38 protein-coding genes and 3 pseudogenes are annotated in these 41268 nt (G+C 37.5%); 35 read left to right on the top strand and 6 right to left on the bottom strand.

Annotation, left to right across the window (positions count from 1 at the left end; translation table 11 throughout):
- Positions 1–351 precede the first annotated feature (351 nt).
- From OZZ83_RS13470 to OZZ83_RS13440, 7 genes are all read left to right on the top strand, one after another.
- A complete protein-coding gene (locus tag OZZ83_RS13470) occupies positions 352–531 on the top strand; it encodes a VanZ family protein (RefSeq protein ID WP_229212822.1) in 180 nt (59 codons plus the stop codon).
- Positions 532–678: 147 nt separating this feature from the next.
- Positions 679–1260 (top strand): hypothetical protein, encoded by a 582-nt coding sequence (locus OZZ83_RS13465; protein WP_278023748.1) that lies wholly within the window; start codon positions 679–681, stop codon positions 1258–1260.
- A gap of 210 nt (positions 1261–1470) precedes the next feature.
- Positions 1471–1893 carry an RNA polymerase sigma factor gene (locus OZZ83_RS13460; RefSeq protein WP_278023746.1) on the top strand — a complete coding sequence of 141 codons (423 nt, stop codon included), beginning with the start codon at positions 1471–1473 and terminating at the stop codon, positions 1891–1893.
- On the top strand, positions 1886–2131 hold the full coding sequence (locus OZZ83_RS13455; protein ID WP_010718183.1) for a helix-turn-helix domain-containing protein: 246 nt from the start codon (positions 1886–1888) through the stop codon (positions 2129–2131). Before OZZ83_RS13460 ends, OZZ83_RS13455 begins: the two co-directional genes overlap by 8 nt.
- Positions 2132–2538: 407 nt before the next feature.
- Entirely contained in the window at positions 2539–2829 is a 291-nt protein-coding gene (locus OZZ83_RS13450; RefSeq protein WP_278023743.1) for a helix-turn-helix domain-containing protein, read from the top strand.
- A gap of 121 nt (positions 2830–2950) precedes the next feature.
- Entirely contained in the window at positions 2951–4129 is a 1179-nt protein-coding gene (locus tag OZZ83_RS13445; RefSeq protein WP_010718181.1) for a tyrosine-type recombinase/integrase, read from the top strand.
- A 404-nt stretch (positions 4130–4533) separates the two neighbouring features.
- Positions 4534–4827: a DUF2087 domain-containing protein gene (locus OZZ83_RS13440; protein WP_002308732.1), complete on the top strand. Its 294-nt coding sequence runs from the start codon at positions 4534–4536 to the stop codon at positions 4825–4827.
- Positions 4828–4914: 87 nt separating this feature from the next.
- Here the strand turns inward: OZZ83_RS13440 and OZZ83_RS13435 are convergent, their stop codons facing one another.
- Positions 4915–5571, bottom strand: coding sequence for a CPBP family intramembrane glutamic endopeptidase (locus tag OZZ83_RS13435; RefSeq protein WP_002308733.1), 657 nt, complete (start codon positions 5569–5571; stop codon positions 4915–4917).
- A 349-nt stretch (positions 5572–5920) separates the two neighbouring features.
- On the opposite strand from OZZ83_RS13435, the gene OZZ83_RS13430 reads away from it, so the two are divergent.
- From OZZ83_RS13430 to OZZ83_RS13410, 5 genes are all read left to right on the top strand, one after another.
- Entirely contained in the window at positions 5921–8224 is a 2304-nt protein-coding gene (locus tag OZZ83_RS13430) for an MBG domain-containing protein (protein ID WP_278023741.1), read from the top strand.
- Complete coding sequence (locus tag OZZ83_RS13425) at positions 8221–9723, top strand: SpaH/EbpB family LPXTG-anchored major pilin (protein ID WP_278023740.1); 1503 nt, start codon at positions 8221–8223, stop codon at positions 9721–9723. Before OZZ83_RS13430 ends, OZZ83_RS13425 begins: the two co-directional genes overlap by 4 nt.
- Positions 9720–10760, top strand: a complete 1041-nt coding sequence (locus tag OZZ83_RS13420) for a pilin N-terminal domain-containing protein (protein WP_278023738.1) — start codon at positions 9720–9722, stop codon at positions 10758–10760. The genes OZZ83_RS13425 and OZZ83_RS13420 overlap by 4 nt, the downstream gene beginning before the upstream one ends.
- A 4-nt stretch (positions 10761–10764) precedes the next feature.
- Positions 10765–11151, top strand: a complete 387-nt coding sequence (locus OZZ83_RS13415; protein ID WP_278023736.1) for a SpaA isopeptide-forming pilin-related protein — start codon at positions 10765–10767, stop codon at positions 11149–11151.
- Between the two features lie 207 nt (positions 11152–11358).
- Positions 11359–12531: a class C sortase gene (locus OZZ83_RS13410; protein WP_002345211.1), complete on the top strand. Its 1173-nt coding sequence runs from the start codon at positions 11359–11361 to the stop codon at positions 12529–12531.
- 160 nt (positions 12532–12691) lie between these two features.
- Here OZZ83_RS13410 and OZZ83_RS13405 read toward each other — a convergent pair whose 3' ends face one another.
- Positions 12692–13225: a hypothetical protein gene (locus OZZ83_RS13405; protein WP_025476899.1), complete on the bottom strand. Its 534-nt coding sequence runs from the start codon at positions 13223–13225 to the stop codon at positions 12692–12694.
- Positions 13226–13420, bottom strand: a pseudogene (locus OZZ83_RS13400) (hypothetical protein); the annotation flags it as partial. It lies immediately after the preceding gene.
- 393 nt (positions 13421–13813) lie between these two features.
- On the opposite strand from OZZ83_RS13400, the pseudogene OZZ83_RS13395 reads away from it, so the two are divergent.
- Positions 13814–14220, top strand: a pseudogene (locus OZZ83_RS13395) (helix-turn-helix domain-containing protein).
- Positions 14221–14385: 165 nt separating this feature from the next.
- On the opposite strand, the gene OZZ83_RS13390 reads toward OZZ83_RS13395, so the two are convergent.
- Entirely contained in the window at positions 14386–15579 is a 1194-nt protein-coding gene (locus OZZ83_RS13390; protein WP_002308744.1) for an MFS transporter, read from the bottom strand.
- A 223-nt stretch (positions 15580–15802) separates the two neighbouring features.
- On the opposite strand from OZZ83_RS13390, the gene OZZ83_RS13385 reads away from it, so the two are divergent.
- From OZZ83_RS13385 to OZZ83_RS13350, 8 genes are all read left to right on the top strand, one after another.
- Positions 15803–16180, top strand: a complete 378-nt coding sequence (locus OZZ83_RS13385; RefSeq protein WP_002302962.1) for a MerR family transcriptional regulator — start codon at positions 15803–15805, stop codon at positions 16178–16180.
- Between the two features lie 19 nt (positions 16181–16199).
- A complete protein-coding gene (locus OZZ83_RS13380) occupies positions 16200–17081 on the top strand; it encodes a LysR family transcriptional regulator (protein WP_002346022.1) in 882 nt (293 codons plus the stop codon).
- A 248-nt stretch (positions 17082–17329) separates the two neighbouring features.
- A complete protein-coding gene (locus tag OZZ83_RS13375; protein WP_002308746.1) occupies positions 17330–17650 on the top strand; it encodes an LPXTG cell wall anchor domain-containing protein in 321 nt (106 codons plus the stop codon).
- On the top strand, positions 17647–18306 hold the full coding sequence (locus OZZ83_RS13370; RefSeq protein ID WP_002308747.1) for a WxL domain-containing protein: 660 nt from the start codon (positions 17647–17649) through the stop codon (positions 18304–18306). Before OZZ83_RS13375 ends, OZZ83_RS13370 begins: the two co-directional genes overlap by 4 nt.
- Before the next feature lie 41 nt (positions 18307–18347).
- Positions 18348–19022, top strand: a complete 675-nt coding sequence (locus tag OZZ83_RS13365; RefSeq protein ID WP_002308748.1) for a WxL domain-containing protein — start codon at positions 18348–18350, stop codon at positions 19020–19022.
- Between the two features lie 13 nt (positions 19023–19035).
- On the top strand, positions 19036–20052 hold the full coding sequence (locus tag OZZ83_RS13360; RefSeq protein WP_325066093.1) for a DUF916 and DUF3324 domain-containing protein: 1017 nt from the start codon (positions 19036–19038) through the stop codon (positions 20050–20052).
- Positions 20053–20065: 13 nt separating this feature from the next.
- The gene (locus tag OZZ83_RS13355) at positions 20066–21802 is read left to right on the top strand and encodes a hypothetical protein (protein WP_002346017.1); all 1737 of its coding nucleotides are present in this window, start codon (positions 20066–20068) and stop codon (positions 21800–21802) included.
- Positions 21803–21878: 76 nt separating this feature from the next.
- A complete protein-coding gene (locus OZZ83_RS13350; protein ID WP_002346016.1) occupies positions 21879–23138 on the top strand; it encodes a GHKL domain-containing protein in 1260 nt (419 codons plus the stop codon).
- A gap of 52 nt (positions 23139–23190) precedes the next feature.
- On the opposite strand, the gene OZZ83_RS13345 is transcribed toward OZZ83_RS13350, so the two are convergent.
- Positions 23191–23940 carry a LytTR family transcriptional regulator DNA-binding domain-containing protein gene (locus OZZ83_RS13345; protein WP_002346015.1) on the bottom strand — a complete coding sequence of 250 codons (750 nt, stop codon included), beginning with the start codon at positions 23938–23940 and terminating at the stop codon, positions 23191–23193.
- 119 nt (positions 23941–24059) lie between these two features.
- On the bottom strand, positions 24060–25205 hold the full coding sequence (locus tag OZZ83_RS13340; RefSeq protein WP_033612178.1) for a helix-turn-helix transcriptional regulator: 1146 nt from the start codon (positions 25203–25205) through the stop codon (positions 24060–24062).
- 206 nt (positions 25206–25411) lie between these two features.
- Between OZZ83_RS13340 and OZZ83_RS13335 the strand changes: the two genes are divergently transcribed.
- The 14 genes and pseudogenes from OZZ83_RS13335 to OZZ83_RS13270 all read left to right on the top strand — a co-directional run.
- Positions 25412–27616 carry a glycoside hydrolase family 3 N-terminal domain-containing protein gene (locus OZZ83_RS13335; RefSeq protein ID WP_325066092.1) on the top strand — a complete coding sequence of 735 codons (2205 nt, stop codon included), beginning with the start codon at positions 25412–25414 and terminating at the stop codon, positions 27614–27616.
- 15 nt (positions 27617–27631) lie between these two features.
- Positions 27632–28978: a PTS sugar transporter subunit IIC gene (locus tag OZZ83_RS13330; RefSeq protein WP_002346012.1), complete on the top strand. Its 1347-nt coding sequence runs from the start codon at positions 27632–27634 to the stop codon at positions 28976–28978.
- Positions 28978–29892, top strand: a complete 915-nt coding sequence (locus OZZ83_RS13325; RefSeq protein ID WP_002346011.1) for an ROK family protein — start codon at positions 28978–28980, stop codon at positions 29890–29892. The genes OZZ83_RS13330 and OZZ83_RS13325 overlap by 1 nt, the downstream gene beginning before the upstream one ends.
- Positions 29876–31243: a glycoside hydrolase family 1 protein gene (locus OZZ83_RS13320; RefSeq protein WP_002308762.1), complete on the top strand. Its 1368-nt coding sequence runs from the start codon at positions 29876–29878 to the stop codon at positions 31241–31243. The genes OZZ83_RS13325 and OZZ83_RS13320 overlap by 17 nt, the downstream gene beginning before the upstream one ends.
- A 4-nt stretch (positions 31244–31247) precedes the next feature.
- Positions 31248–32213, top strand: coding sequence for an alpha/beta hydrolase (locus OZZ83_RS13315; protein ID WP_002346010.1), 966 nt, complete (start codon positions 31248–31250; stop codon positions 32211–32213).
- A gap of 37 nt (positions 32214–32250) precedes the next feature.
- Positions 32251–33807 (top strand): DUF5597 domain-containing protein, encoded by a 1557-nt coding sequence (locus tag OZZ83_RS13310; RefSeq protein ID WP_002346009.1) that lies wholly within the window; start codon positions 32251–32253, stop codon positions 33805–33807.
- Positions 33776–35488, top strand: a complete 1713-nt coding sequence (locus OZZ83_RS13305; RefSeq protein WP_002346008.1) for a DUF4091 domain-containing protein — start codon at positions 33776–33778, stop codon at positions 35486–35488. The genes OZZ83_RS13310 and OZZ83_RS13305 overlap by 32 nt, the downstream gene beginning before the upstream one ends.
- 316 nt (positions 35489–35804) lie before the next feature.
- Positions 35805–36842, top strand: a complete 1038-nt coding sequence (locus tag OZZ83_RS13300) for a phosphate/phosphite/phosphonate ABC transporter substrate-binding protein (protein WP_025476903.1) — start codon at positions 35805–35807, stop codon at positions 36840–36842.
- A 24-nt stretch (positions 36843–36866) separates the two neighbouring features.
- Positions 36867–37619 (top strand): phosphonate ABC transporter ATP-binding protein, encoded by a 753-nt coding sequence (gene phnC / locus OZZ83_RS13295; RefSeq protein WP_002308774.1) that lies wholly within the window; start codon positions 36867–36869, stop codon positions 37617–37619.
- Positions 37620–37630: 11 nt separating this feature from the next.
- Positions 37631–38428 (top strand): phosphate/phosphonate ABC transporter permease, encoded by a 798-nt coding sequence (locus OZZ83_RS13290; RefSeq protein ID WP_002308776.1) that lies wholly within the window; start codon positions 37631–37633, stop codon positions 38426–38428.
- A complete protein-coding gene (locus OZZ83_RS13285) occupies positions 38428–39315 on the top strand; it encodes a PhnE/PtxC family ABC transporter permease (protein ID WP_002346006.1) in 888 nt (295 codons plus the stop codon). The genes OZZ83_RS13290 and OZZ83_RS13285 overlap by 1 nt, the downstream gene beginning before the upstream one ends.
- Before the next feature lie 26 nt (positions 39316–39341).
- The gene (locus tag OZZ83_RS13280) at positions 39342–40157 is read left to right on the top strand and encodes a PHP domain-containing protein (RefSeq protein ID WP_002308779.1); all 816 of its coding nucleotides are present in this window, start codon (positions 39342–39344) and stop codon (positions 40155–40157) included.
- A gap of 93 nt (positions 40158–40250) precedes the next feature.
- Entirely contained in the window at positions 40251–40745 is a 495-nt protein-coding gene (locus OZZ83_RS13275) for a GNAT family N-acetyltransferase (RefSeq protein ID WP_002346005.1), read from the top strand.
- Between the two features lie 347 nt (positions 40746–41092).
- Positions 41093–41268: pseudogene (locus OZZ83_RS13270) on the top strand (polysaccharide deacetylase family protein); the annotation flags it as partial.

The raw sequence follows: 41268 nt of genomic DNA, 5'->3' as shown, positions 1-41268 counted from the left end.
TTCGTTTCCTAATTGGACAGGAACAATCTCATTTAATTTATACATAGAAAACCTCCAGACTTCTTGATAGCTCAAGTATATCTTGAGGTGCATTTGTTAGTAAGGTACTGTTCTATGGGGCGCTTACGTTGTTTTACCTACAGTGGTCTTTAGGAAAATTATCCGTAGTTTATCTTTATCTATTTTTTAGTGTGTATTTGTTCTTATTGTTCGCCGTTTTATTCACCAAGGCTCCCCGTTATCAGGCCTTGATTCTGAATACTATCGACTTTTTGATGGGTGGGGAGGCTAAGCTGGCTTGAGGCACTACTAAATGTTTGCTACTTCATACCACTGGGACTTTTGTATGGGATGAAGGCTCGTTATCGGGAGTTTGTCATCGTAGCTCTCCTGACGATTGTGGGGATTGAGATGATACAGTTTGTGTTTTACCTTGGCACATTTGCGATAAGTGATATCTTCTTAAACTTTATCGGTTGCCTGCTAGGATATCATCTTTATCAACCATTGCATGAGCATTTTCAGGAGTAGGGAGTTATGTCAAGGGCAACTTAAAATTGTAGGTTCCTACATTTTAATGTTGCCGTTGACACTTATTTTGGTTAATTTCATGTTAGTAGTTGCTTATTGTGTGTTCTTTCAATTTATTTTGAGTTTATTTTGACTGGAGGAGTGAATGTGAAAAAACTTTTGTTAGGCTTGTTGGCAGTGTGTTTCTTAGGTGGCTGCTCTACCCAGGAGGAGCCCGAGGATGTGACCTATGACTGGACGCCACCTTTTGAAGATGTTAGTTGGGGGATGGGAGAAGATGAGGCTATGGAGGCCTTAGACTTGGATGTGGAAGAGGCGGCGCTGGATGTCACTCCCGAAAAATATCAGGTATTCTCTTTTACCAGTGCCATGGAGACGGAAGTGGGGATGGCTGCTCCGGACTTGGTCTTTGAGCCGGGCTTTGGCTTGATTGGCGTGACGTTGCGCTATATGCCGACAGAGGAGGAAGCTGCGGAGACTTTGACGAAGCTGGAAGCGGCCTATGGGAAAAGCGATGATGGTACGTGGTCGGGGACGAAGTTTGGCGACTTAGGTTTGTCCGAGGAGCAGGTTGCGGCCTTCAAGGAAGAAGACGAGGAAATCAGTGACAATGATTCGATTGTTACGGTTCTATTGAATCAAGATAATCTAACGGATAATTACCAAGAATGCGTGTTTGAAGGAAAAGCAGCGGCAATACTCGAACACGTTCTACAAAACAATAACTAGATAATTTTTAAAAAATCTATTTATTGTTGCTAACTAAACTAATGTTCATTATGATTTTTTTTGAAGCGTATAGACAAATTTGTCTGTGCGCTATTTTTTTGAAAAAAATTCCGATTCTTCGAAAAATAGACCTGCCCAAATTGTATTAGTAGTGGAAAGGGGAAAGCAATGAGTTACAAAATCTTTGTTTGAACATGAGGAGGAAAGAATATGAAAGATTTATTGGATTTCCGCGTTGTACAAATCTTTGATAGCTTTTGTAAAACAGTCATTCGCAATGAAGCACGGAATATCAAAAAGCAATATGCCAGACTCCGAGAACGGCAAATTTCATTAACTGAATTACCAGAATCAGCTCTAGCATCTTTTCAAATCAACGATACTTCCATGGAGAATAGTGAGTTTTTTCTAGCTCTAGGTATGGAACTATTAGTCGCAAATCTCGATGTAGCAGAAGCAATTCACCAACTCTGCGAACCTAAACGAAAAATTATCTTACTTTATTATTTTGCTGGATTCAACGATCGTGAAATAGGGGAAATAATTGGGATGAGTGTTGGCGGTGTGTGGTACCAACGAAGGAAAGCTGAAGAAGAGTTAAGGAAGTATTTGGAGGAAAATAGCCATGAATAATGACACTAATAAGGCTATTTCTTCATTAAAAGTAGAGACAATTGTTTCGGCAGTTTCTGGGGAGCCAGTGGCAATCACAGAGGTTCTTCATCACTATCAGAAGTATATTATCAGACTTTCATTGCGAAATAACTATGAAGTTGGTTCTACATCGTCTGTTTATATTGATGAGTTTTTGCGTAGAAACTTGGAAACCAAACTAATTGAAAAAATCCTGACCTTTGATGTCAGTCGCTAGTAGTGCCTTCCTCTTTCCAATTTTCATTCTATGGAAGTTTTTTAGATTCATTTCTAGAAGATTATCATAGGCTGAAAAGCCATGTCCATTGAAAATTAAACATGAATCTATCAGTACGTTAGTTTTTTAATCTTACATTTTATTACGCCAGGAGGATCGAATGATCGGAGCGACAGAAATAGTGAAATGTAAAGATGAAAACTAGATAATGATACTTCCGTAACCAAATTGGCCCGCCATTACTGGGGGGAGGTGAGATTCCTATGTGCTTTGGCAGAGCAGCTGATAGATGAAAAACTACTATTTTTAAGACTTGATTTTTCTTATCTACGTCATTGCTTTATGATACCTAATTTTTGTTTAGAAATACTGGGAAGATTTTTTACGATAGAGAAGAGGTGAAGCAATTGGAATATCCTACTAATCAAAGAGTTCTTGAAACTGATTTTTATCCGTACTTGCAAAAGAAACTAGAAGAATACACAGATAGGCTACTTGCTATGGCGCAACTACCACTAGTACTTACTAATACTGATTTGAAACGTCTTTTTCAAATCAGTGATAGTACGTTAAATCGCTTGGTCAAACTTGGCGATTTTCCGTCTTGTTGGTATGGAATTCGAGGACACTACCTGCGAGACGATGTTTTAGAATGGATGAGGAAGAGTGATGCAGATGGCTTTCGTGAACAAATGTGACTACTTCGATCTTTATAGGTTACATCTTTTTATTAGGATGCGGTACAATGGAAGCATAGATAGAAAGATTTCCAAAGATTTTTCGCTTGTTGGGTTCCTTCGAAATAGGAGGAATCAATAAATGAAAACAAAAGATCGTTTTAAAAAACAAATTAGTTCTACTGGCAGAGTCACTTGGTATTTTCAAGCATTTCGAACAACAAGACGTGGTTTCAATTCAAAACAGGAAGCACAACTTGCTTATCTGGAAATGGAAAAGGAGCAACGACACAAGAAAAGGATTGTTGCAAGCAACGACAAGTTTAGCGTTGTAGGTGAAAAATGGTTTCAATATTACCGGTCCTTAAATGAACAAAAAGAATCGACCTATGATAAGCGAGCAGAACAACTGACTATCATCAATCGTTGGATTGGCAATAAACGACTCTGTGATTTATCATCAGATGAACTACAAGAGTTGGTTTTCAACTTGAAGGAACGAGGCCTCAACGGTACAGACCTAGGCTATGCTAAAAATAGTCTACAATCTCTGATTCAAGTCCTAAACATGGTTTTCAAGTACTGTCTCAAAAAGCAGTTAGTAAGTGAAAATCCAATGAAGACAGTCAGAATACCTAAGTATCAAGTAACCGTTCGGGATTTGAAAGAAGCTGTCAATAATGTGGAAGATAAGTTTTTGACGGTAGATGAGTTGAGGACGTTCTTGAACTATGGGATTGTCCATGAAGAATTACCTATGTCAGTTCTCTTTCATGTTCTATTCTATACAGGCTGCCGTGTTAGTGAGGCACTTGCTTTACAACCAGAAGATATTGATTTTCAAAGAAATGAAATTCTCTTCTATAAACAGACAGCGGTTAAAGGAAAGAGTAAAGATTTTCGTATTGAAACTACTAAGACAGTTAGTTCTGCTAGACGAGTGCCGGTAACACCATTGGCGATGGAAAAGCTAAAGCAATTGATTCGTGCTTTAGCTGAGATGAGAGGGCATCATCGCTTTATTGTGGATGAGACTTATTTATTTGTTTATCTCGATGCTAGTAAACGTGGGGTGCCTTATCGCAGGGAATATGTAAATGATCACGTTAAGCGGTGCGTGGAGCGGTCAGGGATTGGAAAGTCATTCCATACTCACTTAGCTCGCCACACAATGGCTAGTCTAGTAGCCGAGTATTGTAGTTGGGATGTCTTGAAGGATCGATTAGGTCATACGGACAAAACGACTTCAAAAATCTACCGTCATTTGACTAATAATGAAAAGGTAAAACCATTACTTGCATTTCGTTCTTTGGAAGACTAAAATACGGTGAAAACGCTGGTATTATAGGATTCTTAAAGAGCCAATTTTTCATAAACTAGTCAAAGTGTAGTCAGAGGTAATAAAAATCTTTTTATATCAATACTTTAACGACTTTTCACAAGTATCAAAGAAATCCGTCGTTAATCATCGTTATCAGACAGAGAAAGAACCCTTGGAGTTCAAGGGTTCTTTTTTTGTTCTCATCATGTAATGCGTTACTCTTGATTCAGTATTTTTTTAATTACTCGAATGGGCGAATAACTTATTAGGATGAGTCTATCGACAAATATTAGTAAAAAAAAGAGCCATATGATAATATCTTTCTTGAGAGTAACCGCTTTAACAAAAAATACAGAATATTCTAACATAAATGGAATATTCTTAGAATCAAAAGGAGAAAGAAGATGATTTATACTTATACGGAGCAAGAGAAAATGAAAGTTTTGGAGACATTTATGAAGGAGGGAAAAGTAAAACAAGTACCAAGCGCAACAAAAAAGAAATACATCCTGCTGAAAGAAGTCTTGAAACGATTCGAACATGGAGTAATCTATACAGAAACAGAAGTCAATTCGATATTGATGGACGTATTTTCTAGTGCTGATTATGTCGAACAAAGGCGTTACCTAATCACATTCGGCTTTTTCAAAAGAAGTTCAGGCGGTCGGGCATATCAGATGATGGAAATTGAAAATTAGAAGTTTTAATTTATACTAATTGAAAAAAGTTCAAGTATGCGATATTGGTTCTACGCCGCATACTTGAACTTTTTTTGTCATCTGTATCTATAATACAAAGCCAAGAACGTTATTCAAAATATGGATAACTATGATAAAAACTAATGAGCGATTCGCAGTTAAATAAGCAATCGTCAGTAAAATCGCTCCAGGAGCGTACATGAAAAAATCAATTGGATGCGTTACATGAATAAATGTAAATAGAAAAATAGAAATCAAAGAAGACAAAATTAAACCAATAGATTGAGAAAGCCAATTAATTAAAAGATGACGAAAAATAAGTTCTTCTAAAATCGGGCCAAAGAAAGTAAAAACAATCAAAGTCAAAAATAGCGGCGTTTGTTTTCCTAATTGCGATAAATATTCCTGATTGGCTGATTGGTTAGTGGGACCTAAAATGTATTGCGTGAAGACATCTACTAAAAAGATCAAGCCTACCCAAAAAAATATACTAGCAATTCTCAGCCAAGTTTTTTCTTTGAAATAAGAAAAACTTTCTATGATCTCTTTACGAAACAAAATGATTCCAATAATAGAAGGAATACATAAGTTAACCGCGAACACAACAAACTCTGAATGTATTAAATCACTGTTCGTTACCATAGATAATAAGGCTAATGGAAGGATCCCTAATTGAAATCCTATGAATAAAAAATAAAGAATGAATAAAGATAATTCTCTTTTATTTGTACGAATAAATGTCAAAACGTACCTCCTAAAATTAGATTTTGGACAAATGTCCTTTAAAAAGATAACAAGATTTCGTTCTTGAAACAATATATATGCTTTTATTCTTCCCCCCTAGCTTCCAAAATTAAGCAATACTTCAATTCATCAAGTTTTATCTTTTTTTTTTAATAATCGTAAAAAAAGAGTATTTTTTATTTAAAAATAAATCTTTTCTATTAAGCGCGAGGAATAGAATAATCTTAGAAATAAAAAGAGAATAGAAAGGATCCAAACTTTCCATACATCAATAAAATAGTAAAAATTAGATTTTGAATAACGTGCACATGCTTATTTGATAACGTTTTTATTGAGAGGAGGGGTGAAAATGATCAAGAAAATTCAAAATAAAATCCAATGTATATGTCAAAAACATTTTGATTTTAGACTAAAAGCTGTATCTCGAAGAAAACACTTGCGTATTATTGCAGTTTCGATAATCGTGATTCTTACTTTTTTAGGAAGTTTATCCAATAGGAATGTAAACGTTTATACAGAAACGTCAAATTTTACTAACCAAACGATAGAGGAGACAAATAGTCCACCCGCTTCTGAAGTACAGTCAACAGAAAGTACCAATCAGTCTAGCAACAATAAGACAACCACAACTGCATCCTCGACTCAGCTGATTGATCCAACAGAAGAAGAAATCGCAGCTGCAAAAGCAGCAGGGGAAAAAGCTTATTCAGAAACAGGTGGAAGTCAAACATTTAGCGCTATTGCGGCCACTACGATTTTCAACGGACATACCTTACCAGATGGATATACAGTGATATATGCCAAAGATGGAGTCATTATTGCTGTGAATGGAACATTAAGTGCTGATAAAGCAAAGATCATAGGTATCACAAAAGCGATTGCTTTTATTGATGGACAGACGGATATTCAAAATTTATATATTGCTAGAGAAGTAGTGAATGGTTCATCGTCTCGACTTTATATGAAAGCAAACATTAGTCCTGGGAGTGCTACAAATGCTGATGGAAGTTATCCTTTTATTAATCAAAATACAATTCCCTCAGCAGGACTAGATTTGCAATCTCTTTCTATCGGTATCAAAACAACTACTGATAGCTACATTCATTATGTTAATTATTACATTGATGATGGAAAAGTTGTTGATAGTTCAGGTGAAAATGCCATCGAAACTCCTACTCAATCAGCATCAGTCCAAGTCAATGCAAACCAACCTGGAACATTTTCTTATACTGTTAATGGCGGAATAGTACAAACTGGAACATACGGCACTACATTATCTGGAATCCATGTGGGTGACAAAGTGGTTATTATTCCAACAGCAGTAGCGGGCTATTCTTTTGCACAAACAAACGGTTCTTTCACAGCCTTAGAAAGTAACGTCGATACGGTGACCTATACAGGCAAACAAACACCAATTACTATTAAGTATCAAGACTATTTTGGACAAACGATTGCTCCTTCTAAAATAATGAATCTTACTTACGGAAGTGCTGCACAAGACCTGACGACTAATGTGCCTACTATCAGCGGATATACCTTTACTGCTGTTTCAGCGACAGAAACAAAGAACCAATCAGCAACGAGTGTTTCAGCTAGTTTAGATACAAATGGAAATGTAATCGTAAAGGACGCAAATGGAAAACAAATCTCTGAAGTCATCCTATATTATAAGACAAATGCAACAGTATCAATCAATGTAAATGGCAATAAGTACTATGATGGTCTTTCTGTTGTACCGATCGTTAAATATACCTTTAATGATAAAACAGAATCAACATCCCTTTTAAACAATGATCTCAGTATTGATCAAATCACATGGAATCCAACTGATTTCAAAGCGATGAATGAAAAGGGAGTTGAAGTAACTGCGCCTACTGAAATTGGAACCTATACGACTTGGCAATTGACAGAAAGCGGATTAGCTAAACTAGCTGCCAGAACAAACTATCTATTTACTATCGTGCAGACATCTGATATCTATACGATCAAGCCAATCAGCGGTATGGTAGAGCTCGGTGGCAGTAAGACATATGATGGAAAAGCAGGAATCCCGTCGATCCATGTCAAGCTAGCAGAAGGTGTCACCAGTTCGCTTATTCCAGAGCAAGTGACACTTAGCAACACGGACTACACAGTAAATACACAATCAGCAAAAAATATGGTTAACGTTGGCAGCTATGCAATCAAATTAACGAAAAGCGGGATAGATAAAGTCAAAGCAGCAAACCCAAAGATGACATTTAATGATATAGCTAACACATCAGGAATCTATACCATCAATAAAGCTGATGCAGTGATTACTGTCGAGGACGCGACCTTTAACTATGATGCCCAAAGTTACTCGATTCCGATTGGAAATGTCCACGTTACTGGTGTTGTCTCAGGTGAATCATTGGATTATACACTAACAGTTAACAGCCGGACAGATATTGGATCACAAATAGTAACGATTAGTTTAGGGGAAGGAACTGTAAACAATAATTATTCGATTACCGCAACAGATACCGCTGAGTTGACGATCAATCCGACTCTCTTACTTCCTTCGACAGGCGGGATAGGTCTACTGCCCTTTATCTTTTTAGGAATGATCTTTATTTTTTCTGGCTTCTTTTATTTTATCCATCGTAAGAGAAAAGCAGGTGAACAGCGATGAAAAAAACAAAAAATGTACGTGTGGATAGGTTTGCTGTTCTCTTTTTTATCCTGCTGGGATTTTTTATTGGTTCTCCGACTGTGTCAGCTAGAGAATCACCCATCACATTTACTTTGCATAATCGAATGTTCGAAAGCGAACAGATGCCAAGTATCAGTCAAAACGACGGAATGGATAGTCCAGATAACTTTCAGGAGGCAAAAGGGTTGAACGGTGTTACTTTTGCTATATATGATGTCTCGGATGAATTTTACAAGCTGCGATCAGAAGGAAGTAGTGTAGAAGATGCACAAAGAAAGCTAGCACAAAAAAGTGACAGTGGAAAAATACTGGCAGAAAGTGTAACAAAAACAGTAGACGGGGAAGAGGGCATTGCTTCTTTTCGTGTATCGGACAAAGACGAGCAAGGTCGTGACGCTGTTTATCGATTTGCGGAAATAAAATCTTCAGATCAAGTAAAAGAAAAATCAGCACCATTTGTCGTCGTGCTTCCTGTGACAGATTCATCTAATCATAAATTGACGACCATCCACTTGTATCCCAAGAGCGAACAAAAAATACCTGCTGCACTCACATTAACAAAAAAAGTAGAGAACAAGCAGACAGATTTTGCAGATGGGGATAAAGTACCTTATCTCATCACCACCACAATTCCTGAGAACATCAACGAGATAGGAACCTATACGATTAAAGATACAGCTGATCCTCAGTTGTGTTTAGAATCAGAAACCATCGATCTTTTGATTGGTGGAGAAAAGATTTATACATTTCATACACAAAAAACAAAACATGGTTTTGTATTATCAGATTATGGAAAAGATCTCAGTTCGTTTGCTGGGAAAAAATTAACGATCCGTTACCAAATGACATTGAAAGAAAACAGTGAAAAAACGACATTTGACAACGAGGTACGTTTGACGACTGACAATCAAACAGTAGAAACACATCTTGCCATCCAAACAGGTGGCAAACAATTTGTCAAAGTGGATGGGCAAACGAAACAAAGACTGGCAGATGCTCAATTTCTAGTCAAAAGAGATAACCAATATTTAGCGCAAGAAAATGGGATAAATCACTGGGTAGCCAAAGATGATCCGAGAGCAACGATTTTTACTTCCGGTAAAGATGGAACATTTTCTGTCCATGGTTTGTCTTTTGGAAGCTACGAACTAGTTGAGATCAAGCCGCCTAAAGGATATGTATGGAGTCCAGCACCAATTCTCTTTGAAGTTGAAGAAGGCAGTTATGATCCACTTCATCCTATACCATTGGAAATCATCAACGAGCCAGAAGCAAATCGGACAAATAACGGAAAAACGCCAGTTCAGATGCAGACGAATGGCCCATCAAATGAAAAAAGTGGAGGAAGCTTTCCAAAAACAAACGAAGAGATGCTTGGAAGTTTTTCAATCTTAGGGTTGTTGCTAGTCCTTTCAACAGGGACAGCTTGGTTTTGTAAAAAACAACAAAAAGGAAACAATAGGAGGGAAATAAAATGAAAAACATCAAAACAAAAATATGGGCACTTCTAGGAACTACTATTATGTTGCTTCCTTTCATTCTCAGCCTAGGAACTGCAGATGTTTCTGCAGCCGTATCACCTACACCAGAAAATGTCACGGTTAATTTGCATAAATTGAAATTCACTTCAGCACCAGAAAATCAAATAAACAACGGAACGGAATTGACATTTCCGAATAGCGAGCCATTGAATGGCGTAGAATTCAATGTATACGACATCACTGCTACGTACTATCCAAGTAAAGATACAGCAGTTCCAGCAGACGCTACACCCTTTGCAAGTGTAACGACTTCTGGTGAAGGATTAGCTAACTTGACTCTTCCAGGTAAATCTGAAGGGAAAGATGCTGTATACGTCTTTGTAGAAACACCAAAACCTGGTGTTGAAACGTCGCCAAATATCGTGTTAAGCTTACCCTTTTACAACCCTGATTCATCAGATCCTGACAAACCTTTAGACACGATTCATCTATATGCTAAAAATGTCATCAAAGAAAGCAATATCAAAATCCAAAAAGCTGGGAACTTCTCAGGGGTAGATAAGTTAGCAGGGGCGCAATTCCAGATCAAAAATTCAGACAATCAATTTGTGACTGGTTTTGATGAAAACACCGGTGTCGCTCTTTATGGTCCTGCCGAATCAGCATTAACGTTCACAACTGATACTGAAGGATCCATCAGTGTCAATGGGTTACTAGACGGCAATTATACTTTAGTTGAAACAAAAGCACCAGATGGTTATCAATTGACCGATCCACAAAAAGAAACCTCATTTGTAGTAGAAAACGGAAAATTGCAACAAACAACCGGAATCATCCATGGCGCAGATGAAGCCGATTTTGGGAATCCAAACGGTGTAGTCAACCGAGAAAATACAACTACAGATAACACGATTACTGTAGAAAACGTCCAAAACTACGGTGATTTCCACTTCATCAAACAAGATGTGAACACGCAAGAAAAAATTAGCGGGTTCAGAATTTTCTATTCTAAGAGCAAAAGATCCAACTGTTAAATTAATGAAAAAAATAGCAAACCTTACCTCAGGAGAATACCCATATGCTTGGTCAGATGAAGTCACAGGTTCTGACTGGGAAGAAGTGACATTGATTTCTGATTCAGAAGGGAAATTTTCAATCGAAGGGCTGAAACAAGGGGCATACTGCCTTCAAGAAACAAAAGCACCAGAAGGCTACGCATTACCTAAGGATGAAGCTGCGTACACTGAATTTACAGTAGATGATGATCCAACAACTTCTGATGAAACAACGATTGATAACCAACCTAAAGGAATCTTGCCTTCAACTGGTGGTATGGGGATCATCGTATTCATCTTGGTAGGTATTGCTTTAGTTGGAGGAGCAGTGATCTACTTCAAAAAACGCCATCAAGAAACAGAAGCTTAAACTATTGGAAACAAAAATCATACGATAAATAAACGACAGTGATTCAAATGGGGAGAAAGGTTGTGACAGAAGTGGTCGGTCTCTCGGTATTAGCTCAACAAACGGTAAAATATGAGGAACTATTTTTCCGTTTGCTTCTCTAATACTTAGGTCAAGGCGCTGATTTCACAACCTCTTCATATACATATTAGAAAATAGGTGGACATGATGAAAAAAAGCAGAATAAGAATACTGGACATCTTCATGGCAATCCTTTTAGTCGTTGGGATCGGGATCTTTTCTTATCCTTTTGTAGAAGATTCACTGAATGATTTTCTTGCCCAGCAGATGATCATCCATTATCAAAAACAGGCATCGAGTAAGAATTCAGAAGAAATAAAAAAACAGCAGGAAAAAATGACAAAGAAAAATCAACAGCTGGCAGAGCAAAACGTATCACCAGGGATAGCTAGTTTCAACCAAGCAGTTGATGCAAAAGCATTAAAAGATTTACCTAGTAATGCCTTTTTTATGGAACATATGCTTGGAGTCATCGAAATCCCAAAAATCAATGTCAGCTTACCCATATTCGATCAGACAACGGAAATATTTTTGCAAAAAGGAACGTCATTATTGGAAGGAAGTTCTTATCCGACTGGCGGAAAAAGCACCCATGCCGTTCTTTCTGGGCATCGTGGTCTCCCAGAAGCAAAATTATTTACAGATTTGCCTAAGTTGAAAAAAGGAGACCAGTTTTTTATCCAGATCAATGGAAAGACATTGGCGTATCAAGTAGAAAAAATTCAAGTGGTCTTACCTGATGAAGTAGATTCTTTGGGTATCCAAAAAGGTAGGGACCTCGTGACTTTGCTTACCTGCACTCCATATATGGTCAATACACATCGACTGCTTGTGACGGGGCATCGTATTCCTTATCAAGCAAAAGAGGCAAAAAAAGCGATCCAAGGAATTGATCAATGGAAAAAATGGAAATTTTTTATTTGGTTTATCGGTATACTACTTGGATCGATCGGCTTAGTTTGGCTACTCATCGCTTATTTAGATTCTTTGGCCATCGCTAAACGAAACTATCCTTTATCTTTTTATGTAAAGAACACAAACGGACGACCAATCGAAGGAATGGTCTTTTCTGTAAAAACGCTCAACGGCAAACACTATATTATTAGAGAAAAAGTTCCATTTGTGAAAGCTTCTGATGAATACGGACTAGTGAGATTTTCTGATTTAAAAGGTGGGAAATATCGCTTGCAACATGAGGAGCTCCTACTTAAAATCCGTGTAAAACATAAACATTCGAAACAGTTTTCAATGAAATTGAAAAAAGGAAGATACAAACTGCGAAAAGAAAAAGAGGTGTATTATTTGATTGAGAAAGAATGAATGAAGATGTCCAAAAAGCAGAGGAAACAGACTAAATGAAAAAAGAGAGAAGCTGACGAAATGGACATGTAAACTGCTATTTTTGGTTTACTATCTGGAACGCCAGCTTCTATTTTTTTATGTTTCAGAAGAATTTTATTACTCTAGTATAACTTTTGAATTAGTTTCCATAACATTTGGAGCAAGGGGTTAAACCACGAGCTTGAGCTTCGCTTAAAGTGGCAGGGGTATACGTACCATTTCCACATTTATGTGTATGGTATTTTGAACCGGTCGGTGTGACATAGACAGTTTGTTCATTATTTTGCTCAGGAGCTGCGGCTTGTGCCTGCTGAGAGGCCTGTTCAGCTGCGGTTTGTTGCCTCGCCTGTTCTGCTTGTTGCTGTGCGATTGCTTCTTGCCTCGCCTGTTCTGCTTGTTGCTGTGCGATTGCTTCTTGCCTCGCCTGTTCTGCTTGTTGCTGTGCGATTGCTTCCTGTTGCGCTTGTTCTGCTTGTTGTCGTGCAATTTCTTCTTGCTTTTTCCGTTCTTCTTCTGCTTCTTTTGCTTTGATCGTGGAATCAATTGCAGCAAGACGGCTAGTCAACTCTTGCTTGTTTTCAGGTAGCGCTTGGATAGCTGCTGAAGCAGTTGCATAGTTTTCTTTTGTAGGATTTGCTTCAGCTTGTGACAAAGCAGATTCCGCTTCTGTCACTTTTTTTTCTAGTGTAGCTTTTTCCGCTTTTTGTTTTTCTTCTTCTTTTTTCTTTTCAATTTGTTCTTGTTCTTTCGATGAATCTGCCGTACTTTCGGAGATCGTGGTACTGCTGCTGGAAGCCTAAGCTGAACTTGTGCTTTGAGTAGTAGAAGTAGTAGCACCACACCCACTTAACAAACTTCCTGCGACCAAAAACAACGCAACTAATTTTTTCACTAAATTTCCTCCTTAAGTAAAAAACAACCGTTTTCAATAAATGCCCTTTTCAATTGTTTACTTACTTGTTATAATAATTGTGTTATGAATAGTGATTGAGGAAACTTAATCTAATCCCGTGTTGATACACGGGATTTTTTGCTATAGTTCTGTTATTAAGTATGCAATAATAAAATATGTATGTTATTTTATTATTAGATTATTGACATTTATATAATAAACGATTCAATGATTCATATCAAGAGAATGGTTAGGAAAAAAAGAGAAATAATAACAGGTTTATGCACCATTAACTGTTTTGCAGTGGGATATTTGTATCCGTTTTTTTCTTGTATGTAGTATAGTAAAGTAGATACAGAAGGAGAAAATATGCAGACTTTTTTAACAAAAGTTTCTCAAAAAAATTAAAATGATTCATTTACTGCTGGAAACAGAACGTTGGTGTTCAATAGAAGAGCTACAAAACGAATTGAAGGTATCAAGTAAGTCTATCTTGAATTATCTAACAGATTTAGAAATATCCTGATAAGGTCATTTTGAAGAATGAGAATAATCGGCGCTTTTCTATGGAAAAGCAGGAGAACTTCCCAATCTACACTATTTATCTTCATTTCTACAGAAAATCATATAATTATCATTTGATTGAATTCATGTATCAACATCCTGAGAAAAATTTGGAAGATTATGCAGACGCTCAATATACGAGTGTATCCACAGTTTTTCGTTATGCGAAGTTATTAGTAAAGTACTTTGAAATGACGGACGTCAAAGAATAGTCGCCGCCAGATAGAAGGAAATTAGCAGTTGAAAAAGCTGTCCTGCATTAAGTAATACGACCAGCCAAACGGAAACAGTGTCTCATGTTTTTGATTTGGCTGGTCTTATTACCGCAGATGCAAGCTTTTGTCACACCTCTTTCTTGTCATTTACAGAAGCAAATGTCAATGCTGCAAGCTTTCCTTTAATGCTGTAACACCAGTAAGAGTTGTCAAGACCAGCAGACTGACTAGGTAAATACCACTCAAAAACAAGATTACGGCAGTTAAACTATAATGATCCATCAAGAAACCGATGACGATAGAAGAAAAACCACCAACAGCTCGTCCAAGGTTCATAATGAAATTATTCGCCGTCGCGCGGATTTCTGTTGGATACAAACTACTAATCACTGCGCCATATCCACCATACATGCCATTGATAAAGTAGCCGACTATCACAGCGGCTGCTACCAAACTCCACTGGCTATGGGCTAACACAAGTAGATAGACAGATAAGGATGAACAAATTAAAAACAGAGAAAAGGCTAGTTTAGGCCCCAATTTATCCATGATCATGCCAAAAGTCATCATCCCCAAAGACATGCCTAAAATAGTACTGACCATCCACAATGAAGATCCAGAAACCGAAAGTCCTAATCGATCTTGCATAATCGAAGGCAGCCAATTCATTAACCCAAAATAGCCGGCGATTTGGACAGTCACCATGATACTAAGGCCACATGTTTGCCAAGCAAGATGTTTGGATTCAAACAGTCTGCTAAGTTTGGTTTTCTTTTCGGCGGATTGTGCAGATTTGAATTCCTTTGGTTCAGTCAAGCCGCGACGAATCAACAAGACCATCAACACCGGCAGTACACCTACGACATACAACATCTTCCAACCAAACGTTGGAATGATCACAGCGGCTAAAATCGCAGCCAAAGCCGCACCGACCTGCGCACCAATACCAGCAACCGAAGAAGCTCGTCCAATTTGTTTTTTTGAAAAACTTTCGGAAATCAAGGACATACATGCCCCATATTCTCCTCCCGCTCCTACACCTGCGATAAAGCGAAAGAGATAAACCAAGTAGATGTTTGAAGCAAAATACATCAATAAAGAAGCAATCGAAAACAGAAGGACTGTTTGAGAAAATACTTTCACACGTCCATATTTATCAGCTATGATGCCAAAAAAAATACCTCCAATGAGCATCCCCAAATTAGTGATCGTTGAAATGAAACCCGCTTGCGTACCACTAATATGAAAAGAAGTAATCATTGAAGATAATGAAAAAGCTAAAAACATAATATCCATATTCTCTAAAGCAATTCCCGCCGATGTCGATAATAATACCTTTCGCTGATACGTTGTCATTTTTATACCCCTTTTCCTAAAATTTCCCTAAATTGTTAAAAGTATATCCAAAAAAGAATAAAAAAACAAGACTTTTTTATTTGAAATAATACACAAACAACCGATATAGATAATCCAGCTTAGTTTTAATAGAAATGAGTATTGACTTGGAGTACACTTAAAGTTGTAGAATAAATAAAATACATAAATAAAGTGGCAAGAAATTAAGAGAAAGAGTGATCAGATGAATATCAAACAAGTCAGTGAAGAAAAGGGCATTTCGGCCGATACATTGCGCTATTATGAACGAATCGGGTTGATTCCACCAGTTAATCGGACAAAAGGCGGAATCCGTGATTATACAGAAGAAGACCTAAAATGGGTCGACTTTACGATCTGTATGCGAAATGCCGGATTATCGATCGAGTCTTTGATTGAATATATTCGCCTATCTAGCGAAGGAGAAGCAACTGTATTTGAGCGGCGTAAGCTTTTGATTGAAGAAAGTGAACTTTTGACGAAAAAAATTGCTGAAATGCAAGAATGCTTAGAACGTTTACAAGGAAAAATCAAGAAATATGATCGTGTGTTATCTAGAAATAAAATGGAATGTATCAAGTAAAAAATCAAGGAGCATTACTATGGAATTACGCTTACTAAAATATTTTTGGACAATTGCAGAAGAAGGAACAATCTCTCAAGCCGCAGAAGTTCTACATCTTACACAACCAACCTTAAGCCGACAACTGAAGGAGCTAGAAGAGGAACTAGGAACAGAACTGTTTGTACGCGAAAACCGCAAAATGATCTTGACAGAAGCAGGTTATTTTCTAAAAAGCCGGGCAGAAGAAATTTTGGATTTGACAAATCAAACCACTCAAGAATTCGAGAACAAAAAAAAGCAATTATTCAGCGGACGATTTACGATTGGCTGTGTGGAAGCTGATAATTCGAATATATTGGCACTATTACTAGAAAAGCTGATCCGTGATTATCCCAACGTTCAATTTCATATCCACAGTGGAACAAGTGATGATATCACGGAGCGACTAGAAAGAGGCCTGTTAGATTTAGCGATTTTGCTAGATCCAGTAGATACAGATAAATACGAAACGATTTTATTACCAAGAAAGGAAAAATGGGGATTGCTCATTTCAGAAAATGCTATTTTCGCAAAAAAAGACGCGATAACAAAAGAAGACTTTGCGAATGTACCTCTTTTGATCTCAAAGCGTCCAGAAATACAGCAAATGTTTGCTGACTGGTTAGGCATAAAAAAGGAGCAGTTGCTGATCACAGGAACGTACAATTTGATTTTCAATGTATTTGCGCTAATTGAGAATCAGGTAGGCGCTGCTTTAGTCATAGAAGGTGCTGTAAGTCATCATTCAAAGCGAGTGACATTCGTTCCGCTTGACCCAATGATTGAAACGAACTGTATGCTAGTCTGGAAAAAGAATCGGATTTTATCACCTGTAGTCAATGAATTGATTCACCGTTTCAAAGAAGCTTTTGAACAGTAATAAGTATCTCTAATCGAAGAAATTTCAATACAAAAGCGAGACGTATGACAGTCTTGCTTTTGTATTTTTTCATTTTTAAATCAAAAAAAATAAATAAATTTACATAACCTGTTAAATAAGCGCTTACAAATAAAAAAAGAACGGAAATGAATCAGCTATAATAACCGTTGTTCTGGATTGTAATCATTACAAAGAAATGAAGATTATAACTTTGGAGGTGTTCGAAAAGAAAAATGGGAGGAGCTTTCATGAAAAGATTTAGAAAATGTTTGACATTGGTTTTTGTGTTGAGCTGCTTGATACAACTTTCTGCTTTCAACCAAGTGGTGTTTGCTGCAAGTGAAAAAAGTAGTGTAGGTATCACTTTTGAAGGAAGTGTTCCGCAAAGCTCAACCGATCCATCCGTACCATCCTCACAAGATACCGATCAATCGGCAGATCAATCCAGACCAAAGAAATACCCAAAAACCAACGAGATTCAGCAATCATTTATTACTTGGGGTGGAGTATTTCTTTTAGTAATCAGTTTGTTTTTAATATTTTGGAAAAGAAAGAGGAATAGAGAATGAAAAAAACAATTTTAGCTGCAGCATTAATCAGTACAACACTTTTGGCAGGAACATTAGCTGTACATGCAGATAACCTCAATGAGAAAAGCACTGCAAAGATTGGTTTGACGGCACAAGATCCAGATCATCCTGTAGGTCCAATTGATCCAATCGACCCTGATGATAATCCTCCTTCAAATGATCCAACTGGAAATACTGGGGACTTGCGTATCGATTATATGTCAAAAATCGATTTTGGGAAACAAACGATTTCAGGAAAAACCGAAACATATACTGCTCAAAAACCAGCGTTAACAACCGAAGTCCAAGTTTCAGATCTACGAGGAACTGGTGCTGGATGGAATTTGCAAGTAAATTATGATGCGGAAAAACCAGGATTTACTTCAGAAGATAAAACATTGAGTGGTGCAGAATTGACATTACCAGTTGGTACACCAGAAACCGTGGAAGACAACAGTTCTGCAGCTCCTACTACAAGCAAAGTAGTAGTGAATAATGATGCGCAAAACATCATGTCAGCAGCTGCTAATACTGGTTTAGGGACATGGGCAGATGAAATGGAACCAGGTAATGTCACTCTTAAAGTCCCATCAGGTAACTTAGTGGGTGATTACACAGCTACACTTGTCTGGACTTTGTCAGACGCACCAGCTTAATTAAACATTTATTATGTACAAATAAGGAGAGAATAACAACGATGAAAAAACAAGTATTTTACACATTAGCAGCGACAGTATTGCTATCAAGCTCATTATTAAGCACATTAAACGTACAAGCAGATGAAACAGAGCCAACCAAAGATTCTGCCACTTCTACAGCAAAGATTACATTTACAGGTGGAAATGATGATCCAGTTGATCCATTGATTCCAGATAATCCTGACGACCATGGAACAGGCGATCATGGACCATTATCAATTGACCATGTATCTGATATCACTTTCGGTACACAAGAAATCTCAGCAAGTGAGCAAGTTTATCATGCAGAAAATACAGAAGCCAATGTCCAAATCACTGATAAACGAGGGGTAGAAGGTGGGTGGATATTAACAGCAGCCGCTTCTCATTTTACAGCGGAAGATCATTCAGAATTAAAAGGTGCGGAATTATCATTCAATGGTGGGAAAATCCAAACAACTTCAGATAACACTAGCGAAAACCCAACAGCACACGATGTGGTTTTTGACAATACGGAAGCAAAACCAGTAATGACCGCCGACAGTTTGCAAGGACAAGGTTCATGGGTAGACGTCTTCCAAGGGACTAAAGGAGACAATGATAAAATACAGTTAAAAGTGCCTTCAGGTTCTGTTGAAGCAAAAGAATACACGGCAACGATCACTTGGACACTCACAGCAGGCCCAACTGCTTAGAATGGAGAGAAAAATGAACAAACTTCAATCATTGTTTGTTGCTGCTCTTAGTTTATTAAGTATTGTAGTGATGCCATTGACGACATACGCTGATTCAAATGAATCAGCGTATAGCGTCAATGCAAATATTCCCGACTTTCAAAAAAATAAAAACGTTTCTTACTTTGATTTGCAATTAGATCCAAATCAAAAAAAAGAGATTTCAATCCATTTAGCTAACTCAGCAAAAGAAAAAGCGATTTTTAACGTAGATGTTAATAATGCTGCCACAAACAGTAACGGGGTCATTGACTACGGACAAACAGATTTGAAGAAAGATCCGTCTGCTAAATATGTATTGAATCAGCTAGTCACTCCTAAAAATCAAGAAATTGAATTACAAGCTGGTGAATCCAAAGATGTGACTTTCCAAGTTCAAATGCCAAAAGATCATTTTAAAGGCATCATTCTTGGTGGAATACACATCAGCAAAAAAGATAATGTAAGTGAAAAAGTAGACGGAACAGCAATCCGTAATAAATATGCGTACGTGATTGGTGTGAAATTGCAAAACGATACAGATGCCGTCACGCCCGATTTGAAACTGAACTCAGCAAAAGCTGGTCTGCAAAATTCCTATACGACTGTGTTTGCTAATGTGCAAAATCCAACACCTGGAATCATCAGCAAAGTTAATTTTGATGCGAAAATCACGAAAAAAGGGTCAAAAGATGTTCTTTATGAAACAAAAAAGGAGAATATGTCGATTGCCCCTAATACGAACTTTGACTTTCCAATCAGTTTGAATAAGGAGAAGATCGAAGCTGGTGATTATACGGTGACGATCGATGCCAACGAAGGCAATACAGATAAAACATGGCATCTGACAACTGATTTTACGATCCAGTCAGAAAAAGCCAAAAAAATCAACAAAGAAGCAGTGACAGAAGACAAAGGAATCTCATATCTCCCAGCTATCATCACAGTCGGAATCTTGTTATTATTGATCATCGCATTTTTAAGTTACAAATTACTTAAACAAAAAAAGTAGGTGAGTCTTTCAAGTGAAATTGAATCAGCCACTAAATAAATTATATGTGTTAGGTTTGCTTTTTATCAGCGCATTCAGCGTGATTTTTCAAAGTACTGAAGTATCGGCAGAGGCAAATTACCCAGAGATTCCAGAGGCAACGATTTTTGATGGATATGTCAAAGCATCGATTTCTTATGACAAGGACCATTCACCTAACTATACTGCAGTTGGAGATACAGTAACTGTTACAACAACTTTAGAGAAGTTAGATGATGGTGTTTTACCAGATAAATATAAACAATCATCAGTTGTTATTTTATTTCCTGATGAAACACAAGGTCTTCAATTGAAAGGAGAACCAGAATTCAAATATGAGCTAGGTGGTTTGGAAGATACGGGGAAATTCGTCGATCCAACGAAGGATTTGCAAACTAATGTGATCTCAGTTTTTAATTTTTCAACAAAAATCCTATACAATGATACAGCGACATATGATGGAAGAATGAAGCAAGTCCCGATATCGAGCACAGAGCTAGATGATGGTCCATATGACGATACTTATTCGTTATATAAATTGTTGGTGGCCAAAGGAAGTAAAGTCACTTTGTCTTATAAAGCAACAGTTACGGAAGAAGCGCTGAAAAACAAACAATTCTCGCTCCATACAGCCATATATGATCCAACAATTGGCGGTGGAGATTTTGACTGGGACCATTTTCTAGCTACATCTATGCCAAGTATCCAAAATTTAGGGATCTCATTTGACGAAGCTACTAAAGACAAAAAAATCGATATAAAAGACGATTCTTCTTATCAAACTACTTTAACCGGTTCTTGGGCTGGTGCAAAGGACGATATCCATCCTGTATTGACGATTGATGGTAAAGAAGTGCCTATTCCAGATGGTAGTTTTAAAGAAGATGGTACATTTGAAATCCCAGTTGACTTGAAGAATGTAGGGAATATTGGAACAAATAATGTCCATATCAAAATTTCTGATAGTAATGGACAAGTCGCGGAAGACGATGCGGCTATTACACTTGTCCAAACATTGGTACCACCACAAATCAAACTCTCTGATTCTTTAGCAAATGCCTCCATCAGTGTGTTTCCAATAGATCAGTCATTGACGATCGATGGGGAATGGAAAGATAAAGACAGTAATGCTGTTTCTTTATTTTATAAGCTGAATGGGCAAGAAAGAGTCTTGCAAGACAATGTCAGCAATACAGCAAAAGACTCATGGCTTCCTTTCTCACAAGAGATTTCTCTCGCTGATCTTAACACTGGTGATAATCAAGTAGAAGTTTATGCCAAAGATGCAGAAGGCCAGTTATCTAATCATGAAAGTTTTAAAATCATATTGAATCAAGGAAACGTCAGCTTTAAATCGATCAATCCGGAGATCCAATTCAATAACATGGTTATTTCCGGTACCACTGTTTATTCTTCACCACAAGCAACTGTTGGGGTAGTTGTAGAAGATACGACAGGAATTCCGAAAGATTGGCAGCTTAAAGTCAAACAGACCACATCTTTTTCTGACGGAACAAGAGATTTGCCTGCGCAATTGACCTATCTGAATGGGGAAGAAAAGCTGTCAATCAATGATAGCTCAGCAGTGGATTTGCCAGTCGTTCAAAACAATGCTACGGATTATTCTCTGCAACAAGATGCGAACCATCAATTCCAGTTAGCTGTTTCACCAGGCGCTTATACTGGTGAATATCAGTCACAGTTGGAATGGACGATTGAAAGAGTACCATAAAAAATAAGAAGGGGAAACGTGGCTGTTTTTCCTTCTTATTTTTGTTATGATAGGGGCGAAAGGGTGGAGTTAGTTGATGGAGTCAATCATGTTTGTTCTCATTGCTTATCTAAATTTGTTTATTTGGATGAGTCTGTTGTTTAAAGGAACGTCAAAGTGGCGATTCCTCTTGTTTTATTTGGGGCTAATGATAGCTAATATGTTCTTTGTTCCATACACATTCGTTTTCTTTGCAATCGCTTATGTTGCAATGTGTTGGTTTTTATATCTTTTGGTAGAAAATGTTTTTTTATCGATCTTATTACAGAATTTTTTATTGAATGTGGTAGGTATTTCCTTTTTCTTAGCAATCGATATTCCAAGGTATTTGGGATTTTATACTAGCTATTTGAATCTTTCAGTAGAATTAGTACTAGCAGCTGGTTTATTTTTGCTGATCAGAAAAGCAGATCAAAAGTATGATATATTCGATTATTTTAGTGGCTATACGAAAAAACTGAAAGGCTTGACGATTTTATCTGTTGTGATTTATGTGCTGATTTACATCTTTCATTTAGGTATTAGTTTTTACTCGTTGGATTATATCCTTACTTCGATCATCACGCTTTTATATAGTATTTTTTATACTGCTTTTTTTATTGTCTTTATTATATATAAGAAAAAGTTCCAAGTGATCGAACTTTATTTGAAAGACAATCAGGAGACAAAAGAATACTACGAGAAATTAGATGATTTCCGTCATGATTATTTGAATTATATTTCTGCGTTGGAATACAGCTTGATGAATGACAGTCAGGAGAATTCTATTAAACTATTGAGCCATTTAAAGGATTATTCTTTAGAAGCGATCGATGATGCGAGACACAATCCCTTGAAGCGAATCAGTGATCCGGCAGTACGCGGGCTTTTTTATCATTTTATGGAAAGAGCCAATCAGTCTGGCATTTCTTATGATATCCAAGTTCTGAATATCATCAATAATATCAAAGCAGATTATATCGATGTTCTTCGTCTTTTATCTATTGCACTGAATAATGCCATTGAACATTGTGATGAAACAAGAAAAGAAGAGCCAATCAGTATTACGATCAATCAAACAAAGGAGCGGTTTTATTTCAAAATCGAGAATCCTGCTGATATGTCCTCAACAAGCTTAGCTAAATTGATGAAAAGAGGAAGCTCAACGAAAAAAAATGGGGGACTCGGTCTTTATAACTTTTCGAAAATCACGGATAAGTATCTGAATGCCAACTATGGAATCAAATATTTAAAGCGTACGAAAATGTTTGTCTTGGAATTGGCGATTTATGAGAAGTCAATCAGTAAAACTGTATGAATAGCTACCAAAGTGGAATAAAGAAGTTAAAAACGGGCAGGACAGACATGTCCTACCCGTTTGTTTGTTTTATTTGGTCAATATGGCGTAACAATTTTTTTACACTAGAAGAACTTAAAAGAAGTGTATCTTTATTTTTGAAATGGACTTCCATCATTTGTTTATCTACTTCTTTGATATTGAATGGGTTGATAGAAAAACTCTTCAAATCATTAAAGAAATGATAGCATTGGAATTTTTGTTTGATATTTTTCATTTTATCATGAATAACGAAGTTCTCATTTGTTCCATAAAATTCCAAGGTGGAACGAGAACCATTGATTGTTGAGATATAATTGACTTCATCTGGTGCAATCAAAAAGACCTTTGTGGCGCCTTGCAGTTCAATGATAGAGGAAGATTGTTTTTGAGCTTCCAATTTTTCTAAAAGTAGCTGTTTCAATGATTGTGCAACTTCTTCTAAGTTTGATTTATCAAGATAGCGATCTGGGCGAATCTGCTGATTAATGATTTCTAATCCGCGTGTATTATCGTTTGATAGAAAAATAATCGAGCATTCTGGATTCTTGTTCCGTATTTTTTTAGCAAAATCAATGCCACTATGCAATGTCTTTAAATCAATGTCGATAATAAACAAATCAGAAGAAGAAAAGACCAGTGTATCTAAACGCTTATAAATCGTTTCCAACTCGCTGCTCGGGTATATTTGAAGAGAGAGGGCACTTAACTCTTTATGTTTTAGTAATTCTTTCTTCAATAATTCCTGATGAAACAAGTTATCTTCAATGTAGTAGATTTTCATGGTTCGATTCCCCTAAGACAGATTTCATTACGATTAGTATAACAGATTTTTTCTATAAATTTCATCATATAAATGATATTTGTTTTTTTATTAATCAGAAAATATGCACTTTTATCGTTTTAATGGACGGAATAAGCATAATGTTGGTCGCGGTATTCTCTTGGCGTAAGGGAAGTTGTTTTTTTAAAGACCTGAATAAAATGGCTTTGACTTGCAAATGAAAGCAGTACGCTGATTTCTTTATAGCTCTTGTCCGTAAAAAGCAACAAATGTTTACTTTCGTTGATCTTCCGTTCTTGGATGTAGGAATGGATCGTTTGGCCCATTTCTTTTTTGAATAAAGCAGAAAGATGTGTTTTGTGCTTGTCAAATGTCTCAGCTAGTTCGTCAAGCGTTACACGATCGTAAATATGGCTGTCTATATAATTGATTAGTTGCTTGACTAGCATGGATTTATCGGCTAGAGGTTGCTGATGGATCAGTTTCATGAAACGATAAGTCGCCTCTTTCATATAAGTGTGCCATTCATTAGAAGAATGGATACGGAACAAGCCTTGGATCAAAGCATCTGATAAACTAAAGGCCTGATTGATGGGGACTCCTTCATCAATACTGATACGTGTCAGTATGGCAACAAAAGCAGAAAATTTCAGCTTCAAACCTTCTAATTCATTTTCGGATAACTCGACATGATACGTTTCTTGCATCTTTTTGAATAACCAATCGATCTTTTCTGGTTGATTCCGTTTGATGTATTCTGTGTATCGAAGCTCGAATTGATAAGAATCAAAAGTGGCTTCTTGCATCCGTCGGTCGTATAGACTGTCCTCCAACCGTTGATCTGTGGTAGAGCGCTGCTTGATTTCTTTTTGGTAAATCCAGTGCAATTCCTCTTTTTCCAATAATTGGTGTGTTAGAAAAGCGTAGGTAAGCTGAACGAATTCTTCAAATGCTGCAGTTGTTTCTTTCGTATAGTGAATACCGTAGTGATAGACATGGTCTTTGAATAGAAATGTGTCGGGAGATTCTCCAATCATGCCGCAAGGGCCGATCAATAAGGAATAGGGTTTGCTGTCTGTCATAAAATCAAGCTTAGCAAACATAAAAGGAAAGTGATTAAATAAACATACGGGCTGATGTTCTTTCGGTGAATTGAATGTTTCCATGATGGGATGGACATCCCATGAAATCTCCGGATAGCAAACTTTGCCGCTTGAATCAAATAAAACCATGGGAATCAGATATTTTTTGTATAACAAATCCATTATTTTAGAAATCGCTGTCTGTTTCAATTATTTTCCTCCTGTCTATCCTTTTTCTTCCATTGTAACGCAAAAATAACATATTGAATATTAAATTTTTCAGGTATTTTCCTTCTATTTTTATATAAAGTCTTCTTTTGTTGTATAACAAATAAAATTTTATCGTTATAATTAAAAATGTAAAAACGGTTACAAAAAAGGAGAAACTAATGGATGAAAAACAATTAAAGCAACTAGCCGATTCCTTGACAATAAAAGAAAAAATCGCACAAACAGTCCAGTTGAACGGTGACTTGTTTACTGATAGTGATGTGATGAATACTGGACCAACAAAGGAGTTAGGTTTTCCTGATGATTTTGATTTAAGTCAGATTGGTTCCATTTATAATATCAATGAACCCGAAAAGCTAAAAAAAATCCAAACAAAAATAATGGAAGAAAGTAGTAAAAAAATCCCGCTCCTCTTTATGTCAGATGTTATTTATGGTTTTCGTACCATTTTTCCTATCCCACTAGCACAAGCGGGATCGTATGATTTTGATTTGATCCAAAAAGCTGCACAAGAAACAGCAAAAGAAAGTTACTTAAGCGGACTACATGTTCTATTTTCACCCATGCTTGATTTAGTAAGAGATCCTCGTTGGGGACGGGTGATGGAGTCTCCAGGAGAGGATGTATATACTGCAAAAGAGTTTGCTAAACACGCTGTCCAAGGGTACCAAGGAGACGATCTCCAATTGATTGACAAATACCGTGTTGGTGCATGTATCAAGCATTTTGCAGGATATGGTGCCCCAGAAGCTGGACGGGAATACAATACCGTCGATATGTCCAACCAACGTCTCTTCAATGAATACCTTGCACCATATCAAGCGGCAGTTGAAGCCAATTGTCTACTAGTCATGACCGCATTCAATGTTTTGAATGGTGTGCCTTCTACCGGTAATCGCTGGCTGAACCGGGAGATTCTACGAAAGAGGTTCGGCTTTAACGGTGTACTGGTCTCTGATTATGCGGCTATTGAAGAGTTGCAAGTACATGGCTACACGAAAGATCAAGCAGACTCAGCTAAAAAGGCGTTAGAAGCGGGTGTGGATTTGGATATGATGACTTCTGTCTATGCCAATTCTTTAGAAAAATTAGCAGAAGAAAACAAAGAAATCTTGCAATTGTTGGATGAGGCAGTGTGGCGAATCTTAGTCTTGAAGAACAAACTTGGGTTATTTGAAGATCCGTATCGAGGACTTGAAGAAGAGAACACAGGAGAAATATTGACGGAAGAATCGAAAGAAGTAGCAGTCAAGCTAGTCGAAAAGAGTTGTGTCCTCTTGAAGAATGACGACACACTACCATTAAAAAAACATCATAAAATCGCAGTTATCGGACCTTACAGCAAAAGTCGCCTGACAATTGGGTTCTGGGCCTCTGTAAGTGGTAAACCACAAGATAGTATCCCACTCAAAGATGGACTAGAACAGCATTTTTCAAAAGAACAGCTGCTATTTGCAAAAGGATTCAACTTGTTTGATTCCTATGAACCATTTGGACCGTTAAAAGCCGGAATTGAACAACTGAATGGAACGATTGAGGACGAGGAAACATTGATCCAAGAAGCATTGGAAACTGCTGAAAAATCTGACGTGATTTTGCTGACGATTGGTGAACAATTTTTAGAAAGTGGGGAAGGAGCTTCTAAAACCAACCTTCGATTACCTGAAAAGCAAAAACGTTTGATCAAAGCGTTAGCAGCGTTGGATAAACCAATCGTAGGGATTTTATATACCGGACGTCCGCTGGTCCTAACAGAGATCGAACCTTATTTTTCTAGTTTGCTGCTCGTTTGGTATCCTGGAACGATGGGAGGCATCGGTATTGCCAATCTTCTTGCGGGGGAAGCTGTGCCAAGTGCTCGACTTAGTATGACATTCCCACGGAGTGAGGGGCAGATCCCGATCTATTATGCACATGCTTCAACTGGTCGACCTTTAGAAACAAGTACGCATTCAACCCGTTTTGTATCTAAGTATATTGACGAATCTAACGAGCCACTGTTTGCTTTTGGTGCCGGGAAAACATATGGAAAAGTTGAAGCAAACTGGCAGGAGATACAGGATCAAGAAGATAAGCTGCAATTTGTTTATGAAGCAGTTAATCATTCAGCAACACCAATAGAAACAGTTATCCACATTTATGTAAAAGACAAGACAGCCTCTATTGTGCAACCAGTCAAACGGTTGATTGCGAGTCAAGTCGTTTCCATACATGCAGATGAGAAAAAATTGATTAACTATACAGTATCAAAAGAAGCACTTATGTTTTATAACAATCAAGGGGAAAAAATTTGGGAGTCTGGCGAATTTACTTTTTCTCTCTCAACAGTAGATTCAGAAGAGGACCGTACAATTCAATTATAAAAAAGGAGAAGAAAGATGGAAAAATTAGAACAGTTTTTAAGTAGCAGACTATTGCCTATGTCGGAGAAATTACAAAAGAACAAAGTGTTAGCCGCATTGATGGAAGGGTTTATCCGAACAAGCCCAATTACATTAGGGATTGCCTTCATTACGATTATTGGAAATTTCCCTTTTCCTGGCTGGATCGATTTTTTGAAAAATGTGGGGATTTTTCCTCATGTGGAAGCAATCACTAATGGCGCTACAGGTGTTTTCTCGTTGTATGTCGTATACAGTTTAGCTTTCTCTTATGCAAAACAATTAGGGACCAATGAACGGAATGCATCCATCATCTCTTTAGCAAGTTTCATTATGCTAATGCCGCAATCCGTCATGACAACTGTTACACAAGACGGCAAAGCAGTTGAACAAGCTGTCGGTGCGTTGCGATTGGATTATCTGGGCGGTCAAGGATTGTTTATCGGTATGCTTGTTGCTTTGCTCATTACCCGTTTCTATGCCTTCTTAGCTAAGAAAAATATTATGATCAAATTACCGGAAAGTGTGCCGCCAATGGTCACACAATCTTTGTCACCAGTATTTGTCGTTACAATCATTTTTGTTGTTGTATTTGCGTTGCGAGTATTGTTTGGTTTGACACAATCAGGAACGATTTTCCAATTCTTTATTGACGTAATTAATGCTCCATTGAATTCTTTAGTAGCAAGTCCGTTATCAATCATCATTATCATGGAATTATTAGCTGTTTTATGGTTCTTCGGTATCCACAATGCTGTTTTGCAAGGACCTTTAGGCGCAATCAGTATGACAATGGTCGTTGGGAACATTGCTGCCTTCCAAGAAGGAAAAGCATTACCCTATTTAATTCCATCTGTTATCTACATGGGGATGTACGCAGCTGGATTTATGGGATTCGTGACATTTTTCATGATTAAAAGCAAGTCAGCCAAAATGCGACAGTTAGGTAAATTATCTTTCGTTCCATCCTTATTCAATGTGACAGAACCATTGATGTTTGGGATGCCGATCATCTTGAATCCGATTTTCTTTATTCCGCAAATCTTTACACAATTGATTGCAGGATTCGTTACATGGGGATTAACCACTACCATATTGCCGATTTCTTTGAATCCGACGATGTCGCTATTACCTTGGACAACTCCTACATTTGTGAAGATGCCTTTATCAGGCGGACTGAACTACACGATCCTGATGGTTATTTGTATGGCAATCGGTGTGGTGATGTGGTACCCATTCATTAAGATCGCAGATAAGAAAGAACTAGAGTTAGAAGCGGCGCTGGAAAAAGAAGAAGCAGAAACGAAATCAGAAAAAATCATCAATGCAGAAGTCGAAGCATAATGAAGGGGAAAAGCATGTGGACCTTAAGTATCGATATCGGTGGAACATATATCAAGTCAGCTTTAATAATGGATACGCAAATAAGAGAAAAAAGACAAATAGAGACACCAAAAACAGATAAGGACAATTTTATCCTTGTCCTTGTCGAATTGATCCGTTCTTATCAGCAGCTCGAACCCATTGAATTTGTCGGATTTTCTGTTCCTGGTGCGGTAAAAGAAGCGTCAACCGTCTTTTTTGGTGGTGCAGTCGCATGTCTGAATGAAGTCAATTTAAAGCAAGAAATAGAAAAACAGCTGCCCGTTCGTGTATTTGTAGAAAATGATGCGAAAGCTGCTGTATTGGGAGAAGCAAGTTTCGGTCATTTAAAAGGGATTGAAAATGGTGCAGGAATTATTCTAGGAACAGGCGTCGGCGTTGGACTTTTGCTGGATGGGCAGGTGAGAAAAGGGCCGCATTGCCAAACTGGAGAAGTTAGTTTCTTGATACAAGATCGTGGGATAAATGGGGCTGAATCATTTGCAGGGATCAATTTGTCAGCTGTTCGATTAGTAGAAGAACTGGCAAAATTATTTCAGTGTGAGCCCAAAGGACCTCTTGTATTTGATTATTTATATCAAAAAGAAGATGAACAAGCACAAACTTTATATCGCACATACTGCAATCAAGTAGCGATTCTCTGTTTCAATATCCAATGTTTGTTGGATTTGGACAAAATGATTATTGGCGGTGGAATCAGCAAACAAAAAAGGCTGATTAGTGATATCCAGAAAAACTATGAAGCCATCTTTTCTGTGTCGCCGATGATCGAACAAACGATTACGAAAATGACGATAGAAGCTGCCGCCTTTGAGTCTGAAGCAAATCTGATTGGTGCAGCGAAAGGAGTACGATTGAATGAGATTTCCAACTGATTTTTTATGGGGAGCTTCCACTAGTGCGTATCAGACAGAGGGAGCTTGGGATGCAGACGGTAAAGCGCCGTCTGTTCAAGATATGAAAGAAATACCTGACGGAACAAGCGATTTCAAAGTGGCGGTAGATCATTACCATCGCTTTGAGGAAGATGTTCGTTTATTTAAAGAGCTAGGATTAAAAGCTTATCGGTTCTCGATTTCTTGGAGTAGAGTCATGTCTAATGGAAAGGTTAATCCAAAAGGGCTAGAGTTTTATAAGAAACTTATTGCCTTATTGAAGGAAAATGAGATCGAACCAATCGTGACGGTGTTCCATTTTGATTTGCCTTATGAGATCCATGAAAATGGAGGCTGGGAAAATAGGGCGACGATCGAAGCTTTCGCCGATTACTGCCAGCTGCTTTTTGACACATTCGGTCAAGAAGTAAACTATTGGCAAACAATCAATGAACAAAATGTCATGGCTTTAGCTGGATCGATCATTGGTACAAGTAATAAATCAATGAAAGAAAAGTTTCAAGAAAACCATCATATGCTCGTTGCTCAAGCACTGGTCACGAAAAATTACCATGATGGGAATTATCCAGGAAAGATCGGACCCGCGCCGAACATTGCCAGTGTATATGCTGCTTCTGATAAACCAGAAGACCAGTTGGCTGCAATGAATATGAGTGCTTTAAGAAACTGGTTGTTTTTAGATGCTGCGGTTTATGGTGTCTATAACCATAATGCCTGGAACATTTTGTCAAAAATCAATGCTTGTCCTGAAGTAACAGAAGAAGACAAAAAAATCATGTTAGAAGGTACATGCGATTATATCGCTTTTAATTATTACAATACCATGACTGTGTCAGCCTATTATCAAAAAGAAAACAAGATCGATCAGCAATCGGGCTTTGGTATCCCCGGATTCTTTCAAGCGACAACGAATCCACATTTGCCAATGACTGAATTCGGCTGGCCAATCGATCCAGAAGGGTTCCGTTATACGTTAAATGAGATCTATTCAAGATATCGTCTGCCGTTATTGATAACCGAAAACGGAATAGGAGCAAAAGATCAATTAACAGACGATGGAAAAATCCATGATAAGTATCGCATTGACTACTTGAAACAGCATATCCAGCAAATGTATCTAGCAATGGAAGATGGTGTAGAGGTGATTGGTTATTGTCCGTGGAGCGCGATCGATTTGATCAGCACCCATGAAGGAATCGAAAAAAGATACGGTTTTATTTATGTTGATCGAACAGACGATTCTTTGAAGACGTTGGATCGTTATAAAAAGGATAGCTTTTATTGGTACCAAAAATTGATTGCTGAAAATGGATTAAATGAAGAGGAGTAAGCCTATGCAGATCGATACGATGACTATTGACAACGAAGCCAATACGACTCTAACGGTTTATCTTCATGAAGAAAAGCCCGAATTTCACCGTATTGACAAACGTCCGTTCATACTAGTGATTCCAGGAGGAGGATACGGATTTTGCAGTGAAAGAGAAGCAGAGCCGATTGCATTAAAATTTGCTGCTGAAGGCTATCATACAGGTGTGCTGCGCTATCACGTTGGAGAACACCGTGATTTCCACAAAGCACTGGCGGATGCAGAAAAAAGCATGGATCTGATTGCCTTACTAGCTGAAAAAGCAAAAATCGATCAAACCAAAATTGCAGTGATCGGTTTTTCAGCCGGTGGGCATTTAGCCGCGGCTTTGTCTACTTTGTCCGATCGAAAACCAAGTGCTTGTATCCTTGCTTATCCGGCCATCTTAAGCTCCTTTGCAGAAGCGATGAAGATCCAGGCTCCTTCTTTGGAAATGTGTGTGACACCGCAAACGCCACCTACTTTTTTGTTTTCTACATTCGAAGATAATGTGGTGCCTATCGAGAATTCTCTTTTGTATTTAAGAGCATTAGAAGAAAACAATGTACCATTTGAAACACACATTTTTCAAAAAGGAAAGCACGGATTATCATTAGGAAATAAGTGGAGTGGAAATAGTGAAGAGATGGTGGACCCTCGTTTTGCCAAGTGGTTTGAGCTTTGTATTGAGTGGCTGGAAATCATTTGGACACAAGCAGCTGCGGAAACTACGCAAAAAATCGAAGACATTTGGCAAGTACCAATCAAAAATTTATACGCCATTGAAGCCAATCAATCGATCTTACTTGAACATCTGCCATTTTTATCCGATAGAAGTAGGTTCAAAATCATTCGAAGTTTGTCCTTCAACCAGCTGTGTGAGGTTTCGCCAGAGAAATTTCCAAAAACAAAGATCAGTCAATGGGTAAATGAATTGACTTGGTACCATTGAACTTTCCTATAAAAGAATCGATAATCGGAGGAAACAAATGAAATATGAAGTAATCAAAAAGAACAATCGGTTCTATTTTCTCATGGATGAAAAACCCTGTCTTCTCTTAGGCGGAGAAGTGCATAATTCAGCAGCTTCTACGGTGCTTTCTATGGGAAAAAATATTTGGCCATTTGTGAACAATCTCGGATTGAACACCCTGCTTGTACCTGTTTATTGGGAAAATATCGAGACAAGTCCGGGAATATTCAACTTTGATTTGATAGAAGCCCAGTTACAAAAAGCGGCTGAAAGTAAGATCAAGTTGGTTTTTCTATGGTTCGGTTTATGGAAAAATGGTTTATCTACTTATGTTCCTTCATGGATCAAGACAGATACAGAAAATTATTTTAGAGTAGTCAACCAAAAGCAAGAGCAGTTAAACTGTATCTCACCGTTTTGCACGAAAGCAATTGAAGCAGATTGTCGCGCATTATCTAGCCTATGTCAATTTATCAGTCAGCATCCGCTGAAAGATCAAGTATGCATGATGCAGATCCAAAACGAGGTCGGCTGTCTTGAAACGGCAAGGGATCACTCTAGAAAAGCACAGCAAATATATGGATCCGCACTTCCAGAAAGAATCCGAGAATTATATCCTCGAGCAAAAAACTGGCAAGAACTTCCAGAGGAAACATTCATGGCCTATGCCTTTAGTCATGCACTGGAAAAGATGGCAATAGAGGCAAAAAGATGGTTAGATATCCCGTTGTTCACCAATGCTTGGCTGCATAAAGAAGGAAAACGCGCAGGCGACTATCCTAGCGGTGGGCCTACAAAAAATGTATTAAACGTATGGGCAAAAAATGCACCTAGCTTAACGGCTTTTGCTCCAGATATCTATGAAGAAAATGTTCGGGAAATCATTCAAGATTATCAAATGATTGATCAACCTCTTTTCATACCAGAAACAAGAAAAGATCTAAACTATCTATCCAATTGTTTCTATGCATTTGGGAAAGGAGCACTTTTGTACTCTCCTTTTGGAATCGAAGATCTTCGAAAAAGTTCGGAAGCTATAATAGACGAGGATCAGGCTTTCTTGAAACAGTTAGGATTAGACCAAGCGGCTTTTGATCCGACAGGAAGTTTGCCTTATTTTACTAAGTGTTATCAAATAATCAAAGAACTAACCCCATTTTTAACGGATGAAACACTCAAGATCCATTCTTTTAAAAAGGAAAAGGACACGACGTATCAGTATCAAGATGAAAATTACCGATTTTTGATCAAATATTTAAGTAAAGACAAGAAAGAGCAGCTGAACACTGCCGGTCTCTTTTTTCAATTAGAAAATGATTATTTTTTTGCTGGGTGCAACTTTGCGCTATTCCACGAAGCAGTAGATGAAGAGCTGCGTTCAGAAATTTTGAATTTTGAAGAAGGATACTTTGAAGGAAAAAAATGGATCACAGGGCGTGTTTTGAATGGGGATGAGCGCTATAAGCCGTATATCGGTAATATGCCTAAAATCATCAAATTCTCTTTATATACCTATCCGAAAAAAGAACAGGAGGTTGTCCATGAATATCTTGCTGACGAACGAAACCTTTAAACCATCTACAAGTATGCTTGCCCAAGAACCGGAACCACTCGAAAAACTATCTGTTTATCGAAATAGTACAGCCGCATTTCATTTATTGCTACATGATGGGAAGAAAAATCATTACAGCTTAGACAATCAATTTACGATTCCTGACGCGATTGAAATACCTATATACCGGATAGAAATCAACTCGGAACTGCCAATCAAATCGAATTTTATTGAATATTATTGCGGAAAAGACGATATTTTCTATGGGGATAAACTGTTGGAAGAAAACGCACATACTTATTCTGGCGATCGCTTTGCTCCTATTTATGTAGAAATCCCGGTTGATCGTCAACAAAAATCCGGCATCTATCCGATAGATATCACGATTTATCAATCAGGGATAACGACAAAAGAAACAGTCATCGGACAGAAACGATTAGAAGTAACTGTAGAAGCCTTTACGTTCAGTGATAAAGTAACTGATTCTTTCCATTTAGACATTTGGCAGCAACCTTCTAATCTTTCTCGTACATTCCAAGTGCCTCTTTGGAGTAATCAACATTTTGAACTGATTCAGACAATGGCTTCAACCTTAGCTGAGTTAGGACAAAAAACGATTACAGTCATTGCAGGAGAGATTCCTTGGAAAGGATGGTTCAATTATATTGTCAAAGATTTCCCAGCTAACTTGTATGAATACTCAATGGTCAAAGTCCTCAAAACAAAAGAAGGAAATATCCAGTGTGATTTTTCAATTTTGGATAAGTATTTAGCTTGTTTTTTTGAAGCAGGAATCGATAAAGAAATCGATGTGTTCGGCCTTTTAGGTGTTTGGCAGCCGCCCTTCTTTCCTTTGAATAAAGCAGTAGAACATCCAGAAAAACTTGTGATCCGTTATTATGATGAGGAAATGCAGCAAATGGCATTCATCGAAAAACAAGAAGAGCTCAGAGAATATTTCCAGCAATTGTTTACCTATTTCAAGAAAAAAAACATTTGGGACAAAGTTCGTCTCATGGCAGATGAGCCAAAAGCACATGAAATCGATACGTTTAAAGAAGCTGTCAAACGTCTAAAAGAAATCGAACCAACGTTGCAGTTGAAAGTGGCATTTGACAAGGAACCAGTCTTACAAGCCTTGATTTCAAAAATCGACTATCCAGTCACATCTTTTTATTGTACTTGTCAAAACCATGGATGGCTGAAGGAACAATTTCCTGGAAAAACACAATATTACATCTGTAATTATCCAGATAAACCAAATACATTCTTACACAGTCCATTGACAGAAAGCCGGTTACAAGGCGCATTAGCTTATTATTTTGGAACGGATGGACTGCTGAGGTGGGCATATAACTGCTGGCCGGAACATGCAAGAGAAGATATCCGTTATAATACTAGTTCACTTCCAATTGGTGACTTGTGCTTAGTCTATCCATCTGTCTCTGGCAGCCTGCTCTTGTCTCTTCGCTATAAAGAACTGTATCGTGGTGTAGAAGATTTTTATCTGCTAAAAGAAGCGGAGAAAATAAACAAAACAAAAACAGACCAGCTTCTAGCTGATTTTCTTGGAGAGGAAAAGCCAGAAAATTGGATGGAAAACAGCCATCAGTCTGTGCAAACATTATTCAATCAATCGTATCGTCAATTCGATCAGTTAAGAAAGAAATTGATCGCAATTATCACAGGTACTTCTCTTTAATCAAGTAAGAGTGAATGAAAAGCATGACCTGCATGTTGCAGGTCATGCTTTTTTTAACCGAAATAGGAAAGAATCCGTCGTAAAAATATTTCCAGCACAGCGAGTTTTGTAAATCTTTGTTTAAAGCAGTTTAGGACTAGCCAGCCGAAAAGAGGCAAAGAACCTTATTCCTGCTTAGATAAACTTTTTGAATAGAGAAATCACGTGTTTACATAGTTTTTACAATCTTTATTTGAATTAAGAAGGATACAAATTAGAACTTTACAAATAGAAGGTACACTAAAGATGTAGCAAATAAATAAAAGGAGCATAAGATATGTTTGAGTTGAAAAAAATAGAAAAAACAATGGTGCGTATAGTATTAATAGCAACACTAATAGTGTTAGCAGGTTGTCGTTCGTCCAATCAGACAGTAAGTGGTAATCAAAACCAATCTTCTGATACGATCAAAATTGCTTTTTACCCTAATGAATCTGCTGCAGAGTTTGAACCGGCAAGAGAAGCGGTAAAAGCGGTGATTGAAAAAGCTACAGATAAGAAAGTCGAATTAGTGACAAGTACAGATTACAACGTGGTCGTGGAATCTATTGCAAATGGACAAGTAGACTTAGCTTATATGGGTGCAGAAGGTTATATCGAAGCAAACAAGAAAAATGAGCAAGTAGAAGCCATCTTGACCAATTCTGGGCCAAGCGGAATGCTGGAAGACGCGTTATATTACAGCTTTTTAGCGGTGAAACCAGAAAACAGCAAAGAGTATGAAGAAACAGGTGGCTATACGATTGATCCAATCAAAGACAAAACGATTTCTTTCGTCACGAATACCTCAACTTCTGGTTTTACTGTACCGAGCAACAAAATCGCTGAACATTTTGATTTAAAGAATACAGATGATTTTATTATGGATGGTCTATTCTTTGAAAAAGTGTTGTTTGGTGGGTCTCATCAAGGATCGATGATCAATTTATTAAAAGGTGACGCGGATGTAGCTGCTTTTATGAATATGCCACAATATTTTGATGTGATTCAAGGAGAAGAAAACAAGCCAGGAGTCATTTACGAAGTAAAAAAAGATGCTCAAGCTCCTTTTGACACAGTGCAAGGGGAACAAGCACAAGTCATTCTTTCCATACCAGTCTTGAATGGACCAATTGCAGCAAACAAAGAGACGTTGTCTGAAGCAGATATCGATAAGATCATCGAAGGAATGACTGCCGATAGTACGGCTGAAAACACAGCTATTTTTGCACCAAAAGATGCTGATGTCCCAGGGATGTTCACAAAAGAAGGAAATGAGCGATATGTGGAAGTCACAGATGACTTTTACGATGAAATCAAAGAAATGAAGAAATAAGAAGAAATTGGAAAGGACAGCCAAATGCTATTAGAAGTAAAAAATATTACAAAAACCTATCCAAACGGAAATCAAGCATTGCAGGATATTTCATTTTCACTTGAAAAAGGAGAATTTGTTTCAATCATCGGACCATCTGGGGCGGGGAAATCTACTATCTTGCGTACGATCAATCGATTGATCGAAGCAGATAGTGGGAGGATCTGCTTTGAGGAGAGGGAAATGAATGAACTGAAAAGAAAAGAACTGCGAAAGAAAAGAAGACGTATTGGTATGATTTTCCAGCACTATAATCTTGTCAGTCGTCTTACCGTAATCGAAAATGTACTGCATGGCTGCTTGGGTTATAAAACAACGCTCGGTGGAGCTGCTGGGCTTTATCGAGAAGCAGAAAAAGAACAGGCTTTTGATCTTATAGAAAAGGTCGATCTTTCGGCATTTGCTTACACTCGATGCGACGAATTAAGTGGTGGACAAAAGCAGCGGGTCGGAATCGCCAGAGCACTCATGCAAAATCCGGCACTAATCTTATGTGATGAACCAATAGCTTCTCTTGATCCAAAATCTGCTAAAACAATCATGGATTACTTAAAAAGAATAACCAATGAATTGGCGATTACGTGCCTTGTCAACTTGCATCAAGTGGAAACAGCCATCGATTATTCCGATAGAATCATTGGAGTGAATAGTGGAAAAATCGTATTTGAAGGAAGACCGTCTGAGTTAACAAAAGAAAAAATAGAAACGATCTATCAATCTAAAAAATTATTAGTGTAAAGGATGAGAGAATGGAAAAGATAAAGGCAGAAAAATTTTTCAGACAACAAAAAAGATATCGCTTGTTTTATATTTTGCTGATTGCTTTTCTTTATTTTATTTCAGCCCATGGCGTTGGATTTCAGGCAGGAACAGCTTTTTCTACTATACCAAAAAGTTTTACCTGGCTATTCTCCAACTTTATTCCGACAAACGATTCTCTAGCCTATTTATCGATCATCGTGTCTAGACTCATCCAGACGATACTGATGGCAGTGACTGCTACGACATCAGGTGCTGTAATTGCCTTGATAGCAGCTGTGATTGGTTCAAGAGAAATCGGGTTGAATCGTTTCACAAAAGTGATGGCTAGAGGCATGGCGAGTTTTTTCAGAAATGTCCCTATCGTCGTATGGGCAATGATTTTGTTGCTAAGTTTTAAACAAAACGAATTTACCGGCTATTTGGCGATTACTTTTACGACATTTGGTTATTTGACCCGTTCCTTCATGGAAACAATCGATGAAGTATCTGGCAGCGTCATTGAAGCGATGATGGCATCAGGAGCTTCCTATTTGCAAATCATTTGGCAAGGTGTTTTGCCGATGTGTTTGAATCAGCTCCTTAGCTGGCTCCTTTTTCTAATTGAAAATAATATTCGGGATGCTACGCTAGTCGGGATACTGACAGGAACTGGTATTGGTTTTTTATTTGACTTTTATTACAAAAGATTCCAATACGATGTAGTCGGAATGGTTACGCTGACTGTCATTATCGCAGTTATCGTATTGGAGACGACTTCGAATACAGTAAGGAGGATGATCCGCTGATGATGGATTATCAGACAAATGAAACGAATGCCATACTTAATCCAACCTCTTATTCAAAAGTGGCATTTAGGAAAAGAAATCAAAGAATAAAAGTAAAACTATGGCGTCAAGAACGGATCATTGTAAAGCTTATGCTCCTATTTTTATGTTTGGTTTCTGTATATACGGTAATCACGATGGATTACGGGAATGTCAAATTAACAGAAGCAGTTTCTGCTTTTTTTTCCAATATGTTCAATATTTTCTTACGTCCACAGTTATCTGGAAGATTTACGGCGTTCTCTTTAATAGAAAGCCTTGGTGTAACGATTGGGCTCTCTGTTTTAACAACGGTGATTGGTGCTTTTCTTGCCTTCTTTCTCAGTCTGTTAGCTTCCAGAAATTTAAGCAGTGGCTTTCTTTCCAATATGATAAGAGGGCTGATGTCGTTTATTCGAGCAGTTCCCACAATTTTATGGGTCATGATTTTTTCTATTTTGATTGGATTAGGAGCGAATGCAGCAGTTATCGGGATGTCTTTTCACAGCATTGCTTATTTGACAAAAGTTTATTCTGAAAGTATCGAAGAAATGGGATCTGGTATGATTGAAAGTTTGAAAGCATGTGGAGCAAGCTGGTGGCAGATTGTTTTTCAAAGTGTTCTCCCTAATTGTTTTACGACGTTGCTTTCTTGGACATTCATCCGGTTTGAAATCAATTTTACAAATGCGATCGCAGTAGGAGCTGCAGCTGGTGCAGGAGGATTAGGCTTTCAGTTGACGATGGCTAGTAACTTTTATTTTGATTTTCGAGAGATTGGTGTAATGGTCTATATGATCTTGACGATTGCTGTATTGCTAGAATTCATTTCTTTAAAATTAAAAGAAAAGTATATAGTCAAAACATAAATTTTTATAGAAAGAGGAGAACGGGAATGAAGGCAGATTTACATGTGCACAGCTGCTATTCGAATGGATTTTTTCATCCAAAAGAGCTCTTGTCTTTAGCAACAACTCAAGAAGTAAACCATTTAGCCATCGTGGATCATCATACATTCGCAGGGATAGAAGCAGTAAAAGAAGTATTCTATGATTCACCTGTTAATTTGATTGAAGGAATCGAAATTAGTGCCTTTGACTTGAAAAGACAAAAAGATGTCCGCATATTGGGCTATAATCTTTCAAATCGGAGCTATATTGAGCAGTTGTGCAGACCGTTACTCCATTTTCAAACAAATCAAACTTTATGTAAGTTAAAAAAACTGCAGGCAGAAGGCTATCGTTTGAAGGAAGAAGAACTTTGGAAGGAAGCAGAGACGGCAACTGCACTTTATCCTTGTCATTTATATCGTTTATTGAAAAAAAGAGGTTATGGTACACAAATGAATCCTCTGTTTTATCAAAAACTCATGACGACAGAAGAAGTTTCTGATGATCGAAAAAAAATAAATGTATATGATGCCATAGAAGCAATCAAATACGGCGGAGGATTGACTGTTTTAGCATGTCCAGGGAAATTTGACAACTATGATTTGATTCCTGAACTCGCTTCATTCGGGATTGATGGTTTGGAGAAATATCATCCAGCTCATCGCTTAAGAGACCTTAAAGTCCTTTCAGAGTTCATCCAAACCTATCACTTTTCTTGTTTCGGAGGTTCTGACTTTCATGGGATAAGGGGAACTGCAGGATTCGGCAGGACCTTGATTACAGATACGCGAGAATTTCCCGACCAACTACTCTGTAATTGAAAAACAATTTTTCAGAAAAATATCAAAAGATGATTGAAGCAAGGCAGGATAGTGATATAATAACCTCAATTACGTATGAGGGGATTGTGAACAATGATCAACTTTTCTTTATCACAGATCCAAGATTTGCCTAGAATCGTAGAAATTTATAACCAAGCGATTCCTACTCGCTTATCTACAGCTGATTTAGAACCAGTAACAATAGAATCGAGACAAGCATGGTTTGATGCTCATCAAACCAAAGAACGCCCGTTGTGGGTCATAAAGATCGATCAAAATATCGTAGGATGGCTGAGCCTTAGCGATTTTTACGGGAGACCAGCTTATGCAAATACTGCAGAGATAAGTATTTATATTGATTCAACTTATCGAAAACATGGCTTAGGACAAAAAGCATTATCCTTTGCTGAATCTCAACTGAAAGATTGTAAGATCGACACACTTTTAGCTTTTGTGTTTACTATCAATCAAGCGAGCATCAAGCTGTTCCAAAAAAATGGATTTGAGCAATGGGGGCATTTACCTAAAGTTGCAAATATGGATAATCAACGGATTGATTTAACTATCTTAGGAAAATCTTATGAATAACAGCTAATGACCGCTTTTAAGTGTTTTTTACACTTGAAAGCGGTCATTATCATAGAAGGTTTCAATTGAAAAGTGTAAAGTGTGGTTAAATTTTTTGAATTATCATAGTATTCCATCAAAATACAGTAAAAAAAAGACATGTTTATCTCATATGTCATTCTTTTTTCATTTATCCTAGTATCAATGGGAAATAGCAGAAAATTCTAAAGAAATGAGAGCCCTTTACTTTAGGTTGAGTGTTATCAAATGTTGATTTTAAAATAACCAACGATAATAGAGCAATAAAGTAGCAAGAAATTTGTTTTTTGAGAAATTCTGCGAAAATAAGGGTTAAAGGAAGAATGTGTATGCCAAAACGGTCTTTTTTAGTTATTGGAATTATTGCTTTGCTAGGTATTTTATTTTTCGAAGTCACTTCGGTCGCATCATTGATCAGCGAAGAGAAAGGAAAAGTAACTTCATCGGAACGCTCATCACAATCTTTCAAACAATCAGAACAATCAACGAATAAAAACAAGTCGAC

It is taken from the genome of Enterococcus sp. E5-162 (genome assembly GCF_035725965.1).
GTDB lineage: Bacteria > Bacillota > Bacilli > Lactobacillales > Enterococcaceae > Enterococcus_B > Enterococcus_B lactis.
Note: the sequence above shows the minus strand (reverse complement) of the source record. Positions and strands in the feature narration are given on the sequence as shown.

What these genes read in the sequence shown, in the direction of transcription:
- OZZ83_RS13360 (WP_325066093.1), top strand. Translation starts at nt 19,036, where the DNA reads ATGAACAAACTTCAATCATTGTTTGTTGCTGCTCTTAGTTTATTAAGT.
- OZZ83_RS13455 (WP_010718183.1), top strand. Translation starts at nt 1,886, where the DNA reads ATGAATAATGACACTAATAAGGCTATTTCTTCATTAAAAGTAGAGACA.
- OZZ83_RS13320 (WP_002308762.1), top strand. Translation starts at nt 29,876, where the DNA reads ATGAGATTTCCAACTGATTTTTTATGGGGAGCTTCCACTAGTGCGTAT.
- OZZ83_RS13350 (WP_002346016.1), top strand. Translation starts at nt 21,879, where the DNA reads ATGGAGTCAATCATGTTTGTTCTCATTGCTTATCTAAATTTGTTTATT.
- OZZ83_RS13415 (WP_278023736.1), top strand. Translation starts at nt 10,765, where the DNA reads ATGAAAAAAATAGCAAACCTTACCTCAGGAGAATACCCATATGCTTGG.
- OZZ83_RS13460 (WP_278023746.1), top strand. Translation starts at nt 1,471, where the DNA reads ATGAAAGATTTATTGGATTTCCGCGTTGTACAAATCTTTGATAGCTTT.
- OZZ83_RS13275 (WP_002346005.1), top strand. Translation starts at nt 40,251, where the DNA reads ATGATCAACTTTTCTTTATCACAGATCCAAGATTTGCCTAGAATCGTA.
- OZZ83_RS13340 (WP_033612178.1), bottom strand. Translation starts at nt 25,205, where the DNA reads ATGGATTTGTTATACAAAAAATATCTGATTCCCATGGTTTTATTTGAT.
- OZZ83_RS13345 (WP_002346015.1), bottom strand. Translation starts at nt 23,940, where the DNA reads ATGAAAATCTACTACATTGAAGATAACTTGTTTCATCAGGAATTATTG.
- phnC (WP_002308774.1), top strand. Translation starts at nt 36,867, where the DNA reads ATGCTATTAGAAGTAAAAAATATTACAAAAACCTATCCAAACGGAAAT.
- OZZ83_RS13300 (WP_025476903.1), top strand. Translation starts at nt 35,805, where the DNA reads ATGTTTGAGTTGAAAAAAATAGAAAAAACAATGGTGCGTATAGTATTA.
- OZZ83_RS13285 (WP_002346006.1), top strand. Translation starts at nt 38,428, where the DNA reads ATGATGGATTATCAGACAAATGAAACGAATGCCATACTTAATCCAACC.
- OZZ83_RS13410 (WP_002345211.1), top strand. Translation starts at nt 11,359, where the DNA reads ATGAAAAAAAGCAGAATAAGAATACTGGACATCTTCATGGCAATCCTT.
- OZZ83_RS13365 (WP_002308748.1), top strand. Translation starts at nt 18,348, where the DNA reads ATGAAAAAACAAGTATTTTACACATTAGCAGCGACAGTATTGCTATCA.
- OZZ83_RS13470 (WP_229212822.1), top strand. Translation starts at nt 352, where the DNA reads ATGAAGGCTCGTTATCGGGAGTTTGTCATCGTAGCTCTCCTGACGATT.
- OZZ83_RS13370 (WP_002308747.1), top strand. Translation starts at nt 17,647, where the DNA reads ATGAAAAAAACAATTTTAGCTGCAGCATTAATCAGTACAACACTTTTG.
- OZZ83_RS13420 (WP_278023738.1), top strand. Translation starts at nt 9,720, where the DNA reads ATGAAAAACATCAAAACAAAAATATGGGCACTTCTAGGAACTACTATT.
- OZZ83_RS13445 (WP_010718181.1), top strand. Translation starts at nt 2,951, where the DNA reads ATGAAAACAAAAGATCGTTTTAAAAAACAAATTAGTTCTACTGGCAGA.
- OZZ83_RS13335 (WP_325066092.1), top strand. Translation starts at nt 25,412, where the DNA reads ATGGATGAAAAACAATTAAAGCAACTAGCCGATTCCTTGACAATAAAA.
- OZZ83_RS13375 (WP_002308746.1), top strand. Translation starts at nt 17,330, where the DNA reads ATGAAAAGATTTAGAAAATGTTTGACATTGGTTTTTGTGTTGAGCTGC.
- OZZ83_RS13425 (WP_278023740.1), top strand. Translation starts at nt 8,221, where the DNA reads ATGAAAAAAACAAAAAATGTACGTGTGGATAGGTTTGCTGTTCTCTTT.
- OZZ83_RS13440 (WP_002308732.1), top strand. Translation starts at nt 4,534, where the DNA reads ATGATTTATACTTATACGGAGCAAGAGAAAATGAAAGTTTTGGAGACA.
- OZZ83_RS13385 (WP_002302962.1), top strand. Translation starts at nt 15,803, where the DNA reads ATGAATATCAAACAAGTCAGTGAAGAAAAGGGCATTTCGGCCGATACA.
- OZZ83_RS13325 (WP_002346011.1), top strand. Translation starts at nt 28,978, where the DNA reads ATGAAGGGGAAAAGCATGTGGACCTTAAGTATCGATATCGGTGGAACA.
- OZZ83_RS13305 (WP_002346008.1), top strand. Translation starts at nt 33,776, where the DNA reads ATGAATATCTTGCTGACGAACGAAACCTTTAAACCATCTACAAGTATG.
- OZZ83_RS13290 (WP_002308776.1), top strand. Translation starts at nt 37,631, where the DNA reads ATGGAAAAGATAAAGGCAGAAAAATTTTTCAGACAACAAAAAAGATAT.
- OZZ83_RS13310 (WP_002346009.1), top strand. Translation starts at nt 32,251, where the DNA reads ATGAAATATGAAGTAATCAAAAAGAACAATCGGTTCTATTTTCTCATG.
- OZZ83_RS13280 (WP_002308779.1), top strand. Translation starts at nt 39,342, where the DNA reads ATGAAGGCAGATTTACATGTGCACAGCTGCTATTCGAATGGATTTTTT.
- OZZ83_RS13315 (WP_002346010.1), top strand. Translation starts at nt 31,248, where the DNA reads ATGCAGATCGATACGATGACTATTGACAACGAAGCCAATACGACTCTA.
- OZZ83_RS13380 (WP_002346022.1), top strand. Translation starts at nt 16,200, where the DNA reads ATGGAATTACGCTTACTAAAATATTTTTGGACAATTGCAGAAGAAGGA.
- OZZ83_RS13430 (WP_278023741.1), top strand. Translation starts at nt 5,921, where the DNA reads ATGATCAAGAAAATTCAAAATAAAATCCAATGTATATGTCAAAAACAT.
- OZZ83_RS13330 (WP_002346012.1), top strand. Translation starts at nt 27,632, where the DNA reads ATGGAAAAATTAGAACAGTTTTTAAGTAGCAGACTATTGCCTATGTCG.
- OZZ83_RS13390 (WP_002308744.1), bottom strand. Translation starts at nt 15,579, where the DNA reads ATGACAACGTATCAGCGAAAGGTATTATTATCGACATCGGCGGGAATT.